Here is a 43326-nt window from a genome sequence, read left to right as displayed (position 1 = left end):
GACTTATAAATAGCTTAAGTTAATAGCATTGGTGAGGACACGAACCACGGGATAAGCAGATCTCTCCGCTCCGCCGTGCTTCGGTCGAGATGACGTTTTTTTTTAAGAAGACTAAAAAATTAAAGGTTATAGCAGGACTCAAAGACCAGTTCGAATGATCTGCGCAATCAGCGGGACCAAAACTCCAAATGTTTTCCCGCAGATTTAAGAAAATTTACGCAGAGCAATAAGGGTTGATATGTCCAACCTGGCATGCTTTGGGTTTAATTCCTTGTGGATTCTGTAGTTAAAAAATACCCAAGGAGGCATGGAAAACACGGAATATTTCATAGAATGACGTATTTGATTTCACCATTAACGCACTCTCTTATAATTAACGTACTTGCTTTTATAATTATGTACCCGCTTTTGTAAATAATGCACCCGCTTTTATAAAAAACGCACTTACTTTTATAAATGATGTACCCGATTTTATAATTAATGTACTAGCGTTTATAATTAACGTACTTACTTTTATAAATGATGTACCCGATTTTATAATTAACGTACCCGCTGTTGTAAATAATGCAACCGCTTTAATAATTAACATACTTACTTTTATAAATGATGTACCCGCTTTTATAATTAACGTACTTGCTTTTATAAATGATGTACCCGCTTTTATAATTAACGTAACTTCCATTATAGTTAATGTACCCACTTCTATCATTAATACACCTTCCTTTATAATTATCAATATTTCTCTGCGATGACCTCACGCGGTGGTGCGTGATGACACAAACCACGGAGCGAGCGTTATAATGTTCGATACAGTCATACAAATAAATATACAATCAAGAAAATCCTCAGCGTCCTCCGTGATCCTTTCTCAGTGAACTCTGTGGTAAAATGATGGAAGATGAGATATAAGGGCTCTGCGTGCATCAGCATAATCTGCGGGAAAAAGATACGGAAAACACAGAGAATTAACGCGAGTGGTTCGTGAGGACACGAACCATGGAGACAAAATAGTTGATGATTTATTTCAGGGTCTTTATAGCAAGATAGATCCTGAAATAAATTCAGGATGACGATCGCATTTTGACACCACTCTTTAAAATTAAGATTGCGCAGCAACATCCATCGCTACGCAATCATTAACTAACCAAATAAATGTAATGCTGCAAATCAGCTAACCGAACTGATAATAACAGCTTAACTAAATTTCGGACATCCTAAAAACCGAAATTGATAGCATTTACATTTAAATCTTTAATTGAAATCCCAGCTGATGCTGTCTTTAATGGTTTTGCCATCTTTTACCACAGTGGTTTCAATTGTATTTTTCCCCTTTTTCAGGCTAATGTTTTCGAATTTATATAATACATTACCGTCTACCAGTTTAGGTTCGGTGTTTACTTTCTTTCCGTTTAGCAGTAGTTTTGGCGTACCGATATTCGAGTAAACCGTAACTTCGGTAACCTGATGTTTGCGTATGCTGGCCCTCCTTTCGGTTAAATACAGCACAGGTTCTTTGCTCCAGTTGGCTTTGTACCAATAAAAGGCATCTTTCTTTATTTTACGATCAAAGGATACCAAACCTTTCATGTTACGTGCAGGCATACTGCCACGGTTCCACATCGGGGTGGCAAAATCGAACATATTCCATACATAAGAAGCCAGTATGTAAGGATGTTTGGCAATAATAGGCCATTGTATTTCGTGCGTTTTTGTTTCGTAAGTCTCCGGATAATCGGGAAGAGTATAATTGTAAGTGTCCTTTAAATCGGCCTGTTCCTGCTGGTGCAATATATTGCCATCGGCACCATACTCAGATAATACAACCTTGTTAGCCGGATATTTCGTTTCCAGGTCTGTTGCCCATTTCTCTAATGCACCAATTTTTCCTTCATACCAGCCATAATAACGGTTCATGCCCTGTACATCCGCATTGAGGTTGGTTGGGCGGTCCATTTCGCCATAACCACTTACGGTAATGGTATAACGATCGGGATCGAGCTGTTTGGCCAGATCGTTTAAATCGCGGCTCAGTACGGCAGGAAAATCAGCAGGTGTTTTGCCATACACTTCGTTATGTAATCCCCACAAATAAATAGACGGGTGGTTATAATTCTGTTTGATCAGTTCTATCAACTGCTGTTTCGCGTTTTCGCCCTCATCGCCGGTATAGGTATTCACAAAAGGGATTTCTGCCGAAATGATAAAACCCATGCTATCGCATTGCGCATACAGATACTCGGCTTGCTGATAGTGCGCCAAACGGATGGTGGTCGACCCCATCTCTTTAATCATATCAAGATCTTCTTTATGCTGCGAGTTACTTAAGGCACTGCCATACTGCCACCTATCCTGATGCCTTGAAACACCGTACATGTTATAACGCTTTCCATTAAGCATCATGCCTTTTCCGGCAACCAGTTCGAATTTACGGATACCCAATGGCTGCGAAACTTCATCTATTACCTGGTTATCTTTGATGATCTGTGTAACTACTTTGTAGAGATATGGATTATTAAAACCATCCCAAAGTGTTGGATTTTGGACAACAAGCTGCTGAGCATAAGTTTGCCTTCCTTGCGTATTTACATTATAATTTCCGCTTTGATGTGCTACACCTTTGCCTGCTTTATCATAAATGGTAGTTTTGATCGATACATCACTGGCGGCAGCCAATTTGTTTTCAACTTTCACTTCTACGGTAATATCGGCCGATTTTTCGGAAACATTTTTCTGCGAAATATAAATCCCCGGCGAAGCATAATCGGTAGTGGTAATGTTGAGTTTATTTGTCGCGATCAGTTCAACCGGACGATAGATTCCACCATAAATTCCGAACAGAAAATGATTTACAGGAATAATATCCCGTTTGGCGGTATTGTTAGCCTTAACCATAATGGTATTGCTTTTGCCCAGCACCACTGCATAACTAATATCCAGACAGAAAGCGCTGTATGCTCCTTTGTGTTTGCCCACCAGTTTATTGTTTACATAAACCTCGGCGGTTTGCCCTACGCCCTCAAATTTCAGGAACAAGCGTTTATCTTTATAATCGTTACCAAACACAAAATCCTTTTTATAAATGCCTTCGCCTTCGTAAAAGTTCTTGGTGGTTTGCATATCAACCGCATTCCAGGTGTGCGGAAGGGTAACTTTTTCCCATTTTGTGGATGCACTGTCTTTTGTTTTTTTGAAAGACCAATCAGTATTAAAGGGCAAAGTAATCCTGGCCTGTTGTTGTGCCGATATAAAACCAACTGTAAAGGCAAATAATGTTGTTAAAAGTGATTTTCTAAATCCGGAAGTATCTATCTTCATTCTGCTATATAAAAATGAGGTTTGTTTTACCTCTTCTTGTTTTGATTATTTTATAATCCATCGTCCTCGTTTGCAACGAGGATGCAGGAGAATAGCGATTTTATCGCCGCTAAACTATTTCTCACGCTGCATTACAAATGCAGACCTCAATAATCCTCGTTAAAAACGAGGACTATCTTACATTTTCGCATCCATCAACTTCGCTGATTTTGCTTTAGGTGCAACCAGTTTCATTTTAATTACAAATGCCCTGTTTGTTTGGAAATCTTTTGGAAGCGTTACATCGTAATAAGTATTTTTATCAAGATCAAGCCCGATATCAGACTGTTTTAATGATAAATCTTTATTATTTAGTAATAAAGCAGCACTTCCCGGAACCTGTGTGGCATTTTTTGGAACTGCTATACGAACAATACCATTAACAGGTTTATTGAACACAGTTAAATACAAACTATCCTCCTTTTGTGTAAAATACCCCAGTTTTGATGGCGTTAATGCGGCATGGCGGACACCATAAACAGCTTCGGCATTCTGTTTTACCCATTCCCCAATCTCTTTTGCAAGTTTATCTTCTTCGGGATGCATGTTTCCATTGCCATCAGGACCAAAGTTCAATACAAAATTGCCATTCATCGATACAGCATGCATGAGCATATCCAGTAAATCATCGGTAGTTTTGGTATAAATCCCCGACCAATCTTTCATATAACCCCAGCCATTTGGCGGAATAGTCATTACTGCATCCCAATCGTTGCCATTTAACCATTCGAATTCGGCAGGCAGTTTACGCTCCCAACCCTGCTCGTAATCGCCGAGGATATTTCCGTTGGAATCAAAGTGGCGCGATCCATGTTCGTCGTTTCGAAAACGGGAACCTATAATCAATCCCGGATGTTTTTCGCGGAGCTCTCTCTCCAGGTTATAGGTAAACTCGTAAGCACTTTTCCACGAGGCATCCCAGGTACCATCGAACCAGAAACCTTTAATTTTAGGATAATTATTGAGTAATTCTAAAAGCTGGTTGCGGGTATATTGCAGAAATTTATCAAATCTTGCTTTCTCTTCATCAGTTTTGGGGGCTTTGCCCATATAATTTGGATTATTCCACTCCAAAACAGAAAAATAAAGGTATACGTCAATACCTTCGGCAGTATAAGCATCAACAATCTGCTTTACGATATCTTTTTTATAAGGCGATGCGGAAACACTGTAATCAGAATATTTTGTAGGCCAGAGCGCAAAACCATCATGGTGTTTGGTGGTAAAGATCACATACTTCGCGCCCATCTCTTTTGCCTGTCTGGCCCAGCGTTTGGCATCGAAATTTTTCGGATTAAACTGCTTATAGAGGTTATCGTAAGTATTTGCCCAGTCTTTTGGAGCAGTTGGCCCGCCCCAGGAGCGAATCCATTCTGAAGCAGCTGCACCTCCCCTTGCACTTACTCCATTCCACTCGTTACCGGCAATGGAATAAATTCCCCAATGGATAAACTGGCCCAAGCCATAACTGCGAAATGCCTGCATATCGGCATCAGTACGATGAGGCGGTGTTAAGGTGCCGTATTTCACCTCCACCTTTTCCGTAGCTTGTTTTTTGGGACCTGTCCACTGTGCATCTGCATGGCTTGTAACAGCTGTCGTAGCCATTGCCAGCCAAACATATCTTAATATATTTTTCATACTTAAATTTTGTGCGTTAATCTTTATAATTCAATGGTTTCTTTCTCTTTACCGGAATTTCGGGATGCAGCCATGGCTTTGAAGGATCGTAATAATACAATCCAGCTTTATTATACAATGCTAAATGCTGACTCAAACTGGCGTTGAAAGCTCTAAAATCTTTTCTGCTCTGGGGCGTCCACGCTGCTTCAGCAAGTGCAGCAATCCGTGGAAAAAGCAGGTAATCCAAACGCGCATTATTATCCACGGTTTCTGTCCAGATGTTGGCTTGGATACCTAAAATCAATTGTTTTTCATTTGCATTGTTGGCAAAAGATGCCGGATTGAAATTATATACTTGCCCAACGGGGTTATATAATTTATTCCATTTACGGCCGCACTGATGTGTACTATCCTGAACAAAATCGAAGTACAATGGTAACCTCGGGCATAAAACTACCTGATAACCCTTACTCAAAGCGGTACGAAGTTGTTCGGATTTTTCCTGCCGCCACCAGTAAATAATGGTTTTATCCTTAGGCAGGTTTGCATCGGCCATTTCATCCCAAAAAATAGCTTTGGCATTGAGCTGGTACAGTGAATCGGCCATGCGTTTCATAAAATAATGTTCAACCGCAGCATTATCTTTTAGTTTTTCACGTTCGCGGAGTTTTAAAATATCAGGATTGCTATTCCATTTTTCGTTGCCATAACTTACTTCATCGCCACCTAAATGGATTAATTGAGCAGGGAAAAGCACATTGGTTTCTTTTAAAATATCGGTGAGGTAGCGATAAGTTTTTTCTAAACCCGGGTTAAACGTAAATTCGGGGTGCCCTGCAGCACCACCGCCCGAATATTCGGGATAAGCTTTATTGGCCGCTGTGGCGTGCCCGGGCATATCGATTTCGGGTATTACTTTAATATAACGTTCTGCCGCATAAGCCACAATTTCTTTAATATCGGCCTGGGTATAAAATTGCGCAGGCAAATCAGCATTTAAATAATCGCCGATACCTCCGATGAGTGCTAAATTGGGGTACTTTTTAATTTCTAAACGCCAGGCAGGTTCGTCGGTTAAATGCCAGTGAAAGGTATTGAGTTTATAAAAGGCCATCCAGTTTAAGATGGATTTCACTTTTTCCTTACCAAAAAAATGACGCGATTCATCAAGCATCAACCCACGCCAGGCATAAGCTGGTGCATCGTTGATTTCGGCAACCGGGATCTGATTGTTTTTACCGGTAAGTGCCAGCTGAAGCACTGAAATCAATCCATAAAAAATTCCCCGGGGGCTATAAGCAGAAACGGTAATCCGATTGGATTTAATACTGACCTGATAAGCATAAGAATCAGCATTTTTCTTTACTGGTTTTAGCACCAGCATAATAGTTGCAGAGCTGTTATTTGTTTGCTGAATAGTAATTCCTTTCTGACTTAATAACTCGTTCTGAAAGTAACAGGCAGCCGTTTTTAACTGATTATTATTAAAACCGATGGTTACCCTGTTATTCAATGTAAAAAAACCAGTGCCGCCAGCAAAATTTGCAGGCATAGGGATAATAGCTGCCTGATCTTGCGCCAATGCAGCAGAATAAACAAATAGTAGAATTGATAGATATAAAAACCTCATTAATTGGTTGTTATTTTTAATACGTAAACAGGAATCTGATTTCCTTTTTTAAAATCTGCAGGCAAATTCAACTTCAGTTCCAGATCCTTTACCTGCCACTTCACTTTGTTTTTATTGCCTAATAGTTCGATATTTTTTATGCTTAAACCATTTTTATTTAACTGCTTAAGCATTACTGCCGTAGTTTGCCAGCTCCTTAAAAAAGCATAAACGGTTTTATCTTTCGCGGTATAATACACATCAGGAGTTATGTTTTTTGGGGTACCATCAAATACCGCATCTTTAATGGCGTTTTTACTTTCTTCAATAGATTGATTTTCTTTAGCAACAGCAGTATTTTCTTTAACCACTAACCATGGATGGCTATCGTAAATGGCTTCATTATTAATATCCATCCATTTACCAACTGCTTTTAGTCTTTCAGTAGCCCAATCGGGGAAACTTCCATCGCCTTTTGGCCCAACATTTAACAAAAGGTTACCGCCATTAGCAACAACTTCTACCAGGTGCCGTATCAATACTTCAGGCGATTTCCAAAGGCTATCGTGCCTGTTGTATCCCCAGTTCTGCCCGATGGTTAAGCACGATTCCCATGCTTTTTTTGATGAAGGCGTTAATGATTGTTCTGAAATGGAAAAATCGCCATAACCATTTCCAATCCTATTGTTTACCAAACAGTTTGGCTGCAATTTATTAACCAAAGCTTTAAGTTCGGCGCTTTCTTTTTTACCGATGAGTTCGGGCGTATCGAACCAAAGTACACCGATAGGGCCATAATTGCTTAGCAGTTCGGTAATCTGTGGCTTAACTTTTCGCTCAAAATAACGGTTAAAAACCTTTGCATCTTCGTTGGGATAATCCCAGGTGTTGCTTCTCCCTGCTTTTATCGGCCAGTTGGTAGGCACATCGGGATCTTGCCAATCTCTGCCCAAAGAGTAATACAGGCAAAGCATAATTTGATATTTTTTGCAGGCTTTGGCCAGCTCTGCTATAGGATCGCGTTTAAAAGTGCTTCTTTTTACAATATTATAATCGCTGCTGACCGAATTATACATCGCAAAACCATCGTGATGTTTGGCCGTAAAAACAATGTATTTCATCCCCGTTTCCTTTGCCTGTTTTACCCAGGCATCGGCATTAAATTTTATGGGGTTAAACTGATCGGCAATAGTACCATATTCTTGTACCGGAATACGTTCGTAAAGCATAAAATGCTCGCCACCTTTAACTTTATGACCTTTCCAATCGCCAGCAGTTTGTGCATATAGGCCCCAGTGCAGAAAGAGCCCGAATTTATCAGCCCTGAATTTTTCCAAAGCATTATTTTGTACCGTTTGCCCAAACAACATCCGGACAAACAGTACAAACAACAGACTTAAAAAAAGCGGTTTTCTCATTTTATCTTTTTGTTTGAAACATTAAATATAAGTCTGTTTAAAAATATCATAATTAAAGGGCAATCACTTTTATGGATGATGCTTTATCATTAAAGGTAGAAACATAAGTACTTGATGAGGTTAACTCGATGCTGCTTCCTGTAAAGTTATCTCCGTCATACATAATCACTTTCACCCCTAAACCTACATTAACAGATGAGACATCGTTATTGCTAATGCCACGACTGATAAGATCGGCTGTTGTATATTGGCCCACAGGTAATGATACGCCATAACCTCCATAACTGGCATTCTGGTAAAATTTAGCAGAACCGTTTGCGCCCACCTGCGGCACCCCGTTTAAAAAGGAGAAGGAATAAGTTTTGCTTACATTACCACCATTCTTCAATAGTAACTTCACCCTGATATTGTAAGGCTCGTTGTTTTTGTAATAAAGCTCGCTAAAAGGAATTGTTGCTGAAATGGTGTTACCGGTTGCAGGTGCAGATCTCCAGGCTACCGCGTTGTAATCAGCATCGCTACTACCTAAATCAGGATCCATATAAATCAGGATATCGCTCACTTCTTTATTACTGGTAAAGGAACCCGAAACATTGAAAGCCTGTATTGTTGAATTGTATGCAAACAATGCGTTGATAGAAGTTGTAGCTGCCTCGTAAGGGATTTCGGTTGGCAAAGGATTTTGAAAAACCTCATTTCGGTTAAGGATAGCTGCATCAACCTCAGTTAAAAAGGTAGGTTGACCTTTACTAAAAGTTACGTTCCCTGATCCCATTAACGATGTGCCCAAAGTAGGCTGTTCTGAAGCATATTTTGCATGATCGTGAGGTAAATTTAAACCATGACCAAGTTCGTGTAGCATTCCACCTAGTAAGTTTGAGCTTGCATTCGGGATCTTATCAACGGCCATATTGGTATTATCTGTAGCGAAACAATTTTTACCATAGCCATAAAAAGGCTGATCGAAACTGCCATCGGTACGCTGTGGCAATAAGATCAGGGTATGGCTCGAATTTGAAAATTCTGATGCGTGGGTGGCTTTGTAAGCAGCAACCTCATTCAGAATTTTAGTTGCCGAAATACTGGCATCGTAAGGATAGGCCGCCTGTCCGAATTGTGCGGGTATCTCGATAAATTTTACTAAACCAGTTGAATCTACTTTCGGTAAGCCCATGTATTTATCATAGCCGTACCTTAACATTTCGGTATGGAACCAACCCTGAAAATGGGCAAAAAGCGTGGTCAATCGCGTTTTGTAATCGGCAAGAGCCGGATTATCGGTTGGCACAAACATTACAATGTTCAGGTTTTTGGTATTGGTTACAAAACTGGGCGGTGTGGTTCCTGTTAACGCCAAGGTTTTTGGTTTTGCCTGAGTAGTTTCTGGTTCTGAAACCTGTGCTTTTTTACAGCTGCTCATTAAAATGCCGCCCGAAATTGTTAAGAGCAGGGCAAAGCAAAGTTGTTTTTTGTTTTTCATTGTTTAGTGGTTTTATGGTTGATTTGTTTATTGGTTCATTCGTTTACTTGTCATTGGTTTATTGGTTTGATGGCTTATAGTTAATGGCTACATTGTTTATAACAGTAGCTTAAATCTTAACTTCTTTATGGTTTATTTATTCACTATGGTTAATTAGGTCCACTTCTTCCTTACACATTCGTCATTTCGACTGAAGCGTAGCGGAATGGAGAGATAATGTAACACAAGAGACTAAAACGTAACCTTTAACACACGCCCCATACTCCTTCCCCTTATTTCTAAACCTTCGGGTACCGAAATCCGCAGCCCCTTATAATCCTGTTTCCATTCCAGTTTTTCGTTCGTTTCTTCGAGCAATACTTCCTTTACCTTCAACTGATCATCGGAAAGGGAGATGATAATCAGCTCTCCGTATTCAGTTTCGTTTAAAAAAATCTGCAACTCATCCTCTTTTCCTGAATAAAATATAATGGGTTCAAGTGTTCTGATATTGGTGGTTGAGTTCATAGGTTCACTGGTCATTGGGTTAATCGGTTAATTGATGGGGTATTGTTCATTTGTCATTGGTCATTAGTATATTGGTCATGATCATCAGCGNGATGGGGTATTGTTCATTTGTCATTGGTCATTAGTATATTGGTCATGATCATCAGCGTTCGTCATTGCGAGAAGGCTTTTTCAGCCGGCGAAGCAATCTTTCAAACAAAATCTGCCAGCACAAAAGATTGCTTCGTCGTTCCTCCTCGCAATGACGACCTGATGAAGCCCCAACTCCTCACTCACTCACTCACTCACTCACTCACTCACTCACTCACTCACTCACTCACCATCCCGGGTTCTGCAAAAGTGTAGCCGATTTATCTATTTCTGTTTGTGGTATCGGTGCCAGGTAAGCCCGCGGCTGCCAGTTAACCGATAAGGCAAGTTTAGTTCTATCGTAGGTAAATGTTCCGTTTGTTTCCTTTGAAATATAGGTTTGCATGATGTTTTTGCTCTCCGTTACTTCTGCAGTGCGCCAACGGCGGGTATCGTACCAGAAGTGGCCTTCTGAGAAGAACTCAGCTACTGATTCTTTTTGGAGCAATGTTCTGAATGCAGTTTGCGATATTCCAGCAACAATACCATAACGGTTATCCGATCCTGCTGTGATCCCTGCACGTTTCCTGATTTTGACAAGCCATGAAACAGCTTGTTCTGTTTGTCCCAGCTCGTTCAATGCCTCTGCATAACCCATATACATTTCGGCCAAACGGATCACCGGTAAACATCTTTCTATACTGGCGGAAGTACCGGTAGAATCATTCGCCATTTTCCGCGAATAATAACCCGTTTTGGTATAATAAGCCTGTATTCCATCGGCGGCCAGTGCATTTGTGGCTTTGTTAAAATAAATATCAACCGGAACCAGGGTTGTACCTGAACCACTTTTCCATAAAGGTGCCTGGTTGTAGATAATCGAGAAATAAAAACGTGGATCGCGGTTTACATAAGGATTATTGGGGCTGTAGCCCGAAGTTGGATCATCAATTGCCTTACCCTCCTTGGTACCAAAATTTTCTACCGCAGATTCGGTCGGGTTACAAAAAGTGTAAGTGGTAGACTGGCGGCTTCTCGGGAAACGATAAGATTCAAAATTTGTTCCGCCCAAAAAACTCACCGCTCCGGAAGACACCACGAAAGGTGTAATTACTTCACTATTTTTTCTGCCTTTGATAAACATTTTCCAGAAGCCATGTCCCGGACGGGTTACATTATCTTCTACCAATGCATAATCAGGAAGATCGATTACTGCTTTCAGCGCATCAGCTGCTTTTTGCCAAAGTGCTGCATTGTAGGTAGCCGAATAAGTAATGTAAGGTAACAATGTAGCATCGGTACTATGCGATTTCCCATTAAACAGAGGGCTTGCAGCCGTTAATAACATTCTTGCCTTTAAAGCGAGTGCAGCACCTTTGGTGGCATGACCGTATTCGGCGGCTTCCTGTGCCAAAGCATTGGGCAAGCCTTTCGCTGCTTCGTCCAGTTCGGCAACGGCATAATCTACACATTCTTTATAGGTATTCCGTTTGGATATTAAAATGTCATCGGCATTAAGCGGAACATCAGGCATTAACTGCACGCCACCATAAAAACGGATCAATGCTACATAAAAGAAAGCCCTGAGGTAACGCGCTTCTGCAATCAACCTATTCTTGCGAACTGCTGAAATTGGCGTTTTACCAACATTTTGCAAAAACAACGATGCCTGCCTGATTTTTTTGTAATAGGTGGTCCAATAGTTATTGAGCGAATAGTTAGAAGCTGTATAAGTACCCTGAATTACACCCGTTTGCGGCGTACTGTAATAACTTAAGGCCAAACTGGTTTGCTCATCAAAACAGGCCCAGTCATTACTGCCCGTAGTGGCAATGTATCCTGCACGCTGCAAAACAATATCCTGCCCGGTGTAGGCGTACATATCGTTTACAAAACCAATGGTGAGTGCACTGTCGGCAAAAACCTTATCCTCGGTTAAAGTTTCTGTTTTCCTATCCAAAAAACTAGATTTTTTACATGCGGCCAGACTAAAAATTGCCACTGCAATGATATTGATGATATAAAATTTTCTTCTCATGTCTTTATCTTTTTGAATTAAAGCCCAAACTGGATCCCAAAATTGAATATGCTCTGTTGCGGGTATTCGTTCACATCACCAAGGTTTGTGGTGGTGGCCGTACCAGTAACCGATTCGGGATCAATAAATACAGGCAACGCCGTGTAAAGCAGGCCAAGGTTATAACCATTGGCATATACCCTGATGTTGTTCATGTGCAGTTTTTTAGCAAATGAAGTAGGCAAACGGTAACCTATTTCTACGTTTTTCCAGCGGATATAATCGCCACGTTTTGTCCAGTAGGTAGAAAACACACCGTTTTGAGAACCACTGCCAGCCAATACCGGGAAAGTAGCATCCTGACGTGTAACGGGTGTCCAACGGCCCAGGTTATAAGGAATAGACTGGTTTTCGGGACGGCTATAACCGATTACGCCACGGTTGATATTGATGAAATATTTAAACGAACTCTGGAATAAAGTACTGAAATCGAAGTTTTTGTACGAGAAACCAAAGCTTAAACCAGCAATATATTCGGGCTGATTGGTACCAATGTAGCCTAAATCGTACTGATCGATAATGCCATCGCCATTTAAATCAACCAGTTTAACACCGCCGAGGGATAAATTGCTTAAAGGTGTAGCGGTAATCAATTTCGGGCTGTTGTATAAATCAGCCAGTGATTGGTAAAGGCCTGCATCCTGGTAGGCGAACAATGCACCTACCGGTTTTCCGGTTAAACCTAACCAGGGATAACGCACGGCACCTTCATCGCGGAAAATCACTTTATTTTCTGAATGACTGATCTGCGCATTTACGAAATAAGAAAGTTTGTTCGAGAACAGGTTGTCCTTGTAAGTCAGTTCTACCTCATAGCCTTTATTATCAACTATACCCAGGTTTACATAAGGTAACGAAGCCCCGAATGCAGCGGCAACAGATGCCCGCTGGGTCAAAATATCTTCACGGCGTTTCTTATAAAAATCTACATTTAAACCCAAACGGCCCTTAAACATCCTCAGTTCCATTCCGATATTGGCATCGCGCTGGGTTTCCCAGGTAATTTCGGTATTGGCCAAAGTAGGTTCAATTAAGCCGCCATAAGTAGTATTTCCTGTTTCGCCAAAAATATAGCCTTTGCCGCTTCCGCCAACATAGGTTTTCTCGTAAGAGTATACAGAAGATCCGATTCCATCATTACCCACCATTCCATAAGATCCCCTGAATTTTAAATTATCAACAAAAGTGATATTGTTCTTAAAAAATGGCTCCTCGCTGATGTTATAGGCTACACTTACCGCCGGGAAAAACTGGTATTTTTTGCTCGACTGGAATTTATCGGATCCATTGTAGGCGCCTTTAAAATCAAGCAGGTATTTTTGTTTGTAGTTGTAACTGAAAGAGGTAACTATGCCCCTTACATTATACGGATCGTAGGCAATTGCACTCGTTTCTTCTGTTTTAGTGGTCTGGTTGAGCAATACAAAAGCATTTACGTTATGATTTTCAAAACTCCTGCTGTATTTTAAGGAGGCCTGAAGATTGGTTAAACGGTTCGATCCGGTATAACCGCCACTCCTGGTTAACTTGCCCAAACGATACAGGTTGTTTACTACAGGCTGGTAGCTGCTGGTATTGGCATCGTAATAATACGTGGGGATTTCTGATGAGCTCCTTTTTAATGAGCGGTTAAAACTATAATCGCTGGCGTAAGACAATAATACATTTGCGGTTAATCCCTCGGTAATGAAATTCAGTTTCTGATCTACCTGCGTTACAAAACCAAGGTTATTGGTGTAATCGCGGCTATAACCCGACCATCTTAAATTGGCTATTGGGTTTATTTTTGTCGAGCCGCTGGTAGAGCCTCCGTAAGAACCATTGGCATTATAAGCCGGAAAACCAAAGGCAGATAATTGTCCGTTCCATAAATATTGCAGGGTTGGTGCTCCACCATTCCCGGGCGAATCGTTGGGCGAATTGGTTACGCCAAACCTACCGGATAAATCGAAACGGATATGCAGGTTTTTATTGGGATCCAAATCTACGTTAGAGCGGAAATTGTAACGGTCGAACTGATAATCGCCATTATACCCCTCATCCTTTGTAAAATCTTTGTACATCCCACCCTGACTAAAATAACCCAGCGAAACAAAATATTTTGTTTTTTGGGTACCACCACTGATATCGAAGTTGGTACGGTTCTGCATGCTGAATTTTTTGGTCAGCTCATCCCACCAATCCACAAACGGATAATTGTAGGGATCATCCTGCAAGCGGTAATGCTCGAGGTTATTTCCCCCGAAAAACTTAGGATATTGCGTTGCCGGGTCCATGTACTGCTCGGTGGTATACTCGTTCAGCATCCTTAGCGTGGTATAACCATCGTTGGTTTTAAAATTTACGGCCGATCGCGTTAAACCGGTTTCCTGTCTGAAAGTTAACTGCGGCTTACCCGATTCTCCCCTGCGCGTACGCACCACCACCACACCATTGGCCCCACGCACGCCATAAACAGCGGTTGTAGAAGCATCTTTTAAAATGGTTAAACTTTCGATCTCATTCTGATCGAGCATATTGATCTGATCGGCGGTTACCTCAATATCATCTACAATAATCAAAGGTGTTGTGGTTCCCTGATAAGTACTGATCCCGCGGATTTGAAAAGCTGCACCATCTTTACCGGGTTGTCCGCTTCTTTGCTGAGAGAAAAACCCCGGCAACCGACCTGCTAATGAATTCTGGATACTCGCTGTAGGGCTTTGCCTGATTTCTTTACCCGAAATAGAACTTACTGCACCCGTATTGGTAATTTTTTTGGCCTTTTCACCAAAACCCAATACCACTACTTCTTCCAGTCCTTTAGCGTCTTCTTCGAGGGTAACGTTTACACTGGTTCTGCTTCCTGTGCCGATTTCCCTGGTTAAATAACCTACAGATTTAATGATCAGCACGCCACTGGCACCTTTTAACCTTAAAGTGAATTTACCGTCCTGATCGGAAGTAGTGCCATTGGCAGTGGCTTCTTTTTCGTAAATGCTGGCACCGGGTATCGGGCCCCGGTTATCGGAGATTACACCCGAAACCGTTTTTCCTACCTGCCCATATACGGTTTGCACCAAAAGGGCAGATAATAATATGATATATGTTAAAAATCTTTTCATTATGTTGTTGATTAGCTACCAGTTTGGATTTTGAACCATGTTGCTGTTGGATGCCATTTCTTTAAATGGTATCGGATAGAGATACATTTTGGCCGCTTCGAACCTGGTTGGTGCTGCCGTTACAATAGAATAGCTTACCGTAGTGCCGTTTAACGTGCCCTTAATTCCGTGCAATGTTCCGTTTAATACATTTTCGGCAATTTTCCATCGGCGGATATCCCAGAAACGCTGTTCTTCAAAGGCCATTTCAACCCGGCGCTCATGTCGGATCCGGTCGCGCATTTGCTGTTGCGTTAATCCCGCCGGTAAGGCTGGCATATTTACCCTCGCCCTGATGGCATTAATGCTTTTATATACATCAGCATCCGGACCTACCGCCTCATTTTGGGCCTCTGCAAAGTTGAGGAGGATTTCAGCATACCTGAAAATGGGGAAATTGTGGTTTTGTGCGGTATAGGCACTTTCGCTGGTGGTACCCGTCATAAATTTACGCAGGTAGTAACCCGTTCTGGTTTCGTCTGATACGGCATTGCCATATCCTTTCGGCCTGTCTTTGCCTCCGTCGTAAGTTTGAACATTACGGTTGAGCCAGAATAAGCCATCAAATGAGACTGTTCCGGCTAAACGCGGATCGCGGTTGTAATATGGTGCGGCAAGTGTATAACCGGAGCCACTCTCCTGGATGGTTTTACCTGCAAAAGTTTCAAATTCATCAACCAGTTCCTGTGTGGGGTTGGTTAGGCCCAGCCCCTGGCGGGTATAACCTACTGGCTCGTTGTTCTGCTCTACGTCGGTAGTGGTTGCCCTCAGGTAAGGCAAAATGATTTCTGCGTTATACCTTGAAGAAAATACATTTAAAAACTTGTTGACCCCTGCCACGTAATTGGTTAAGGAAGCTGATGGCGCCAGCGCGCTCATATTCGTTGTGGTGTAATGGGCGGTTGCTGTTGAAGTTGATAAACCATAAACAAATTTTCCTGCGGCCACACTATCCATTACTGCTTTGGCGGCCAATGCAGCTGAGCTCCATTTAGAAACATCGTTATTAGGGTTATTTAAAGGACTTGCAGCATACAACAATAATCTCGATTTCAATGCCATGGCGGCACCGCGTGTAAAACGTCCGAAATAAATGGTGGTATAGCCACTGGTTGCATTTGGCCCTAACAGATCAGGCATCACGGCATCAAGCTCGGATATGATGTAGTTTACACAGTCCTGATAGCTGTTGCGTGGCAGGTTTACCTGATCGTTCAGTTCGAAAACCTTATTGCCGATTAAGGGCACACCGCCCCAGCGTTTAAGCAGTTCGAAATAAAACATGGCCCTTAGGGCACGTGCCTCTGCTTTATAGCGTTTTTTAAATCCTGCGGTTTTAATCGGCACCTGATCAATGTTCGCCAGGAAAATATTCACCTTTCTGATTCCCGCATAATTGACATCCCAGGTATTATCAGGCAAAGCCACCTGGTTAAAAGCGCCGTTTGAATAAAACTGCACCTGTGCAGAGGTTGAAGATGGAATGGCATCGTCGGTACCTGCATCAAGCATGTTAGAAGATACGCGGTTAAAACCGTTTGGCAGGCTCGAATAGGTATTATTGAGAAAAGCCTCGGCATAAACACCCAGCGAATCTGTTGGATCGAATACCAGGTCTTTACTGGCATTTTCCAAAGGTCCGTCCTCGATCATTTTTTTGCACCCGCCGGCAAACAGCATGGCAAACAGGGCATATATTAGGGTAATTTTATTAAAATTCTTCATCTTGGATACGCTTATAGTTTAAGTGATAAACCACCATTGATAATGCGGTAGTTGGCAAAGCCTGACAAGCCTGTTTCGGGATCGAAATAATCGAGTTTGCTCCAGGTAAGGAGGTTATATCCGTTAACAAAAAACCGCAGGTTGCTGATTTTCGCCCTTGCCAGTAATTTAACCGGTACGGTATAACCTATCTCTACATTTTTAAGGCGGATATAATCGGCCCTTCTGTACCAAAAGCTCGAGGTTTGGGTATTATAAGTATTGTTGCCGAGGGTTAAACGTGGCAGCGTTGCATTCACCGGATTCTGTGGCGTCCAGCGGTTTTCCGTCGTATAATCGAGCACATAACCATAACCGTTGCTAAAGGCCAGCATTGACGATGGATTATAATAAATCTCCCTTGGTAACCTGCCCTCAATCAATGCATTAAAATCGAAACCTTTGTAGCCAAAACCGAAGTTTAAACCAAAAATGAAAAGCGGACGGGTATTAAGCGCTTTGGTATCCAAAAAGTTGATTACACCATCGTTGTTCAGGTCTTTGTATTTGATATCACCCGGACTTGGGGTATAACCGGGAATATTAGCGGTTTTGCTGATATCCTCACCTACCTGATAAAATCCGATGGCCTCGTAACCAAAAGTGGCAACGGGCTGGCCTGCCCTGTACATCCATGGGTAAGGATAATTACCTTCCTGTAAACTAATCACCTTGTTTTTGGCGTAGGTAAAATTGCCCTTAACGAAGTAAGAAAAATCTTTGCTTCGATCGGCGAACTGAACAGTTGCTTCCAGTCCATTGTACCGGGTACTTCCACCGTTAACGGTTGGATAAGTTTGGCCGATAATGCCCGAAGCATAACCGTTTGCCGGTGTAATCAGCTCGTCGGTAAATTTATTATTGTAATAATTAACCTCTACATTCAAACGGTTCTTTAAAAACTGTGCTTCAATCCCGGCATCTAACTTTAAAGCTTTCTCCCAGGTAATGTTTGGATTTTTTAAAGCATTTTCCAAACTACCGGAAACCGCAGTAGCCGTAGCACCAAAGTTATAACCGGTTATTCCGATGGTATAATTCTGTAAATAGGTATAATAATTCCCCGGATCGGCCCAGGCGGTTTCGCCCACGCTTCCGCGTATTTTTAAGAAATTAACCACTTTATCGTTAAACCAATCTTCTTTAGAAAGTATCCATCCTAAACCTGCCGATGGTAAAAAGCCCCATCTTTTACCTGGTGCATAGCGGTTGTAGCCACTGTAAACCATTGATACTTCTGCCAGGTATTTCTGATCGAAATCGTAATTGGCGGTAATGCCTGCATTCTGATAAATCTGGTTGAGCTGGGTATAAGAATCGATCAGGTTGGTGAGGTTAAAGGTACCCAGCACATTCAGGGTGCTTTTACCAAAGGTTTTATCATAACCCAGCAAACCGTTAACAAAAGTTTGTTTGTTCTGCGTGCCCAAAGTTGGTGCACCGCTATTGGCAATAATGGTACCATCACTGCCCACTTTGGTATAACTGGTAGTGGTGCCCGTGGTAATTGGATAATAAACGGCAAAAGTTTTATTCCGCGAAATGGTTTGCAGGTAATAATTATTGATCGATAACAAACCTTTTGCCCATAATCCTTTCGTAATGTCATCAAGCTTAAATTTTAAACTTACATCGGCGTTTAAGGAACGCTCGTTAAAGCTGTTATAACCCGAAGCAATGGTACTGGCCAAAATGTTGTTGGTATACTGACTGCTGCCGCCATAACTTCCATCGGGATTTTTTGCAGGATAACCCAGCGGTGATGTCTGAAAGATGCTGTTCATAATGTTCGAAGCAAGCGTACCCGGTTCGTTGCTATTTTCTATCGAAGCAAAAATGTTCAGCCCCAGCTGAATATTATCATTAAAATCGATCTGTGCATTGGTCCTTAAGTTGTAGCGCTTGTAATAGTTGGTGGTTTCGTAGCTATTATCCGGACCAGAAATAAAATTTCCGCCCTGGCTGAAATGCTCCACAGAAGTATAATAGCGGTAGTTTTTACCGTTTCCGGCAGCATTAATGGCATAACGCTGCTGTGCGGCATTCTTTTTATAAATGCTGTTGTACCAATCATTATTAGGCTGTAAAAAGGGATTATTGGTTCCGTTTTTATAGGCAGCAATTACATCTGCCGGATAAGTTGGCGTGGCGCCGGGGAAAGTATTCTGCTGTGCTTCGTTGTACAGCTCGGCATAATTGCCACCGGTAATAAAATTTGGTCTTTTAAACTGGTTCAGCACGCCGTATTGTGCCGAAAAATTGAGTTCGAAAGGTTTATCCAGCGATTTATCTTTAGTGGTGATGTACACAATACCACCCGAAGACCTTAAACCGTACATATTGGCCGAAACCGCATCTTTTAATACGGTAATGCTTTTGATATCATCCAGGTTGAAGCTGGTAAAGGAACGTATTACCCCATCTACCACAATGAGCGGCGACTGACCACGAAGCGTAAAAGAAGAAACATCGAAAAGCGGACCGGTGCGGCCCGAACTTCGGTTACTGTATAAACCGGGAATTCTTCCGGAAATGGCATTGGTAACATCCGATACCGGTGTGGTATTTACATCTTCATTATAAATGGTGGTGGTACCGGCAACATTGCGGAGTTTGGAAATGGTTTTAAACCATTGGTCTACGTGCCTGTTTTGCAAGGGCAGTTTTGCCATCACAGAATCTTTTACCAGCGAGTCGTTAGCTTTTTGGGCATACAGCATATTATTACCTGTTGCAAAAAGCAAACAGCCTATCCATAATGTTCTGAAACCCGGCACCCGATCTTGAAAAGTAATTGTTTTAATCATTTTGTTTGGTTTAGGTTTCTTTAGTTAAGCTGTCCGCGCACCAGGCCATTCGGTTGCTGGGCAGAAGAAATCTGCAGGTATATTTTTTCGCTCTGCAGTTTTGAAGCTGTTGCAGCATCAACAGGTACCGATCCCGACGATTCGCGCTCAGCATTAAAGGCAGGTGTTTTTAAATCAATAAAAACTGCACCTGAAGTGGTTTCGGTACCCAGAAAGATTTTGGCATTTCCGGGGGCATCATTATTTTCGAGTGCCTTATCAAAATAAATATCGTAATGCACTTCCATGTTATCCATCAGGTATACCATCGCTACGGCGTGGTCTGTTCTGCCACTAATGGCGGGCAAAACTTTCGATGCAGACAGGTCTACCTTCCATTGTTTTTTTACAAAAACATCGGAGGTATAGGTGTCTTTTTTGCAGGAGCTAAAAAACAGCAGCGCAAGCGCAGGCATCAGGCAATGCCTTTTCAATGTAAATAGGTTCATAAACTTTAGGTGTTGATTGTTTAAGGATGGCGGTTTAGTTTTTCATCCGTTTTGGCTGATGATTTTGCACAGACAGATGCTGCCGGCGCACTGCCGTTAAACTCCTAAACGCTAAAGGCACTGCTTCTGGTGAAAGTAGTTTTTGTTTCATGGTTGGTTTGGTTAATACTCGCTGTTGGCTAACTGATGGGTTGATATCAGCTTAGCTACAGCTTTGGTTGTTAGTTAAATTTGGTTAAGCCAATTACAGTAATGGTTAGTTACTGTTGGTGATTGTTGCTTTAAACACCTTGAATTGACATATCCAAAACTAGCGGGGTGAAAAATGAAAAAGGTCGAAAATTGTAAATGAAAGGGTAGAAAAACGTCAATTCTGCCGGTTTTTAATCAATTCGCACTATATTTAAAGTGAAATACAACGATCCCAAATAAAAAAACCAAAATGATAAAGCTGCGTTTTAGCGCAATAGGATTCTGCCTGCTGCTTTTGATATGCACATCCCTGTATGCACAAAAGCCAATTGTATTTAACCACCTTAGCATGGAAAACGGCCTGTCGCAAAATTCGGTAATGGCCATTGCACAGGATAAAAACCAGCTGATATGGATGGGTACCCGGCACGGGCTAAACCGTTACGATGGCTACCGCTTTAAAATATATAATAGCAGTTCCGACAACCGGAACAGCATTTCGGATAATGTAATTACCACGCTATTGAGCGATAGTAAAGGGCGTTTATGGGTAGGTACCGAAAACGGGTTAAATCTTTACGATGAAAAAGGCGATCGTTTTATCAGGATCAATAAAAAAAGTTCGGCAAAATCTTTCAGCTGCGATTCGGTAGAATGTGTTTATGAAGATCCTCAGCAAAATATCTGGATCGGCACTTACAATGGGATCAACTTAGTCGTAAATGCGGAAAAACAGATTTTCAAAAAATTTCTTTTCGACCGGCCCGAACGGAAAACAGGCATAAACCTTATTCTTTCGGTTTTTAAAGATGACCAGCAGAACCTCTGGGCAGGCACATTTAATGGTTTGGTGCGTATTTATCAGAAAAATGGCAAATACCGGTTCGAAATTTTCAGGCACAAGCCCAACGATCCGACCAGCATCAGTTCCAATGCGGTGAAAAGTATCGTCATCGATAAACAAAAACGACTCTGGCTGGGCACTTACAACGGTTTAAACTTATTCGATTATAAACATCAAACCTTTACCCGTTATCAAACCAGTGCTACAGATGTTAACTCCATTGTAAATAACGATATCCGCAAGCTTACCTGCGATAAAGCCGGCAACATCTGGATTGGTACACAGGAAGGATTGAGTATCCTCGATCCCAATACGCGTAAATTCAGCAATTACCGTTACGATCCTGAACAAAACAGCGGATTAAGCCAAAATTCTATCCATAGCATTTTCCAGGATTTAAACGGTTCGATGTATGTAGGTACCTTTTATAAAGGTGTTAATGTGGTTTATCCCTCTGCCACGCCATTTACGGTGTACCGCAATTCGAAAAAACAACAGGGTTTAAGCAGCAATATTGTGAGTGCCATGGTCGAAGATCAGTCGCATAATCTCTGGATTGGTACCGAAGGTGGTGGCTTAAATTATATAAACCGCAGCAATCATACTTTTCAGTATTACAAATCGGAACCTAGTAACATCAACGGACTGAATTCGAACCTGATTAAAACCTTGTGCCTCAATAAAGCCGGACAATTATTGGTGGGTACACACCGAGGGGGGCTTTATGTATTTAGTGCAACCAGCCATAATTTCAGGAAAATAATCAATGTAAAAGATGTAAAAAATACACCCAGCAGTGCCGAAGTGATCGCGATAACAGAAGACAATAAAGGCGTGGTTTGGGTAGGTTCGAGAGATGGTTTATCTACCCTGAAAAAAACCAATGGGCTTTATGCCGGCACCACGGTTAAAAGCATCGTAGAAAAAAGTTTGAAGAATAAATACATTGAGGTGATTTTTGAGGACCGGGCTAAAAACCTCTGGATTGGTACCAGGGCTGGATTATATGCCTATAATCCAGCATCGAAAAGAATTACGGCTTATGATCAGAATAAAACCAAAGGTTTAAAGTCAGAATACATCAATTGCATCATGCAGTTGCAAAACGGAAATATCTGTATCGGAACAGCTTTGGGAGGATTGAGCATCTTCGACAATAAGAGCAGAAAATTCAGGAATTATAATGAAAAAGATGGCCTGCCCAATAGCAATGTATTTGGTGTGATAGAAGATGAAGAAAATAATTTGTGGATCAGTACCGATAAAGGTTTATCCAAACTGCTTACCGGAACAGGAAAGTTCATCAATTACACCAAAAGCGACGGACTTGCAGGAAACGATTTTAACGTCAGGTCTTTTTTAAAAGATAGTCATGGTCAGCTGTTTTTTGGCGGATACGATGGTTTAACGGCTTTTTATCCGGGTCAGATCAACATCAACAAAAACATAGCGCCGGTTACTTTTACCGGGCTCAAACTCTTTAACCAGCCTGTTGCAGTAAATGGTTCTGATGGCATATTAAAGGAAGACATTAAAAATGCCCCGCAAATTGCTTTCAAACACGACCAGAATAATTTTACCCTTGATTTTGCGCTGCTAAACTATATTAAACCCGAAAAAAACAGCTACAGTTATATCCTTAAAGGCCATAGTAAAAACTGGACAAAAACGGATATCCCCAGCGTAAGTTATGCCGACCTGCCTTCGGGCAATTATACTTTTACGGTTACAGGGAATAATAACGACGGAAATCCGGGTGGTAAAGCCGCCTCGATAAAGATTACCATACTCCCACCCTTTTGGGCAACCTGGTGGGCTTACCTCATTTATCTGGCTTTCTTTTCGGGCTTATTGTTCCTCATTGTGCGTTACCTTTTTGTGCGTGCACTGTTAAAACGTACCGAAGATATCCAGAAAATGAAACTGAATTTCTTTACTTATGTAGCCCACGAAATCAGAACGCCACTTACATTAATTCTGGGTCCTTTAGAAAACCTTGCCAAACAATACCAAACAGACACTGAACTTAACCACCAGATTGTTCCGATAAAAAACAACGCCAACAGGTTAATGCGTTTGATTACGGAATTGATGGATTTTAGAAAAGCCGAAACCGGGCACCTTACGCTACATGTTACTGAAGATGATATTATCGGATTTATTAATGAAATTTTTATTTCTTTCTCCCATCTGGCACAAACCAATGGCATTCAATATGAATTTATACATGATAAAGAAAACATCTGCCTGTTTTTTGATAAACGGCAACTCGAAAAAGTATTGTTCAACCTGCTATCCAATGCCTTTAAATTCTGTGATAAAGGTGGACTGATTTCTGTCTCTGTTACCGAATCGGATGAAGAGGTAAGCATCAGCATTTCGGATAACGGTGTGGGCATCCCTCCCGAAAGCCTGAAAGGTTTGTTCAGCGATTATTTCCAGGTAGATGAACAGCAGAGCCACATTGGTTCGGGTATCGGCCTTGCACTATCCAAAGCGATTGTTGAGGAACACCAGGGAAATATTTCGGTTGAAAGCAGCGCAGCAGAAAACGGGTTACGTGGTTTTACCAGATTTTCGGTGAAACTGAAAAAAGGGAAATCGCACTTTAAAACCGCACTTTTTGATGGTATAAAAGATTACCCAGCCCACCCTAACCTTTATGCCCAGCAGGAAGAAAAAGGGATAACGGTTTCAAATCCCGAAAAACAAACAGATCCTGCTACAGAAACCATTCTGGTAGTGGAAGATAATAGCGAAATCAGATCATTAATTACAACCCTGGTGGGCAATAACTACCAGGTTGCCGAAAGTGAAAACGGATTACTGGGCTGGGAAACGGCTGTAGAAATGCTTCCCGACCTGATTATCTGCGATATTATGATGCCGGTAATGGATGGCATTGAACTTTGCAGCAGGCTTAAACAGGATGAGCGCACCAGCCATATTCCGGTAATCATTCTTACTGCCCGTTCTTCGCATATCCATCAGGTAAGCGGTTTAGAAACCGGCGCCGATGCCTATATCACCAAACCTTTTAGTCCGGAGCTGCTTTTGCTGAACGTGCGCAATTTACTCATGTCGCGAGAGGTAATGCGCCAGAAGTTTTTGAAACACATCCACCTGGCTCCTAAAGACCTTACCATTAATGCCATCGACGAGGCTTTTATGCAAAAACTGCTGGGTTACATCGATCAGCACATTGCCGACGAAGATTTCGGGGTTTCGGAACTGGCCTCGATGATTGGCATGAGCAAACCGGTACTTTACAAAAAAATCAGACAGCTCACTAACCTTTCGGTAAATGATTTTGTGAAATCGATCCGCTTAAAAAAAGCCATGGAGTTATTTAAGCTGAACAGGTTTACCATTTACGAAGTGGCCTATCAGGTGGGGTTTAACGATCCGAAATATTTCAGCAGGGAGTTTAAGAAACAGTTCGGGAAGAGCCCGCGGGAGGTTATGAACGGGGATGATGGATAATGTAAAATGGATAATGGAAGATGGATTTGAGTCCAAAGTCCTTAGTCCGGAGTCGGGAGTCAATTCCTGCGGATGGTAAACATTCGAAAAATCGTCATTTCGAGCGGAGTGCAACGTAGCCGAGAAATCTACCTCGAGACAGATCTCTCCACTCCGCGATGCTCCGGTCGAGATGACGTTCTTTTTATCAAGTTTTGCAAGTGGTTCGTGAAGTCACTTTGACAATCTTTTAGTATTATGCCCATAAGATTGTCAAAGTTTAGATTTTATAAAGTTTTGCAAGTGGTTCGTGAAGTCACTTTGACAATCTTTTAGTATTATGCCCATAAGATTGTCAAAGTTTAGATTTTATAAAGTTTTGCAAGTGGTTCGTGAAGTCACTTTGACAATCTTTTAGTATTATGCCCATAAGATTGTCAAAGTTTAGATTTTATAAAGTTTTGCAAGTGGTTCGTGAAGTCACTTTGACAATCTTTTGGTATTATGCCCATAAGATTGTCAAAGTTTAGTTTTTATAAAGTTTTGCGAGTGGGAACAAATTTTATTTACTTTAGCTCCTCAAATTTCAGTACAACACTGGTTCTATCGATAGTTAAAACCGGGTTGAAACCTACCTTCATTAAAAAATCTCCTGTATAGGTCTTGCTGCTATCGATCGGCGATTTTGTGCCCGGGAACAGGTTAATCTCTTTGATCCTGTATTTCTTTACTGCATCCAGTCCATTTAATTTAACAGGATATTTGCTGCCCTCTCCGTAACGGTAATTTACCAAGTAATTAAAAATTACACCTTCTGTTTTCTGCTCGTTTACATACAACATCGAGGCTACACTACCTGTACGCGGATCGGCTAAACGATATTGCTCGCCCTGCCAGATAATCCCTTTTACTTCATTATAATTTTTGATCGCATCCTGGCAGAACTGAAGTTCTTTTTCGGGCAGTTTACTTACCACAATATCAAAACCCAGTTTGCCCATCATGGCTACATCGGTACGGAATTTTATAGGTTGTTTGCCCCAATCGGTTACGTGGTTAGAACTGCTGATGGCCGGATAGAAGTAAGAATATTCCCACTGCATAAATATCCTTTCGAGCGGATCAGTATTATCACTTGGCCAAAACTCTGTAAAATATTGTAAGGCCGCATAATCTACCCTGCCACCACCGCCGGAGCATAACATCATGGGTACAGTTGGGTATTTGGCACGAATGCGTTGCAGCACACTGTACAAACCTTTTACATAATCGATGTAAAAGTGCGACTGATTTTTCTGATGTGCCGAATAAGCATTATAAATTACGGCATTACAATCCCATTTAATGTAGGCCAGTTTCGGGTTTTTGGTAAACAAATCGTCTACCACTCCAAAAACAAAATCCTGAACTTTAGGATTTGAAAGATCAAGTTCCAGCTGGTTCCTGAAATAATATTCCGGGCGGTTTGGTTGTTTCACCACCCAGTCAGGATGTTTTTCGTACAGTTCACTTTTCGGGCTCACCATTTCGGGTTCAATCCAGATTCCGAATCTCGTTCCAACTTTATCGGCTTCCTTTACCAGCGAAGCGATGCCATTGGGCAGTTTCTTTTTATTTTCCTGCCAGTCGCCCAGTGCTGCATGATCATCATTTCGTGGATACTTATTTCCGAACCAGCCATCATCCAGCAAAAAGAAATCGACACCCAGTTTTTTGGTATCTTTTAATAATTCGGCCAGTTTTTGCTCGTTGAAGTCGAAATAAGTGGCTTCCCAGTTGTTCAAAAGGGTTAAACGACTGCCTTTACCATCCAAAATTTTATAATTACGTGCCCAGTTCTGCAATTTTCTGCTCGCATCGCCTTTTCCCTGATCAGAAAAAGTATATAAAAACGCAGGAGTTGCAAAAACTTCGCCCGGTTTTAAGCTGTAAGGTGAAGCATAATTGTTCATCCCGGCAATGATGCGCAGGTTATTCTGATAATCAAGCTCCAGGTCGATCTTAAAATTACCACTCCACTCCAACGCACCGTACAAAACATTTCCTTCGTTCTCTTCCGCTGGTTTATCCATGGATATCATAAAAACCGAGGGTTGAAAAAGGTTGGCCCTTGTGCCCAGTTTGCTATCTATAGTTTTAATACCGTGGGTAATTTCACTTTGCTCGGGCTGCATTTCTTTAGCCCAGTCGCCATGGTACTGGTTAAGCCAAAAATGTGGCGATTTTAGATGCAGGTTTGCCGAAGCATATTTATTTAAGGTAACTGTACCTTTTTCGCTGTGTTTAATTTCCGTCCACTGTTCTATTACATCCTGTTTGTAAAATGATTTATAAAACAACGTGACTTCGAAATTGTAAACCGGATCTTTTAACCTGATTTTGAGCAGGCTTACATTATCATCAACTTTGGTAACCGTGTGATCAACATATTTAAGATCAAGCGAATTATTGCCATCTGCGTGCGTAACACTAATGGCCGGTTCAACCAGGTTTCTTGATCCTGATGGCGTATAGCCCGAATTTAACTGTCCGGTATAATCTTCCGTTTGTTTATACTGACCGTTAACCTGCGCATATTCCTGTTTATCGGCAAGTTTTTTTCCAAAAAATATGGTGTTTACATCTTTTTTCGCATCGGCCTGTAAAACCAGCGCATTATGAGCGGTTTCGATAGGGATTAGGGTTTGGGCACTAAGCTGGGTTATGGCAAAAAGGGAAAGGGCTACGGCCAATGCACCATGCCTGATGTAACCTGTAAATTGATCTGATCTGTTCATTTGTGTTTTCAATAGTAATCGCTAATGTTTTTTATAGATAGAGGTGGATTGAATTGTTCAGTGATTGAATGAGGGAATTATTGATTGAGTGAATGAAGGAATGAATGAATGAATATCTATTTTTGCTCTGAGGTTAACTTAAAAATCTGCGCATCTTTTGCGGATAATTTAAGTATCTGGTTATCTTTTAACATGGTTTTGGTTTGATCGATGAGATTTTCACAGCCATATTTTTTATCTTTCTCCAGGCCCAGGCGTGCAAAATCGAGATTATAGTGCTGCTCTGTATCGCTATAATTAAATACCGCCAGATATTTTACATTGCCTACCTGTTTAACAAAAAGTTGCGAGGCTGATTTACCCCTATCGCCTTCTACCGGAACAAATGCCTTTCCATTTTCCAGAATTTTCAGGATTCCAGTGTTGTTTAATAAACGTTGTGCGGTGCCTGTCCATTTACCCTGGCGCGAAAAATCATCGCCGGTGATGCAGGTGCCCGTTACAATGGCCGATAAAAACCTTGCAGTATTTTCGCCGTCTGATTGATCAGAAAATACCACATGGTCGGCATCGATATAATCGTAAAGGTAAGTTTGCCACCAGCCATTACTCACACTGTTTAAAGTATATTCGGTATCTTTTATTGATTTAAAAGCATCGCAGGCGATCCGGCGTACATGCACATACCTGCCCGAAGCCAGGTTTGGTGAGATGGCGGCATAAACCAGCATTTTACCATCGAGCTGTTTCAATAAAAACTCCATTCCGGTTTTATAGGCCTGCATACCTGTAGTAATTTTAGGATCGAAAAAATGATCGGATTCTATGGCTGCATGACCTAAAAAGTCGATTTTGATCATTTCGAAACCACATTCTTTAAACTTATTGATTACTGTTGCAATGCGTTGCTGTGTACCCGGATGCGTTGGATCCAATGCCCTTGCACCATCAATATCATGATAACCAGCACCAACTTTTGTCCACATCTCACCAAAAGTATAATTGGTTCCTTCGGCTTTGCGGTTGCCACCGCCTGCAAAACCCCAGTCAACAAACGGTGCCCAGTAAATGCCCGGTTTTAATCCTTTTAATTTTGCATGATCAGCAAAGGCTTTTAATTTAGAGTAATCGCCGGTTAAACCTCCTTTTAACAGGTTATCCCAGTACGAATCGAGATCGATATAAGCAACACCCCCGCTCCTGAAACTTTTTAAGTTATCGGCAAAAAAATCGCTTACCTGGTTGGCTTTTTCGAGGGTGATTTTCTCCTGCATGGCACCCCAGCTGTTCCAGCCTACGAGTGTTGCCTTATCCCACTTAAAAACGATGGGTGGCTCCGAAATCCGGTTAAGTTTGGCATAAGTTTCCATTCCTACACGCCAGTCGTTAAAAGCACCGAAAAATACTTTTGCCGAACTCACCGAATTGCCACTTAAATAACCATGCGGAATTTTATCGCGGGTAATGCTTTCTTCCGTATAACCACAAATGACCTGTAAGTTGATCTTTTTGTCGTTGTCCATTGCAGTGATTACACCTGTTTTCCAGTTGCTGTGTTCGATAGAACCCATTACAAAACCTTTCCGCGATTGATCGTGGTATAAAGCGCCTACCTCAGCACTGGGGTTGCTTACATTGGCCTTTAAAGGCACTGTGTTGTAAGAAATGAAAGTATCGTTATCGAATGGTACGAACAAACTTGTGGGAGTAGCTGAAGGCTGTTGATCAATCAGGTTTCCCTTTATAGGAACAATATGGTTGATGGATAAATTAGCACCTTGAAGGGTAATTCCGATCATAAAATAATCTTTATCACTATAGGTATAAAACACCTGTTGCATCACCGGCAAACCAGCCTGTTTTAACAGAAAAATGTGCTTAAAACCATTACCAAAAGCATCATGAACAGCTGTTTTACTATAAGTGATTTGTTTATAATCTTTGGAACTGAACAGCTTTTTCTGATATTCGGCCTGCGAGAAACCATTTAACAAGAGTTGAGCCGCTCCCTCCGAAACATTAAAGGTGCCGGTTTTAAGGTTGTAATCTATTTTTCCGCTTTTACCATAATTGATGATGATTGCCGAAGCCGATTTGCCAGCAAAGAACAGCACCAATAAGATTAACAGTGCCCGATGTTTGTATAAAAATTTAAAAATCATGTATTGTGCTAAAGTTTGACCGAAGTGATAGTGCTTAGTTTTCCGTTTATTTTAACTTTTACCTTTTGTGGCGTTGCCGAAGCGATTTTATAGGCCGTAATTTTACCATCCTTCCAGTTCATATCAACTGTAAAATTGCCCCTTGCTTTTAGCCCTTTAATTTCGCCAAAGGCTTTCCAGGCATCCGGAATGGCTGGCAGCAGTTCTATAAAACCATCGTGACTCTGGATCAGCATTTCGGCAATGGCTGCGGTGGCACCAAAGTTACCATCAATCTGGAACGGTGGTCCCGCTGATAACATATTCGGATAAACACCTCCGCCTGCACCATAGTTGATATCGGTACGCAAAGTAGGTTTTAAAATCTCCCTGAAGAGTTTAAATGCCCGGTTTCCGTCCTGTAACCTTGCCCAAAATATCTGTTTATACGAGATAGACCAACTTGGCCCGTCATCGCCCCGTACTTCGAGTGTTTTTTTAGCGGCTTCGGCCAGCGCAGGTGTTGAAACTGGTGTAATTAAACCTGCCGGATAAACGCCGTATAAATGCGAAATGTGGCGGTGCTGTGGATCGGTTTCTTTATAATCTTCCAGCCATTCCTGTATGCGCCCGTCTTTACTGATTACGCCTACCGGTGGGATTGATTTTAGTTTTTCCTGTAAAGAAGCACTAAAAGCAGCATCAACTTTAAGCAGTTTGGCCGCGGTGATTACGTTATTGAAAAGTTCTCTTACAATCTGGCTATCAATGGTTGGCCCCATCGAAATACTTGCGGTTTTTCCGTTAGGCAGGTAAAAAGTATTCTCTGGCGATACCGACGGAGAAGTAACCAGCCAGCCTGTTTTCGGGTCTTCGACCAAAGCACTCTGATAAAATGCAGCCGATCCCTTTAAGATTGGGTAAATACTTTTCAGGTATTTTAAATCGCGGCTATAAGCAAAGTGATCCCAAAGGTTGCTGCATAACCAGCCCGAACCGGCATTTGAGGCACCCCATGAGGCACTTTCGCCTGGTTCGGTAAAACCCCAGACATTGGTAATCACATGTGCAATCCAGCCATCGGCATTGTAATAGGCTTTGGCCGTTTTGGCACCATGCGTGGTTAAATTCCTCACCAGTTCTGCCAAAGGAAGGTTCAGTTCGGATAAATTGGCCGGCTCAATGGCAAAATGGTTCATCTGTACATTAACATCCAGGTGGTAATCGCCGTTCCAGGGGGTATTGATCTCTTTTGCCCACAAGCCCTGAAGGTTTGGCGGTAATAATCCCACCCTTGTACTGCTAATGCTTAAATAGCGCCCAAACTGGAAGAATAATGCACTTAACGAAACATCGTTTTTGTAATCTTTATAGAAATGATCGAGCCTTACATCAGTTGGCAGTTTAGCTGATTCGCCTTCGCCCAGATTGATTTTTAAACGGTTAAACAGTTTGCCAAAGTTTGCGCTGTGTTTGGCCAGTTCTTCTGCATAAACTTTATTTTTTGCTTCCTGAAGCACATTTTTTACCCTTGCTTCGAAATCGGCATGTTTAAAATCGGTTTCGGCAGCAACATAAACAATGATTTCAGTCGCATCTTTTATTTTAAGGATATTGCCATCTGTGCTAACCGAACCATCCTTTATTTTGGTGCTTACACGACTCATGTACTTCATGCCTTTTCCATCGGTTCCGTTATCCAGCTGACCGAACATCAACAGGTCGTTACCCTGGGTGGCCAGAGTTGCCTTTTCAGGCCGGCTGATGGAAATGTTGCAGTTCAGTTTTTTAGGCTGATCGGCAGTAATGCGGATGACATCTACATCATCATCAAAACTGCAGAAATATTCCCTTTTATATCTCACGCCGTTGAGCGTAAATTCGGTTGTGGCCACCGCTTTATCCAGCGATAGGGTTCTTTTATAAACTGCTGGCTTTACTTCTTTAACACCGGGATATTCATAATCGAGTTGTAAGTTTCCAAGAGTTTGGTACTTACCCCATGTTGCCCCTCCCGAGCCCTGTCCTTTGCAAACAAAATCGCGGTTTACGAGTTCCTGGGCTTCATCATTTTTGCCCTCCAATATCAGCTGCCTGATTTTCGGCAGGCTTTTATAAGCATCGTAATTATTAGCATCCTGTTTTCCGCCGCTCCATAAGGTAATATCATTCAGCACGATATTTTCTTTAGCAATACCTCCATCTGGTGTCATGCCGAGTTTACCATTGCCCAAAGGGAGGGTTTCTTCCCAGATTTGGGCAGGTTTATCGTACCAGAGCACCAAAGGCTTTTGCTGGGCAAAAACATTTTTCCCGATAAAAAACGAGCATAGTGTAAGAATGATCAGTTGCTTTTTATACATATTTCATTTGTGTGTGTTTTTATTAATCATCTCGACCGAAGCAAAGTCCAGAATATTTATTCGCTACCATAACCATACTTCAATAGAAAACTCGTCATTGCGAGGAGGTACGACGAAGCAATCTTTTCTGCTTGTGATTACTGCAAGATAGATTGCTTCGTCGGCTGAAAAAGCCTTCTCGCAATGACGACCATTGTATTGAAATGCTCTAGTCGAAATGACGGTTCGTTTAAAAAGATTACTCTTTATTCCAGAACCTGATTTCGCTCATATTACTATAATTGCCATCTCCGGTGGTTACATGTTTAATCCTGATGCGAATATAACGAATCGGTTTGCCACCGTTATCCAGTTCGGCCGTTATTGCATTTTTACCATCGTCAGTTCTGGTTACATCTTTTAAGAGCGTCCAGCCCTTACTGGTGGCTTCAGCAGGCCATCCGTTATCGCTGGCTGATAAATTGGTGGTTGCATTGGTTAAATCTGCGATTCCCCAAACTTCAAAACGATCAGGATTGTTACAGCAATCGCGCCCGGTTTCTTCTATCCGTGATAAATTGGTGTAAACTTTACCTAAGTCGAAAGTAATTACGTGCGGCATCCCACTGTTGCCGCCACTGTGGAAAATATTAGGATAACCCTGGGGGCCAACACTTCCATCCCACAATTTGCTGATGCTGGTACCCGATTCGTATGTAGGGGCATCGCCCGGCAAATGCACTTCGGCAAAAAGTGAGCGGTCGCAAAGTATATATTTGTAAACCTGCGGGAAAACAGAATAGGCGCTCACAGCAAAAACATCCAACGAATTTCTTTGCGGGATATATGAAGAAAGATATTGTATTTCGGTACCCGCTTTATAACTGGGCAGCACAACAGAATTATCTTTAGCTAAAAGTGTTAGTTCTGCTGCATTTCCCGATGCATTGGTATATTTGATGAGCGTACCTGTATTAATGGTATCGGGTACGTTAAAATTAAGTTTAACAGATCCGTCGGCATTAACAACATAAGGCTCCGTAGCATTATAGGCCCTATTTAATAATCCATTTTTGTAAGTTGGCCCATACACTTTTACATTGTTAATTTCTTTTGGGATCGACCTGTTTCCATTTTTATCATAAGAGTAAATGGTAAAGGCGTAAACAAATTCCTGTAAATTGGCAATATCTGCAAATACACTATCTGTTTTATTATTAATCGCCACCACCTGAGAATCTGCCTTATTGTTATAGTAAATCACATATTTTACAATACTCGGGTCGGAACTTGATTTCCATTTTAACTGTGCACGAAGATTTCCGGGCCTGCTCAGCACTTCTTTAGGGCTGCCGGTATAAATAATTTCGTGTCCGTTAAATAAGTCCCTGAAATCTGTTTGTTGTTTTTTACAACCCATCGTCATAGCCAGTGTAAAAAGGCCTGCGAAAATTATAAGATTTTTCATCGTATATAATTATTTTTTATGGTGATGAAATCATCATATTCTATCATTTCTCTGTTTGAATGAGGAAAAACTATGATGATTTCATCTTTTTATTTGAATCAGATTCGGTTAATAAATATTATTGTGGCGTTCCATAAGGTGTAAATTCCATGAGGTGGGCCGCTGCTTCGTTACCCCATACCGTTGATACGGCAATACGGAGGTACTTAACAGCCGGGGCTGCCGATGGCATTTTAAAACTTACGCCGTTTTTAACAAAATCGTTATCCGATGAATTGATTGCGGTAGGAAGGCTACCTGATGGCGGATCAGGAAAGCGGAAATTACCCAGATTTATCCAATTGCCGATAACAGTACCTTCTGCCGCCGTTACAGGAAGCTGAACGTCGGTGGGTGTAGAAGAATTTGTTCCCCAAAGAGCAAATACTTTTGGATTGGCGAATTTGTAGGTGTATTGGTCTCCTGTTCTTTCATAAAGTACAAAACGACTTAACTTATAGGTTTTCCCGATACCAAAGCTGCAGGAATAAGGAAGCGCTACACCGTAACGCGTATGCCAGCCGTTTCCGTCCTGCTTTCCATCCCATAAATATGGTAATGTCCAGCCAAAATCAATCGGGCTGTCCGTATTTAGGTTTAAAACGCTAAATTTTGATTTATCAACGGCTTCTTCGGCCAGCGGAACTAATGCTTTCTGAAGTGTGTCTGAAATATTGCCCCATCTGTCGGTCACATACACGCCAAACTGGCGTTGCGTTGATGAAAAACCGGTAACCGAATAATTGATTATTGGGTCTTTGGTAAAACGCTGATCCTCGATTTCCAGGGATTTGGTATTGTTATTATAACTCAGTACAACTATGCCAATCTGTTTTTTAAGAGGGTTCTCGGCCGTGATATTCACCCCGCTAAAATCTGCGGTAAGGTTTACCGACGGGCGTACAACCGAATAAACAGGAGTTAAGGGATTAACCGTAACGGTAACAGGATCAGACATTACATTTGCTCTCGAAACAGTATAAAGTGTTACCTGATAAGGTTTCGCTTTTGCAAATCCTTCAACAACTACTGTATCCTGATAGTAGGATGATTTGGTTTCCCGGTCTGTGTTATCATTTATCTTATACTTGGCTAGCACGTAAAGAATATTCTGTGAATTGGGAAGGTTATAGGTGATGTTCGCTCCCCCGTTAAAATTATCGACCTTAATATTGCTTACAGGCAGCGGTTTGCTGGTGTCTTCAGAAATAACAGCATTAAAACCGTTATTTTTCTTGCATGCCACTGCGCCGATAATCATCAGCATAATGAGACAAGGAAAACTATATTTTTTGATGTTCATGATCAGCTCTTCTTTAAATATTACCAAAATGGATTTTGAACTAAATTGGGGTTTACCGCCAGGTTATCTGACTTGATAGGCCATAAATAATCTTTTGTACTAAATATCGGTACAAAAAGATTACGCGGGCGATAGTAGTTTACTGCCTGATCGTCGAAAATGCTCCAGCCCTGCATAGGTTTGGCCATTACGGTTTGTAACTCTTTCCAGCGACGCAAATCCCAGCCCGGCATACATTCAAAAGCAAGTTCAATCCTTCTTTCCTGATGGATGATCTGGCGAAGGCCTGCCTGTGTAGTGTATTTCATCGGATTTGTAGAAAGCGTAGCCGTCCATGCATCGGCAATTGCGGGGATTTTTGCTCTTTTTCTTACCTCATCTATATAAGGTAGCACCTCCGAATAGTTTTTCCCCTGTTCATTCAAAGCTTCCGCATATAACAAATAAAGATCTGAGAGCCTCATTAAAGGAAAATGGAAATCTTCGTAAGACAAACGATCGTTATAAACCGTTAAATAATTAACCAGTTTTTTTGGCCAATAACCTGAAATGTTGGTGTGGCTTCCATCTTTCGGACCCGCAAAACTGGTAGTACCACGCGCCTGAACATAGTTTGCATTTGCCGGATCGCCCAGCTGACCGTTACCATACCAAACACCGCCATCAAATGCAATAGATGCATAAAACCTTGGTTCGCGTTTGAAATGCGCTTTTACTGTTTCATAACCATTGTGCACATAATACTGATCTGCCGTTCCGGCGGTTTGTAAAGTGTAGCGGTTCCTGTAATCCCAGGTTTTGTCTTCGTCTATCGGTAGTCCGTTATTCGTATAAAACAACTCCTGTTCAGCAATGGGAACAGCAAAGAAACCCTGGGCACTACCTATATTCAGGGCAGCGGCAGCGTTAAGGCGCGGGATACATCTCTCCTGTTTACCAAAACCGAAAAGTGGCGCCATACCCCATATCAATTCGGTGTTCTGCTCCCATTTATCGGTAATTGCGGTTTGAAACGACAGTACATTGATCAGTTCCTGTGGCAGGTTAGCGGGCATATTTGCTGTAGGAATAAAGGTGTGCAACCCCAATCCGGCGGCCAAACATGCCTTTAATGCTTCATCACAGGCTTGTGCAGCACGGTCCCATTTCTGCTGATCTTTTTGCTGACTGAACAGTTGTTGTCCGTCTTTATTACGTAATCCGGCGTAATCGGAATTTCCATTAAATAGCGGACTTGCCGCAGCCACTAAAATCTGAGCTTTAACAGAACGTGAAATCAGTGCGGTAATTCGTCCCAGCTCCTGTGTTTGGTTTTGAATCTGGGTTGGTAAATCAGGAGTGGCCTCATCTAATAATTTAACCATATAGTTTACAACCGAATCCACAGGTTTTCTTTTTAACCTTGTTTCCTCAATTGAACTGCTTATCGGCAGGTTAACATCAGTGATCGGAATAGGTCCGTACATCCTGAACAGGTAAAAGTGATAATAAGCTTTCAGGAATTTCACTTCAGCAATCCATCTTCTTTTTTCTGTATCGCCAAGATCGATGGGTTTGTCGATATTTTCGAGCATGGTATTACAGCGTCTGATGGCATTAAACATTGCCTGTCCGCCTTCATTTCCATCCCAGTAGTTTAACCCCGGGTTGCTGCTGGTTTGCGTACCCCTCATCATATTAAAACCAACAGAATTAATTCCCTGCTTATCGTTTAATTCATTTTCACCTGGAAAAACAATCTCCCCCGAGCTGGAGAAGCCTCCATCCATCCATGGTTCCTGCAAACGCTGCAATGTACTGTAACAGGTAAACAGGTAATTTTCTGCCTCATTACGGTTTCTAAAGGCATAATCTATTGTACCTACGTTGTCAGGCGTAACGTTCAGGTACTTTTTGCATGATGCCATGGACAATGCCATAACAACAGCGAATAAAATTTTTGAATATAATGACTTCATACCCTAATTTTTGCTTTTAACTATAAACTAACATTTACGCCGAGGTTGTACACTTTCTGCAATGGGTAAGAAAATCCATTGCCACCTATTTCCGGATCCCACATTTTAAACGGACTCCAGGTTACCAGATTCAGCCCACTGAAATAAACCCTCAGATTTCTAAGTTTAATCTTTTCTGCCAGCTTTCGGGGTAAGGTGTACCCTACTTCAAGCGATTTCATCCTTAAAAAACTACCATCACGTAACCACCAGGAGCTATTTTGGCGGTTGTTTTCGATTACCGCACCGTTTATACCAAGACGTGGGTACAAAGCATACAGGTTCTGGTTATCTTCCGACCAATGGTCGTCTGCATATTGCTGGATCACCTGCGTGTTACCAGGCAACCAGGAATCAGGGCTTTTGATAAAAGGACTCGTTCTGGCCGGGTCGATTACAAATGATACACCTGCCTGCCCCTGGAAAAACATATTAAGATCGAAGTTTTTGAAACCGGTTGAGACCCCGAATCCGTATACAATGGTTGGTACGGTTGGGTTTCCAAACCAGGTTTGATCTTTGCTATCAATTACACCATCATTATTTAAATCGCGGTATTTAATATCGCCGCCCATTGGTGCAATACCATTGGTGCTAAATATCTGTTTAGGCGAATTTCTGGCTTCGCTATCATCAACAAATAAACGTTCTGCGATGTATCCAAAATTTCTGTTCAATGCTACACCATCATGCAAACGGTATTTATCTGCAAAATCAGGCTCTTCATATTGTGTATATTTGTTTTTGGCCAGGGTAAAGTTGGCAAGTCCGGATACCCATAAGTCGTTGCTGAAATTGTGTTTCCCATCCATCGAGAACTCAATACCTTGTGATTCTACCTTACCAATATTGGCTGATATCTGCGATTCCAGTCCCATAGTACTTGGAATATCTTTTCTATCCTGCAGAATATCTGATTTAAAGTTTTTGTAAACCTCAGTGGTAAATCTTATGTTTTTAAGAAACGTTAATTCCAATCCCAAGTTGATCTGCCTCGACACTTCCCAGGTTACATCCCTGTTTTCATAATTATTGATGGTTACGCCGTTATGAGAGTATCCAAGATTGGTTCCGAATGAAGCCGGATTTCCGCCGTTCAGGTTAACATCAGATAAGTAAAAAAACCTTCTGTCGCTGATTGCATCATTACCAACCAAACCATAGCTACCCCTGATTTTCATCCGGTCGATCACATTGGAAAGGTTTCCATAGAATTTTTCTCCGGATACGATCCACGAGGCACCAACAGTTGGGAAGAAACCAAAACGGTGATTTTCTGAGAAACGTTCCGATCCGTTGTAACCAAAGTTGAATTCCATGAAATATTTGCTCTTGTAAGCATAAGTTGCACGACCCGATAAACCGAGATTCCGGAATGGCAGGGAATTAAACAAGGTATTGGCATTTGCATTGAGCAATTGCTGCTGCGTACCGATTAATGCGGCACTTACGTTATGGTCCTTGTTGATATCAACCGAATAATCTAATACCCCTTGCAAATACAAGAAGGTATTAAGCGTACTTGCTCCTGCGTAGTAGTTTAAATATTCCCTGGCCTGGTCGGGTTTATTGTTGATCCAGTTTAAGGTATATTGGTTAGATGCTTTGTCGTACGACTGTACATTATAAAAATAAGGTGCATAGGCAAGCTCTGATTCAAACCTGGCGTATCTGTTTGTACTAAAGATTCCTTTAAAATTTAAACCTTTCGTCAGAAAATCAAGCTTTTGATTTACCTCAAGCTGGGCAAGCATCCTCGATTCAGAAAACCTCCTGTTTCCCCTAAGCAATGCAGCATAAGGGTTGATGTTTTTTACATCTGTTGAAGAAGTTGGTGGTGTGCTTCCATCGGGCAGTACAACCGCATCGGTATTATTACCAAAAAGAATGTGCTGAACACGTGCATTGGCTTTGTCGGGTTCGTAATATGCCGGAAAATCAACCGGACTTGTGTGGGTAGCAATGTTGTATAAATCGGTTGCAAACGACGGATCGTTCGTCATCGGACCTACATACTCATTAAAGTTACCCGATAAACGTACAATCAGTTCGGTGGTGCGTGTAAGATCAATGTTTACGTTCGAACGTAACTGATAATTTTTAAAGCGGACGTTATTATTATTGTTGTTCCTGATATCGGTTTTCAATATTCCATTATCATTTGAATAAGATCCCGCCACATAATACCTCGCTACGCCCCCGCCACCAGAAATATTAAGGTTGGCCCTTTGTGTAGAAGTATTCTTTTTGAACAACATGTCCATCCAGTTTACAGCAGGGTAAACATAAGGGTTGCTACCGGGTGCACCGTTCATTGTAGCCTGTGTATTTAATATTTTATTTGGCGTATATGGTGCTCCTGGCGAATTTCTTGTACTCAGGGCTTCATTATACAATTTCATATAGGTAACCGGATCGGCAATCTGCAACGGGCTGATTGGCGAGGATGTTGATCCTTCCATGCGCACACTAATCTGCGCTTTACCTATTTTTCCTTCTTTAGTTTTAACCAGGATTACCCCGTTTCCGCCCCTGGCGCCATATAGTGCTGTTGCACTTGCATCTTTTAAAACAGAAAAACTTTCGATGTCATCCACCTGCAGGCGGGCAAGATCAGTGGAGGTCATTTCTACGTTATCGATCAATATCAAAGGATCTCTTCTATAACCGAATGTAGTTACCCCACGGATAAAGAAGTTTGCATTGTCTTGCCCCGGCTGCCCACTTGGCTGAAATGCAATAATACCGGCTACCTTACCGGCAAATGCCGTTGTAAGGTTACTGGCAGGCACTTTTAAATCTCCGGGCCGTACAGATGTTACTGCACCAACAATGGCTTCCTTTCGTTGTTTTTGTCCTAAGGCTGTAATCACAACCTCTTCGGCCTGCACTGCATCTTCTGCAAGTTTAACATTAAGTACAGTGGTGTTTGCGGTAATGGTAATCCTTTTTTCTACGTAACCTATAAATGAGAAACGCAGTTGAACACCGGGATCAACATCAAGGATAAACCTTCCATTATTATCTGTTTGGGTGCCAGCCTTATTACCGCTAACGGTGGCAACAACAACTCCGGGAATGGCAACCCCTGCCGTATCGGTAACCTTACCCGTAATGGTTTTCTTCCCCGCCTGGGAATAACCTTTTACAGGCATAAAAATCAGGAAAAATACAAGCATCGAACCTGTCAATACCAGTGCATTTTTTAGCCTGCCAGACACCGAAAGGTGCCCACAAAACAAAAATAATTGCTTCATTTGCTAATAAGCTTTTAAATGATGAATTAAAAAATTGTAGATAGATGTAGATCGACAGAGATTAACCTTTTTCAGGATGTTGTAAATCTGCCGGCCATCCTTTAACAATTGAAGGAAGGGTTTGCACTGCTGCACAATAAGTTGTAAAATTTCTCATAATTTGGGATTATTTGGTTAACGAAAACAACAGTCTAGCTTCGGAGAAAGGATCTTTAGCATCTTACTTACCTGTTATGCCCTTTTTTTGAAAGGAAATAAAATGCTGGAACACAAGTAAATGAAAATTTATCCTATCCTATCCTATCCTATTATTTTCAGATACAATTATAAACAAAATATTTAATATTCCAAGTGTTGAATAAAAATATATAAGCAGCTGAATTACAGACTCAAGCAAGTATATATGAAGAGAAAATAAAAAAGACAAGCGCCATCAGCGAGATCAGTATGATATGATAGTAGTGCCTATTCTGCCAGGGAATAATCGCAATTTTATTATCGAGCACCAAATGGTAAGGGCTCTGATTTGGATAGAGTTTCGAGATGCCCAGCATTAATAAAACTGTAATGATAAATATAATGGCTAAAGTGTGGAGATAATGCAGATGGATAGAAAATACCCATTCGCTCATGATATAACAGGAGATAAAGAAAATCATCCCGATTTTAGCAGCAACGGGTGGCATTTTTTTGGTTATAAAGCCGATAAAAATGATGGTAAAGATGGGCAGACTAAATATGGCACTGATTTTTTGCAGGTATTCGTAAAAGCCATGCTTCGAGAAAATAATAAAAGGTGCAAAAACCATCGCAAACAGCGATACCGAAATCTGGAATAACCTTCCTGTCCGCAATAAACTCTTATCAGATAATACTTTTCCTTTTTTCTCCATAAAGGGTTTGTATAAATTGAGGAGAAACAAGGTACTCGAACTGTTCAATCCGGCGTTAAAGGTGGTAATGGCCGCGCCAAAAAGCACACAGGCCGATAAACCCATTAAAAGCGGCGGCAACACATCTTTAATCAGCAGTGGAAATACCTGATTGGTATTGGTTAAAACAGGATAAAGGTGGACGGCGATTAAGCCGGGGATATTGATCAGCAGCGGACAAAGCAATTTGGCAAAACAGGTTAAGGCAATACCTTTCTGACCTTCTTCTAAACTTTTGGCCGCCAGTACCTGCTGGATAATATACTGCTCCATGCCCCAGTAATAAAGGTTAACAATAAGCATACCGGTAAACAAGGTAGAAAAAGGAACGGCATCGGTACTGCTCCCAATGGCATTTAGGTGTTCCTTTTTGGTAGAAAGTACGGTAGAAAGTCCGCTGAAGAAATCTCCGTGCCCTAAGTAGCGTAATCCATAGTATGGTAATGCAATAATCAGGATTAACATACCCGCACTCAATACGGTATCGGAAATGGTAATGGCCTTAAAACCACCTAAAATGGTATACACTGAACCGATTAGCCCCATGATCCATACAAATATCCAGATGCTTTCCCAATACGAAAAGTGGAAACCAGAAAGATCAATCAGGTTACTAAAGGCCACCGCGCCACCATAAAGCACCGATGGTAACAGGTTGATAATATAACTGAATAGAAAAACTACCGAAACCAGGGTTTTGGTCTGTTTGTCGTAACGTTTCTCCAAAAAATCAGGAATAGTGCGGATACCGGTCTTAAAATAAATGGGGATAAAAAACTCTGAAACAATAATCATGGCGAGGATAGATGAAATCCCCCAGCCAATTACCGACATGTTATTGATGTAAACTGATTCGTTTTCGCCGATAAACTGGTTGGCGCTAATGTTGCTGAAAAACAATGAAGCACCGATAATGATAAAACCGTTGGTGCGGTTGGCAAAGAAAAAACCGGTGATGGTAGAGCGCTGTGATTTCCTTGTTTTGAAATAAGAAATCACCGCGGCCAATACGGTGAACAAAATAAAACTGATGATGGCTATGGTTCCCACGCGATGGTGTTAAAGTGAATTTCTTCTGATCAGTTGATTTTCCATTACATGTTTAATGGGTTTCAGCCTTAGCACAAACTCAGCGGCAAGACGGCCCATGTGCGCAAAATCGATAGAGAAAGTAGTAATCCCGTCAAAAATAATCTCTTTAACGTTATCATCGTTATGCGAAAGGATACCAATATCTTTGCCAACTGTTAAGCCTTTTACTTTGGTATCTTTCAGCATTTCCCAAAGCTCGAGGTTGTGTATGGTAAAATAAACCTTATCTGGTGCAATACTCCCGGTTTCGTAACTGTTTTTGATTACGCCCTTGATGTTAAACTCCTTTATAAAACGTTTAAAAGAAATCAATACTTCATTGGGCTCGGCTGATGAGGGTTTAAAAAAGAAAACGAATTCAGAAAACTCCTTAATCCTCGGTGCCAGTTGTAAAAAAGCATTATAAGATGCCTTTTCGAACTCCTGAACGATGTAGGAATAATCACCCTTCAGTTTTACGTACCTGTCTACAATCAGCAGTTTTTCTTTCGGCAATTGCTCCAGTACTTCTTTCGCTTCTTTACTTTCTATCGGGGCTATTACATATAACCCATACTGACCTTTATTGCTATTGATAATGGATTCGAAAACACTGAAATTATTGTGGTGGAAATATACATCAACCTGGATATTATCGCCCAAATGATCGCGGAAATTCTGGTAAAAAGTTTCCTGAAAGGTATCGAAAGCGTAAATCAGCAAACAAACTTTAAGGTGCTGTTCGGTATCATCGGTGGCTACAAAATAGCCCATGCGGTTTTTTGATTCCAAAATCCCCCGGTTAATCAGCTCCTTATAGGCTTTACCAATGGTTTCTTTTGCGAAACCGGTTTCGCGCATCATTTCATTTACGGATGGCAATATATCACCCTTGGCAATCAGTTTATGATTGAGGCCATTGATGATTCCCTGTACAAGCTGTTCGTGTTTCGAGAAAGAATTGATGATGCTCAACGCTTTGATTTCGTTAAACAGCTTTTCCTTATTCATGCAACAATATTTGGTTTAATCGATTTACTAGCGGTTAATTTGCCCGAAATATATAAATTTAATAGAGATTATCGGTAAAAATTTAAGAATGATCTTTATTTCGATCTCTGCTCCGTGGTCTGTGTCCCCACCAATGCTATTAACTTAAGCT

The 43326-nt window shown here is 41.5% G+C and carries 22 protein-coding genes; 1 reads left to right on the top strand and 21 read right to left on the bottom strand.

From position 1 onward, the window contains the following. Positions 1-394: 394 nt before the first annotated feature. The 12 genes from DRW42_RS26865 to DRW42_RS26810 all read right to left on the bottom strand — a co-directional run bounded on the left by DRW42_RS26865 (position 395) and on the right by DRW42_RS26810 (position 20339). The gene (locus DRW42_RS26865) at positions 395-682 is read right to left on the bottom strand and encodes a hypothetical protein (protein WP_113951943.1); all 288 of its coding nucleotides are present in this window, start codon (positions 680-682) and stop codon (positions 395-397) included. Positions 683-1251: 569 nt separating this feature from the next. Continuing rightward, positions 1252-3315 carry a glycoside hydrolase family 2 protein gene (locus DRW42_RS26860; protein ID WP_113951942.1) on the bottom strand — a complete coding sequence of 688 codons (2064 nt, stop codon included), beginning with the start codon at positions 3313-3315 and terminating at the stop codon, positions 1252-1254. A 177-nt stretch (positions 3316-3492) separates the two neighbouring features. Then, on the bottom strand, positions 3493-4995 hold the full coding sequence (locus DRW42_RS26855; RefSeq protein WP_113951941.1) for an alpha-L-fucosidase: 1503 nt from the start codon (positions 4993-4995) through the stop codon (positions 3493-3495). A gap of 16 nt (positions 4996-5011) precedes the next feature. Further along, positions 5012-6607, bottom strand: a complete 1596-nt coding sequence (locus DRW42_RS26850) for a beta-N-acetylhexosaminidase (protein ID WP_113951940.1) — start codon at positions 6605-6607, stop codon at positions 5012-5014. Then, positions 6607-8004 carry an alpha-L-fucosidase gene (locus DRW42_RS26845; protein ID WP_208643659.1) on the bottom strand — a complete coding sequence of 466 codons (1398 nt, stop codon included), beginning with the start codon at positions 8002-8004 and terminating at the stop codon, positions 6607-6609. Before DRW42_RS26845 ends, DRW42_RS26850 begins: the two co-directional genes overlap by 1 nt. Before the next feature lie 52 nt (positions 8005-8056). Then, positions 8057-9484 carry a hypothetical protein gene (locus tag DRW42_RS26840; protein ID WP_113951939.1) on the bottom strand — a complete coding sequence of 476 codons (1428 nt, stop codon included), beginning with the start codon at positions 9482-9484 and terminating at the stop codon, positions 8057-8059. 231 nt (positions 9485-9715) lie between these two features. Beyond that, the gene (locus tag DRW42_RS26835) at positions 9716-10006 is read right to left on the bottom strand and encodes a hypothetical protein (RefSeq protein ID WP_113951938.1); all 291 of its coding nucleotides are present in this window, start codon (positions 10004-10006) and stop codon (positions 9716-9718) included. A 301-nt stretch (positions 10007-10307) separates the two neighbouring features. Beyond that, entirely contained in the window at positions 10308-12098 is a 1791-nt protein-coding gene (locus DRW42_RS26830; protein WP_113951937.1) for a RagB/SusD family nutrient uptake outer membrane protein, read from the bottom strand. Positions 12099-12115: 17 nt separating this feature from the next. Next, positions 12116-15241, bottom strand: coding sequence for a SusC/RagA family TonB-linked outer membrane protein (locus tag DRW42_RS26825; RefSeq protein WP_113951936.1), 3126 nt, complete (start codon positions 15239-15241; stop codon positions 12116-12118). Positions 15242-15256: 15 nt separating this feature from the next. Next, positions 15257-17005: a RagB/SusD family nutrient uptake outer membrane protein gene (locus DRW42_RS26820; protein WP_113951935.1), complete on the bottom strand. Its 1749-nt coding sequence runs from the start codon at positions 17003-17005 to the stop codon at positions 15257-15259. 11 nt (positions 17006-17016) lie between these two features. After that, a complete protein-coding gene (locus tag DRW42_RS26815) occupies positions 17017-19851 on the bottom strand; it encodes a SusC/RagA family TonB-linked outer membrane protein (RefSeq protein ID WP_113951934.1) in 2835 nt (944 codons plus the stop codon). Between the two features lie 20 nt (positions 19852-19871). Beyond that, positions 19872-20339 carry a CHRD domain-containing protein gene (locus DRW42_RS26810; protein WP_113951933.1) on the bottom strand — a complete coding sequence of 156 codons (468 nt, stop codon included), beginning with the start codon at positions 20337-20339 and terminating at the stop codon, positions 19872-19874. 541 nt (positions 20340-20880) lie between these two features. Between DRW42_RS26810 and DRW42_RS26805 the strand changes: the two genes are divergently transcribed. Continuing rightward, complete coding sequence (locus tag DRW42_RS26805; protein WP_158544413.1) at positions 20881-24858, top strand: hybrid sensor histidine kinase/response regulator transcription factor; 3978 nt, start codon at positions 20881-20883, stop codon at positions 24856-24858. A 545-nt stretch (positions 24859-25403) separates the two neighbouring features. On the opposite strand, the gene DRW42_RS26800 is transcribed toward DRW42_RS26805, so the two are convergent. The 9 genes from DRW42_RS26800 to DRW42_RS26760 form a co-directional block, all read right to left on the bottom strand. After that, positions 25404-27614 carry an alpha-galactosidase gene (locus DRW42_RS26800; protein WP_113951931.1) on the bottom strand — a complete coding sequence of 737 codons (2211 nt, stop codon included), beginning with the start codon at positions 27612-27614 and terminating at the stop codon, positions 25404-25406. A gap of 116 nt (positions 27615-27730) precedes the next feature. Next, a complete protein-coding gene (locus tag DRW42_RS26795) occupies positions 27731-29776 on the bottom strand; it encodes an alpha-amylase family protein (RefSeq protein WP_208643658.1) in 2046 nt (681 codons plus the stop codon). A gap of 8 nt (positions 29777-29784) precedes the next feature. Further along, on the bottom strand, positions 29785-32118 hold the full coding sequence (locus tag DRW42_RS26790; RefSeq protein WP_113951930.1) for a glycoside hydrolase family 95 protein: 2334 nt from the start codon (positions 32116-32118) through the stop codon (positions 29785-29787). A gap of 238 nt (positions 32119-32356) precedes the next feature. Then, positions 32357-33565, bottom strand: coding sequence for a DUF4998 domain-containing protein (locus tag DRW42_RS26785; RefSeq protein WP_113951929.1), 1209 nt, complete (start codon positions 33563-33565; stop codon positions 32357-32359). A 118-nt stretch (positions 33566-33683) separates the two neighbouring features. Continuing rightward, positions 33684-34907: a DUF4959 domain-containing protein gene (locus DRW42_RS26780; protein WP_113951945.1), complete on the bottom strand. Its 1224-nt coding sequence runs from the start codon at positions 34905-34907 to the stop codon at positions 33684-33686. Between the two features lie 20 nt (positions 34908-34927). Next, positions 34928-36865, bottom strand: coding sequence for a RagB/SusD family nutrient uptake outer membrane protein (locus DRW42_RS26775; RefSeq protein ID WP_113951928.1), 1938 nt, complete (start codon positions 36863-36865; stop codon positions 34928-34930). 20 nt (positions 36866-36885) lie between these two features. Next, positions 36886-40161 (bottom strand): SusC/RagA family TonB-linked outer membrane protein, encoded by a 3276-nt coding sequence (locus tag DRW42_RS26770; protein WP_244215376.1) that lies wholly within the window; start codon positions 40159-40161, stop codon positions 36886-36888. Between the two features lie 389 nt (positions 40162-40550). Next, the gene (locus DRW42_RS26765; RefSeq protein WP_113951927.1) at positions 40551-42143 is read right to left on the bottom strand and encodes a solute:sodium symporter family transporter; all 1593 of its coding nucleotides are present in this window, start codon (positions 42141-42143) and stop codon (positions 40551-40553) included. A 9-nt stretch (positions 42144-42152) separates the two neighbouring features. Further along, complete coding sequence (locus tag DRW42_RS26760; protein WP_113951926.1) at positions 42153-43175, bottom strand: GntR family transcriptional regulator; 1023 nt, start codon at positions 43173-43175, stop codon at positions 42153-42155. Positions 43176-43326 lie beyond the last annotated feature (151 nt).

The organism is Pedobacter miscanthi (assembly GCF_003315595.1).
GTDB classification, from domain to species: Bacteria; Bacteroidota; Bacteroidia; order Sphingobacteriales; family Sphingobacteriaceae; genus Pedobacter; species Pedobacter miscanthi.
Note: the sequence above shows the minus strand (reverse complement) of the source record. Positions and strands in the feature narration are given on the sequence as shown.

What these genes read in the sequence shown, in the direction of transcription:
- DRW42_RS26865 (WP_113951943.1), bottom strand. Translation starts at nt 682, where the DNA reads ATGGAAGTTACGTTAATTATAAAAGCGGGTACATCATTTATAAAAGCA.
- DRW42_RS26860 (WP_113951942.1), bottom strand. Translation starts at nt 3,315, where the DNA reads ATGAAGATAGATACTTCCGGATTTAGAAAATCACTTTTAACAACATTA.
- DRW42_RS26855 (WP_113951941.1), bottom strand. Translation starts at nt 4,995, where the DNA reads ATGAAAAATATATTAAGATATGTTTGGCTGGCAATGGCTACGACAGCT.
- DRW42_RS26850 (WP_113951940.1), bottom strand. Translation starts at nt 6,607, where the DNA reads ATGAGGTTTTTATATCTATCAATTCTACTATTTGTTTATTCTGCTGCA.
- DRW42_RS26845 (WP_208643659.1), bottom strand. Translation starts at nt 8,004, where the DNA reads ATGAGAAAACCGCTTTTTTTAAGTCTGTTGTTTGTACTGTTTGTCCGG.
- DRW42_RS26840 (WP_113951939.1), bottom strand. Translation starts at nt 9,484, where the DNA reads ATGAAAAACAAAAAACAACTTTGCTTTGCCCTGCTCTTAACAATTTCG.
- DRW42_RS26835 (WP_113951938.1), bottom strand. Translation starts at nt 10,006, where the DNA reads ATGACCAGTGAACCTATGAACTCAACCACCAATATCAGAACACTTGAA.
- DRW42_RS26830 (WP_113951937.1), bottom strand. Translation starts at nt 12,098, where the DNA reads ATGAGAAGAAAATTTTATATCATCAATATCATTGCAGTGGCAATTTTT.
- DRW42_RS26825 (WP_113951936.1), bottom strand. Translation starts at nt 15,241, where the DNA reads ATGAAAAGATTTTTAACATATATCATATTATTATCTGCCCTTTTGGTG.
- DRW42_RS26820 (WP_113951935.1), bottom strand. Translation starts at nt 17,005, where the DNA reads ATGAAGAATTTTAATAAAATTACCCTAATATATGCCCTGTTTGCCATG.
- DRW42_RS26815 (WP_113951934.1), bottom strand. Translation starts at nt 19,851, where the DNA reads ATGATTAAAACAATTACTTTTCAAGATCGGGTGCCGGGTTTCAGAACA.
- DRW42_RS26810 (WP_113951933.1), bottom strand. Translation starts at nt 20,339, where the DNA reads ATGAACCTATTTACATTGAAAAGGCATTGCCTGATGCCTGCGCTTGCG.
- DRW42_RS26805 (WP_158544413.1), top strand. Translation starts at nt 20,881, where the DNA reads ATGGAAAACGGCCTGTCGCAAAATTCGGTAATGGCCATTGCACAGGAT.
- DRW42_RS26800 (WP_113951931.1), bottom strand. Translation starts at nt 27,614, where the DNA reads ATGAACAGATCAGATCAATTTACAGGTTACATCAGGCATGGTGCATTG.
- DRW42_RS26795 (WP_208643658.1), bottom strand. Translation starts at nt 29,776, where the DNA reads ATGATTTTTAAATTTTTATACAAACATCGGGCACTGTTAATCTTATTG.
- DRW42_RS26790 (WP_113951930.1), bottom strand. Translation starts at nt 32,118, where the DNA reads ATGTATAAAAAGCAACTGATCATTCTTACACTATGCTCGTTTTTTATC.
- DRW42_RS26785 (WP_113951929.1), bottom strand. Translation starts at nt 33,565, where the DNA reads ATGAAAAATCTTATAATTTTCGCAGGCCTTTTTACACTGGCTATGACG.
- DRW42_RS26780 (WP_113951945.1), bottom strand. Translation starts at nt 34,907, where the DNA reads ATGAACATCAAAAAATATAGTTTTCCTTGTCTCATTATGCTGATGATT.
- DRW42_RS26775 (WP_113951928.1), bottom strand. Translation starts at nt 36,865, where the DNA reads ATGAAGTCATTATATTCAAAAATTTTATTCGCTGTTGTTATGGCATTG.
- DRW42_RS26770 (WP_244215376.1), bottom strand. Translation starts at nt 40,161, where the DNA reads ATGAAGCAATTATTTTTGTTTTGTGGGCACCTTTCGGTGTCTGGCAGG.
- DRW42_RS26760 (WP_113951926.1), bottom strand. Translation starts at nt 43,175, where the DNA reads ATGAATAAGGAAAAGCTGTTTAACGAAATCAAAGCGTTGAGCATCATC.